At 42.6% G+C, this 46,549-nt stretch carries 45 protein-coding genes and 1 pseudogene; 26 read left to right on the forward strand and 20 right to left on the reverse strand.

The annotated features are described in order from the left end of the window. Window positions 1-175: 175 nt before the first annotated feature. From recJ to sbcC, 3 genes are read right to left on the reverse strand one after another with little or no spacing between them, the layout of a single operon-like run. Complete coding sequence (recJ, locus tag IM496_RS19910) at window positions 176-2,458, reverse strand: single-stranded-DNA-specific exonuclease RecJ (RefSeq protein ID WP_287663026.1); 2,283 nt, start codon at window positions 2,456-2,458, stop codon at window positions 176-178. A 58-nt stretch (window positions 2,459-2,516) separates the two neighbouring features. Next, complete coding sequence (locus IM496_RS19915; RefSeq protein WP_046662990.1) at window positions 2,517-2,771, reverse strand: MoaD/ThiS family protein; 255 nt, start codon at window positions 2,769-2,771, stop codon at window positions 2,517-2,519. Window positions 2,772-2,790: 19 nt separating this feature from the next. After that, window positions 2,791-5,814 (reverse strand): exonuclease subunit SbcC, encoded by a 3,024-nt coding sequence (sbcC, locus tag IM496_RS19920; RefSeq protein ID WP_194017780.1) that lies wholly within the window; start codon window positions 5,812-5,814, stop codon window positions 2,791-2,793. Window positions 5,815-6,185: 371 nt separating this feature from the next. Between sbcC and IM496_RS19925 the strand changes: the two genes are divergently transcribed. Both IM496_RS19925 and hrcA read left to right on the forward strand, forming a co-directional pair. After that, entirely contained in the window at window positions 6,186-6,524 is a 339-nt protein-coding gene (locus IM496_RS19925) for a rhodanese-like domain-containing protein (protein WP_194017325.1), read from the forward strand. A gap of 150 nt (window positions 6,525-6,674) precedes the next feature. Continuing rightward, window positions 6,675-7,751 carry a heat-inducible transcriptional repressor HrcA gene (gene hrcA / locus IM496_RS19930; protein ID WP_287663027.1) on the forward strand — a complete coding sequence of 359 codons (1,077 nt, stop codon included), beginning with the start codon at window positions 6,675-6,677 and terminating at the stop codon, window positions 7,749-7,751. Here hrcA and IM496_RS19935 read toward each other — a convergent pair. Further along, complete coding sequence (locus IM496_RS19935) at window positions 7,738-8,031, reverse strand: hypothetical protein (protein WP_002760270.1); 294 nt, start codon at window positions 8,029-8,031, stop codon at window positions 7,738-7,740. The two genes, hrcA and IM496_RS19935, sit on opposite strands and share 14 nt — an antisense overlap. 229 nt (window positions 8,032-8,260) lie before the next feature. On the opposite strand from IM496_RS19935, the gene menA reads away from it, so the two are divergent. The 4 genes from menA (at window position 8,261) to IM496_RS19955 (ending at window position 13,236) form a co-directional block, all read left to right on the forward strand. Next, window positions 8,261-9,169, forward strand: coding sequence for a 2-carboxy-1,4-naphthoquinone phytyltransferase (gene menA, locus IM496_RS19940; protein WP_287663028.1), 909 nt, complete (start codon window positions 8,261-8,263; stop codon window positions 9,167-9,169). Window positions 9,170-9,348: 179 nt separating this feature from the next. After that, window positions 9,349-11,043: a helicase HerA domain-containing protein gene (locus IM496_RS19945; protein WP_194017329.1), complete on the forward strand. Its 1,695-nt coding sequence runs from the start codon at window positions 9,349-9,351 to the stop codon at window positions 11,041-11,043. Window positions 11,044-11,125: 82 nt separating this feature from the next. Further along, the gene (rlmD, locus tag IM496_RS19950; RefSeq protein WP_287663029.1) at window positions 11,126-12,493 is read left to right on the forward strand and encodes a 23S rRNA (uracil(1939)-C(5))-methyltransferase RlmD; all 1,368 of its coding nucleotides are present in this window, start codon (window positions 11,126-11,128) and stop codon (window positions 12,491-12,493) included. A gap of 341 nt (window positions 12,494-12,834) precedes the next feature. Continuing rightward, entirely contained in the window at window positions 12,835-13,236 is a 402-nt protein-coding gene (locus IM496_RS19955; RefSeq protein WP_149973853.1) for an ATP-binding protein, read from the forward strand. Here the strand turns inward: IM496_RS19955 and IM496_RS19960 are convergent. Continuing rightward, complete coding sequence (locus IM496_RS19960; RefSeq protein ID WP_002790791.1) at window positions 13,233-13,514, reverse strand: DUF6439 family protein; 282 nt, start codon at window positions 13,512-13,514, stop codon at window positions 13,233-13,235. The genes IM496_RS19955 and IM496_RS19960 overlap by 4 nt on opposite strands. A 72-nt stretch (window positions 13,515-13,586) precedes the next feature. Between IM496_RS19960 and IM496_RS19965 the strand changes: the two genes are divergently transcribed. Next, window positions 13,587-13,988: a sll0565 family protein gene (locus tag IM496_RS19965; protein ID WP_287663030.1), complete on the forward strand. Its 402-nt coding sequence runs from the start codon at window positions 13,587-13,589 to the stop codon at window positions 13,986-13,988. A gap of 121 nt (window positions 13,989-14,109) precedes the next feature. Here the strand turns inward: IM496_RS19965 and IM496_RS19970 are convergent, their stop codons facing one another. From IM496_RS19970 to psb30, 4 genes are all read right to left on the reverse strand, one after another. Further along, a complete protein-coding gene (locus tag IM496_RS19970) occupies window positions 14,110-15,666 on the reverse strand; it encodes a M16 family metallopeptidase (protein ID WP_287663031.1) in 1,557 nt (518 codons plus the stop codon). A 537-nt stretch (window positions 15,667-16,203) separates the two neighbouring features. Continuing rightward, window positions 16,204-17,763: a hypothetical protein gene (locus IM496_RS19975; RefSeq protein ID WP_287663032.1), complete on the reverse strand. Its 1,560-nt coding sequence runs from the start codon at window positions 17,761-17,763 to the stop codon at window positions 16,204-16,206. A gap of 10 nt (window positions 17,764-17,773) precedes the next feature. Next, window positions 17,774-20,101 (reverse strand): NACHT domain-containing protein, encoded by a 2,328-nt coding sequence (locus IM496_RS19980; RefSeq protein WP_353737649.1) that lies wholly within the window; start codon window positions 20,099-20,101, stop codon window positions 17,774-17,776. Between the two features lie 390 nt (window positions 20,102-20,491). Further along, window positions 20,492-20,611, reverse strand: a complete 120-nt coding sequence (gene psb30 / locus IM496_RS19985) for a photosystem II reaction center protein Ycf12/Psb30 (RefSeq protein WP_002736367.1) — start codon at window positions 20,609-20,611, stop codon at window positions 20,492-20,494. 194 nt (window positions 20,612-20,805) lie between these two features. Between psb30 and IM496_RS19990 the strand changes: the two genes are divergently transcribed. The 4 genes from IM496_RS19990 (at window position 20,806) to arsC (ending at window position 23,588) form a co-directional block, all read left to right on the forward strand. After that, window positions 20,806-21,144, forward strand: a complete 339-nt coding sequence (locus IM496_RS19990; RefSeq protein WP_287663034.1) for an ArsR/SmtB family transcription factor — start codon at window positions 20,806-20,808, stop codon at window positions 21,142-21,144. 125 nt (window positions 21,145-21,269) lie between these two features. Beyond that, window positions 21,270-22,415, forward strand: coding sequence for an ACR3 family arsenite efflux transporter (arsB, locus tag IM496_RS19995; RefSeq protein WP_130756919.1), 1,146 nt, complete (start codon window positions 21,270-21,272; stop codon window positions 22,413-22,415). A gap of 9 nt (window positions 22,416-22,424) precedes the next feature. Next, window positions 22,425-23,045: an arsenical resistance protein ArsH gene (gene arsH, locus IM496_RS20000; RefSeq protein ID WP_287663035.1), complete on the forward strand. Its 621-nt coding sequence runs from the start codon at window positions 22,425-22,427 to the stop codon at window positions 23,043-23,045. Window positions 23,046-23,192: 147 nt separating this feature from the next. Further along, window positions 23,193-23,588, forward strand: coding sequence for an arsenate reductase, glutathione/glutaredoxin type (gene arsC, locus IM496_RS20005; protein ID WP_287663036.1), 396 nt, complete (start codon window positions 23,193-23,195; stop codon window positions 23,586-23,588). 79 nt (window positions 23,589-23,667) lie between these two features. Here arsC and IM496_RS20010 read toward each other — a convergent pair whose 3' ends face one another. Continuing rightward, window positions 23,668-24,549 carry a universal stress protein gene (locus tag IM496_RS20010; protein ID WP_287663037.1) on the reverse strand — a complete coding sequence of 294 codons (882 nt, stop codon included), beginning with the start codon at window positions 24,547-24,549 and terminating at the stop codon, window positions 23,668-23,670. A gap of 133 nt (window positions 24,550-24,682) precedes the next feature. Continuing rightward, window positions 24,683-24,883: an NblA/ycf18 family protein gene (locus IM496_RS20015; RefSeq protein ID WP_002739006.1), complete on the reverse strand. Its 201-nt coding sequence runs from the start codon at window positions 24,881-24,883 to the stop codon at window positions 24,683-24,685. Window positions 24,884-25,444: 561 nt separating this feature from the next. Between IM496_RS20015 and IM496_RS20020 the strand changes: the two genes are divergently transcribed. From IM496_RS20020 to IM496_RS20030, 3 genes are all read left to right on the forward strand, one after another. Next, complete coding sequence (locus IM496_RS20020; RefSeq protein WP_194013495.1) at window positions 25,445-25,969, forward strand: RNA recognition motif domain-containing protein; 525 nt, start codon at window positions 25,445-25,447, stop codon at window positions 25,967-25,969. Window positions 25,970-26,041: 72 nt separating this feature from the next. Beyond that, window positions 26,042-26,752, forward strand: a complete 711-nt coding sequence (gene rpiA, locus IM496_RS20025; RefSeq protein ID WP_149985664.1) for a ribose-5-phosphate isomerase RpiA — start codon at window positions 26,042-26,044, stop codon at window positions 26,750-26,752. A 749-nt stretch (window positions 26,753-27,501) separates the two neighbouring features. Continuing rightward, window positions 27,502-27,831 (forward strand): hypothetical protein, encoded by a 330-nt coding sequence (locus IM496_RS20030; protein WP_197533163.1) that lies wholly within the window; start codon window positions 27,502-27,504, stop codon window positions 27,829-27,831. 346 nt (window positions 27,832-28,177) lie between these two features. On the opposite strand, the gene recF is transcribed toward IM496_RS20030, so the two are convergent. Next, complete coding sequence (gene recF, locus IM496_RS20035; RefSeq protein WP_194013497.1) at window positions 28,178-29,305, reverse strand: DNA replication/repair protein RecF; 1,128 nt, start codon at window positions 29,303-29,305, stop codon at window positions 28,178-28,180. A gap of 151 nt (window positions 29,306-29,456) precedes the next feature. Between recF and IM496_RS20040 the strand changes: the two genes are divergently transcribed. From IM496_RS20040 to IM496_RS20070, 7 genes and pseudogenes are all read left to right on the forward strand, one after another. Continuing rightward, on the forward strand, window positions 29,457-30,029 hold the full coding sequence (locus IM496_RS20040) for a DUF2808 domain-containing protein (protein WP_287663038.1): 573 nt from the start codon (window positions 29,457-29,459) through the stop codon (window positions 30,027-30,029). A gap of 174 nt (window positions 30,030-30,203) precedes the next feature. After that, window positions 30,204-30,374, forward strand: a complete 171-nt coding sequence (locus IM496_RS20045; protein ID WP_194013501.1) for a metallothionein — start codon at window positions 30,204-30,206, stop codon at window positions 30,372-30,374. Between the two features lie 29 nt (window positions 30,375-30,403). Continuing rightward, window positions 30,404-30,553, forward strand: a pseudogene (locus IM496_RS20050) (ArsR/SmtB family transcription factor); the annotation flags it as partial. Between the two features lie 324 nt (window positions 30,554-30,877). Continuing rightward, window positions 30,878-31,480, forward strand: coding sequence for a PEP-CTERM sorting domain-containing protein (locus IM496_RS20055; RefSeq protein ID WP_287663039.1), 603 nt, complete (start codon window positions 30,878-30,880; stop codon window positions 31,478-31,480). Window positions 31,481-31,587: 107 nt separating this feature from the next. After that, window positions 31,588-31,773, forward strand: a complete 186-nt coding sequence (locus tag IM496_RS20060) for a hypothetical protein (RefSeq protein WP_002761554.1) — start codon at window positions 31,588-31,590, stop codon at window positions 31,771-31,773. After that, window positions 31,760-32,107 carry a type II toxin-antitoxin system PemK/MazF family toxin gene (locus IM496_RS20065; protein ID WP_012263951.1) on the forward strand — a complete coding sequence of 116 codons (348 nt, stop codon included), beginning with the start codon at window positions 31,760-31,762 and terminating at the stop codon, window positions 32,105-32,107. Before IM496_RS20060 ends, IM496_RS20065 begins: the two co-directional genes overlap by 14 nt. Before the next feature lie 146 nt (window positions 32,108-32,253). Next, a complete protein-coding gene (locus IM496_RS20070) occupies window positions 32,254-33,042 on the forward strand; it encodes a DNRLRE domain-containing protein (protein ID WP_287663040.1) in 789 nt (262 codons plus the stop codon). A gap of 51 nt (window positions 33,043-33,093) precedes the next feature. Here IM496_RS20070 and IM496_RS20075 read toward each other — a convergent pair whose 3' ends face one another. After that, entirely contained in the window at window positions 33,094-33,738 is a 645-nt protein-coding gene (locus IM496_RS20075; protein WP_194013505.1) for a Uma2 family endonuclease, read from the reverse strand. Window positions 33,739-34,161: 423 nt separating this feature from the next. Here IM496_RS20075 and IM496_RS20080 point away from each other — a divergent pair, with 423 nt between their 5' ends. Beyond that, window positions 34,162-34,332: a metallothionein gene (locus IM496_RS20080; protein WP_287663041.1), complete on the forward strand. Its 171-nt coding sequence runs from the start codon at window positions 34,162-34,164 to the stop codon at window positions 34,330-34,332. Between the two features lie 35 nt (window positions 34,333-34,367). Beyond that, window positions 34,368-34,802 (forward strand): ArsR/SmtB family transcription factor, encoded by a 435-nt coding sequence (locus tag IM496_RS20085; RefSeq protein ID WP_172456225.1) that lies wholly within the window; start codon window positions 34,368-34,370, stop codon window positions 34,800-34,802. Here the strand turns inward: IM496_RS20085 and IM496_RS20090 are convergent. Then, the gene (locus tag IM496_RS20090; protein ID WP_194013509.1) at window positions 34,799-35,587 is read right to left on the reverse strand and encodes a pentapeptide repeat-containing protein; all 789 of its coding nucleotides are present in this window, start codon (window positions 35,585-35,587) and stop codon (window positions 34,799-34,801) included. The genes IM496_RS20085 and IM496_RS20090 overlap by 4 nt on opposite strands. Window positions 35,588-35,788: 201 nt before the next feature. Between IM496_RS20090 and IM496_RS20095 the strand changes: the two genes are divergently transcribed. Next, complete coding sequence (locus IM496_RS20095) at window positions 35,789-38,851, forward strand: sll1366 family intein-prone helicase (protein WP_287663043.1); 3,063 nt, start codon at window positions 35,789-35,791, stop codon at window positions 38,849-38,851. Here IM496_RS20095 and IM496_RS20100 read toward each other — a convergent pair. From IM496_RS20100 to IM496_RS20120, 5 genes are all read right to left on the reverse strand, one after another. Next, a complete protein-coding gene (locus tag IM496_RS20100; RefSeq protein WP_194013513.1) occupies window positions 38,848-39,771 on the reverse strand; it encodes a DUF6515 family protein in 924 nt (307 codons plus the stop codon). The genes IM496_RS20095 and IM496_RS20100 overlap by 4 nt on opposite strands. 198 nt (window positions 39,772-39,969) lie before the next feature. After that, entirely contained in the window at window positions 39,970-40,302 is a 333-nt protein-coding gene (locus IM496_RS20105; protein ID WP_159251928.1) for a type II toxin-antitoxin system PemK/MazF family toxin, read from the reverse strand. Beyond that, complete coding sequence (locus IM496_RS20110; RefSeq protein ID WP_002760402.1) at window positions 40,299-40,541, reverse strand: AbrB/MazE/SpoVT family DNA-binding domain-containing protein; 243 nt, start codon at window positions 40,539-40,541, stop codon at window positions 40,299-40,301. Before IM496_RS20110 ends, IM496_RS20105 begins: the two co-directional genes overlap by 4 nt. 91 nt (window positions 40,542-40,632) lie before the next feature. Further along, window positions 40,633-41,409, reverse strand: a complete 777-nt coding sequence (locus tag IM496_RS20115) for a DUF2092 domain-containing protein (protein WP_194013515.1) — start codon at window positions 41,407-41,409, stop codon at window positions 40,633-40,635. A gap of 33 nt (window positions 41,410-41,442) precedes the next feature. Then, the gene (locus IM496_RS20120) at window positions 41,443-42,105 is read right to left on the reverse strand and encodes a potassium channel family protein (RefSeq protein WP_194013517.1); all 663 of its coding nucleotides are present in this window, start codon (window positions 42,103-42,105) and stop codon (window positions 41,443-41,445) included. Between the two features lie 626 nt (window positions 42,106-42,731). Here IM496_RS20120 and IM496_RS20125 point away from each other — a divergent pair. Further along, window positions 42,732-43,211 carry a hypothetical protein gene (locus IM496_RS20125; RefSeq protein WP_002782775.1) on the forward strand — a complete coding sequence of 160 codons (480 nt, stop codon included), beginning with the start codon at window positions 42,732-42,734 and terminating at the stop codon, window positions 43,209-43,211. A 219-nt stretch (window positions 43,212-43,430) separates the two neighbouring features. Further along, window positions 43,431-45,083, forward strand: a complete 1,653-nt coding sequence (locus tag IM496_RS20130) for an acetolactate synthase large subunit (RefSeq protein WP_104396912.1) — start codon at window positions 43,431-43,433, stop codon at window positions 45,081-45,083. Window positions 45,084-45,407: 324 nt separating this feature from the next. Here IM496_RS20130 and IM496_RS20135 read toward each other — a convergent pair whose 3' ends face one another. Continuing rightward, window positions 45,408-46,184, reverse strand: coding sequence for a hypothetical protein (locus IM496_RS20135; protein WP_194013519.1), 777 nt, complete (start codon window positions 46,182-46,184; stop codon window positions 45,408-45,410). Window positions 46,185-46,549 lie beyond the last annotated feature (365 nt).

The following is a 46,549-nucleotide window of genomic DNA, read 5'->3' on the forward strand; positions in this document are numbered from 1 at the left end:
CCCATTTCCCCATTTCCCCATTTCCCCATTTCCCCATTTCCCCATTTCCCCATTTCCCCATTTCCCCATTTCCCCATTTCCCCATTTCCCCATTTCATAATTCATAATTCATAATTCATAATTCATAATTCATAATTCCCACCCCCCACCAACAAACTTTTTTAGCAAACCCTAATTAGAAATCGATCGAGTCTTCATGATTGAGAATTGTTTGCAGTATTTCTAGGGGAACAGTAGCAAAGTATTGCTGGAGAAAGTTCTCTAGGGCCACCGCTTCTAGAAATTGTTCAATCTTATTAATTTTTGCCTCATGATTGACTAATTCAAAGGATAAATTTTCTTGATTTTTCTTGACTTTAAAGCCATTTTCTGCTAGGGAAATTAATCCTAATTCTAGGGTATAATAACTGAGGTTTAAGCGATTTTGTAATTGTTGATGGGAAATACTGGTTTTAGTTCTAGCTAAATATTTCCCAATGCCAACAAGGTTTATCCATGGAGTGTGAGCGGATTTTTTTAAAGGACTAGCATAGGCAAGAACTAACTTTTTGTCGCGTAAAATTGCCTGTTGATATTCCCTGGAAAGTTTTGTCCAATCCCGGGGACATTCCCAGAGAAAAAGGAGATTTAATTGGTTAACTTCTTGATTAATTTCTCGATTGCGATTGTCGATTAAAAAATCTTTTTTATTGCTATAAGTCAGGGATTCTTGTTGATAGGGTTGCAGGGCAATTAATCGCACTTCATAGCGATTTTTGTAGGTATTAAAATCTAATTCGACTACGGCATCATAACGGGTATCGATAGCAATTTCATCTTTGTGATGACCCCACCACATACCGGGGAATCCCTGCTCGATTGAACTATCCCAGATATCAAAAGTTGTTCGGAGATAAGTAATTTTTTTGCCTTTGAAATCCTCAAGATTTTTATGCCAAAGATTTTGAAAATAACAATTTTGAATTAATAGCTTTGGTGTCGGATTACCCATCCCGCAGGGTTCCAGTAATTTTAATTCTCGAAATAGACTTTTTCCCAATTGGGAAACCGTCACCACCGCATCTACTTCTATCTGGGAAGAAAGGGAAGTTAAATCAATTCCTGTGCGTCGCAACTGTTGATTAATTCCCTCAATAAATAGGGGTAAATTTTCTATAGTTAAACTTAAACCCGCGGCCAAAGGATGACCACCAAAACGATGTAAAAGATGGGATTGAGAAGATACTAATTGATAAAGATCGATCTCGCGAATTGACCGAGCGGAACCCTTAGCAAAAGGTGGTTCACTGGTACTTAATAAAATTGTTGGTCGCTGGTATTCTTGGGCAATTTGTCCCGCAACTAATCCTAAAATTCCCGCCGGCCATTGGGGATCATCTAAAATAATTACATTAGTGGTAGAAAGATCAATTCTCTCTAGTTTTTTCTGAACTTGTTTAATAATATCCCGTTGGATTTCTTGGCGACGAATGTTGGCTAATTCCGCTTGTTCAGCTAATTCGTGACAACGTTTTTCATCTTCACTGGTAAGTAATTCCACACAAAATCTAGCATCGCCATAAATGCGACTGACGGCATTAATTCGCGGTCCAATACCGAAGGATATATCCATCGGTCTATCTCCGGTTTTGTTACATAAATCCAGTAATTTTTTAACTCCCAAGCGCTGAGTATTTTGCAGTTTTTGCATACCTTTTTGAGCTAAATAACGACATTCTCCCGTCAATTTGACTAAATCGGCAATTAAACCAATCGCAACTAAATCCAGTAAATTTTCTAGGGGTTTTCTGGGAATATCTGCAAGGGTTAAATACATCGCTTCCACTAATTTATAAGCAACAGCAACCCCAGAAAGATGATAGAAAGGATGGGTTTCCACAAAGTAGCGGGGATTAATCAGGGCAATCACCTCGGGGCGCTCGTCGGGTAGGGTATGATGATCGGTGATGATAATATCGATGCCTAAACTTTTTGCATAGTCAATTTCAGCGATATTCGTGCTTCCCGTGTCACAGGTGACGATTAAACGGGTTCCTTGATGCGCTAGTTTCTCGATACCAGGACAATTGAGGCCGTGGGATTCTTTTTGGCGATCAGGTATGTAATAATCTAACTGTTGATAGGGTGGGAAAAACTGCCCCAATCCTTCCCAGAGGACACTGGTAGCGGTGACACCATCGGCATCAAAATCACCCCAAATAGTCACTTTTTCGCCTTTATTTAGGGCTTTTTCCAGTCTTTTGACGGCGAAGTTCATTTCTTGCCCAAAATCAAAGGGAGTTTTTGACTGATAAGCTTTCTCATCCAGAAACGTCCGCAGAGTCGCCCCATCCCGGACACCGCGATGCCATAATATTTGTGCCACGACGCTGCCATCCGACTCTGGGGTGTAGTCTTGGACTATTTTTAAAAACTCTTGGGGAAGAGCTACCGATGGGGGAATTTGCCAGTTAGACACGGGATATCAGGGAAAAAGTAAAAAAGGTGGCAGTTTTTGTGATTTTCCCTATCTCCATTTAGCCACCACTAACGGGGGGAATTAAAACTATCTCATCACCATTTTCGAGGATTTTCTCTCCCGAAACAAACTGAAGATTAACTCCAAAACGAGTAACATCCCGCCATCTTTCTAATTGAGGATAGGGGGCTATAATATAGTTTAACACTGCTGCCACGGAAGTGTGGGCAGGAAATTCGAGGTTTAATTGTGAAGTTTGATAGACTTCTTGATAAATAGCAAATAGTTTTACTGTAACCGTAATTTTTTCCATATTTACATCAATATTTTTCCTAGGATAATAACATCAATTGGGAACCCTGTTCGGTTTTGCGGACTTCGATGCGATGTTGAAAAGCTTCTTTAAATTGGGGCATATGAGTTACAGTCAAAATACAGGCAAAATCGGCGGATATAGCGTTAATTGCCGCGATTAAGCGCTCGCATCCTTCCGCATCCTGAGTTCCGAATCCTTCGTCAACAATGAGCATTTGTAGGGCTGTTCCGGCTCTTTGTGCCAATAATCTCGCTAAAGCTAATCGAATCGAGAAATTAATCCGAAAAGCTTCCCCTCCTGAATAGGTTTCGTAGGGACGGGATCCCCGGGTATCACCAATAATAATATCTAAAGTATCGATTGACTTTTGTTGCTGTTTCTTAGTACCTTTACCACTTTTTTGGGTTAAAAAATGCACATGAAATTGATTACCAGTTAAGCGAGCTAAAATATGATTAGTTTGGGCTTCTAACTCTGGTAAAACATTCTCAATCATCAGAGTTTGTAAACCATTTTTGCCGAAAGCTAGGGCTAACTCTTTATGAACTCTATATTGTTTTTTAACTTTAGCTAAATCGCTTTCTTTTTCTGTCAGTTGTTTACCTAAAGTTTCTAGTTGATGTAATTTCTCCTCAACCCGACCTTTTTGGGAGAGCAATCCATCAATTATCTGTCTTCGCTGTTGAATATTAGTCGATAATGCAGCTATTTCTTGGCGATAGTCGGTCAAAGTACCAATCTTTTGACTAATATTGGCTAACTCCTGATTCAGCTTTTGGCGATCCTCATTTCGCAGCTGTAATCTTTGCTCAATGTCAGCGATTTTAGCGGCTATTTCTGGATAATTTTTTTCTGCTTGTTGCCAGTCTTGATACTGTAATCTTACCCCCTGTAATTGTCGGATCAGATTTTGAATATTCTGATGTTCACCGCGATCATAATTCAAGTTTTGAATAAGCTTTTCTAAGCGTTCAATTTCCTGTTTAAGTGGGGAGTTTTGACCTAGTTCTTGTTTCTCCTGTTCTAGTCTAGCTAATCGATTAATTAAATTAGGTTTCTCGGCCTTGATATTAGCTAAACGACGGTTTGCTTGCTTAAGTTCTGATTCTTGAATTTCTGCCCAACGCCATCTTTTTTCTTCTCCTCTGACTAAAGCATGACTTTGTTCATCATAGTTTAAGAAGGCGATTTCTTGATTGACAATTTGCAATTCTTGCTGTAGTTCTAAGGCATAATTACCACTGCTTAAAAGTGCTTCTAACTGGACGAGTATCTCCTCGGTTTTCTCTAGTTCTATTTCCTTTTCTTCAATAGTTTCTAACTTGACTTCTAACTGCACATATTTTTGTTGTAGATTCGATCTTACTGGCAATTCTTGTTTAATTTGGGCTAATTCCTCCCGTAAACGTTTTAAATCTCGATCGCAGTCTGCCATCTGTTCCTGTAGGGACCAGATTTGCTCTTGAATTTGTTCTTGATGTTGATGGGTTTTCCTGATTACTTGATGACGGTGATGACTGTCTAAATTCTGTTCACACAAAGGACAAACCGAATCGGGAATATTCAATTTTTCCAATTTATCAGTTAACTCTAAAAGTTGTTCTTCATATCTTTTCTGTTGATCCAATAAACTTTTTTTATCCACTTGTTTAAGAGTTTCCTTTTCTTCAACTCGTTCACAATAGGTTTGTTTTTTGTCTAGTTCCTTAATTCGCTTGGCTAAATTGAGAGCTTCCTCTCTTAGTAGAGGAATACGAGCGATTTCTGTCTCTAATTGTTGCCGATTTCTTTGCAGTTGTTCCCGACGAGCATTAATCCTGGCTTTTTCCCGTTCCAACTGCATATTTAGATCAGCTTTTCGGCTATTTAAAGGAGCATATTTTAAAGCTAATCTATCCAATTCCTGAAGACGTTGACGATGATAATTTAACTTCTCCAATGCTGCTTGAATATCCCCCGCTTGCTCGATAATTTTTTGAGTTTCTTGTTCCTGTCTTCCCAATTCTTCTAAACGAGCGCTCGTTTGTTGGATGGGAAGGGTAAATTCGTTAATTTTTTGCTGTAATTTCTGTTCTAATTGTTGTTTATCATACTGGGCCTGTTGCCAAGCTTGCAATTGACTTGACAAACTTGCCTCTTTCTGGTCTAAATTGATTAGGCGCTCGTGTGCGGTAATAATGTCATTTTTGCGATGAAGAATAGTCCTTATTTGATTTAATTGATTATCTAGACTAACTTTTTCCCGGTCTAATCTCTCGATTTCCGCTAATAAAGCTCGCTCCTGTTCTCGTTGCCACTGCAGCTGTTTTTCCCAATTCTGACGCTGATTTTCTTCCCCTTGCAGTTGCTGTAAACGCCGATTATTTACCTCTTGTTCTTGATTAATTTGGTTAATTTGGGTGCTTAACTCTTGCAGGTGTTCCTGATAAGAATTTTTCTCCTGAAGACGGAGTTTTATCGTTTCTACTTGCTGCTCGATCTGGAGGGACTGTCCATCAAATTGTTTCGATATTTCCTTAGCTTTATTAGCTAAAATTTCATAGCGATCGAGTTGTAATAATTCTGCTAAAATCTGTTTACGACCACTAGGAGGCTGTTTCATAAACTCGTCCGCTTGTCCCTGTCGTAAATAAGCAGAATTAATGAAAGTTTTATGGTCTATTTTTAGATAAGTATTAATCTGTGCTTGGGTATCTTTAATACTTTTACCCGATAAAGGACGAAAACTTTGATCATTAATCACCTGAAAATCTAAACCAGAAGCTTTTCCCCCCCGGTGACGACTACGGATAATTTTATAGATTTCTCCCCCATAACTAAACTCGAAATCTACCCGCGCATAATCGCTGCCCGCATGAATGACATCATCAGCAATCGAGACGCGACTTTCTCCCCAAATTGCCCAAGTAATTGCTTCGAGTAAAGAGGATTTTCCCGCACCATTGGCACCACAAATACAGGCAGTATGTAATCCGCGAAAATCTAGCACTGCCTCGCGATAACTGAGAAAATTTTTTAGGGTTAATTGTAGGGGAATCATAAGTTGGGGAGATGGTGAGTGGGGAAGTGGGGAGATGGGGAGATGGTGAGTGGGGAAGTGGGGAGATGGGGAGATGGGGAGATGGGGAGAATGCAGTATAAGTTAGAAATTAATCAGAGGATAAAAAACTGGGGAAAAGATAGCTTCAGCGCAATACATCTGGGTGAATCTATTCGGTATCAATAACTCCCTCCTGCAATAACCTCTGATCAAAGCTTAACTGAAATCCAGCCGGGGACAAATGCGCTTTTTTTGTTCCTCAGAATTCTCCTCACCATCATCACAACCTAGGCACTGTTCACAGATAACCGCTCAGGGTCCCTCGATTTGCTACTCTAAAGGAAAGATAACCGATTCTTAAAACCAAATCTATGAGCATTCCCGAAATTAGCGTCCATGAACTCGCTCTCCGTTTAGCCGATCATGATCCTAATTTACAACTTATTGATGTGCGCGAACCAGAGGAAGTTGCCATGGCATTTGTAGCCAATTTTACCATTTTACCCTTGAGTCAATACCAAGAATGGTCGCCCACTATTGCTACCCAATTCAACCCCCAAGCAGAAACCCTCGTTATCTGTCACCATGGCATGAGATCCCTACAGATGTGCCAATGGCTACAAAGTCAGGGTTTTACTAATGTTAAAAATATTAACGGTGGCATCGATGCTTATTCCCTCCTCGTCGATCCTAATATTCCCCGTTACTAATTTTTATAGCCCCCATCGGGAAAAGAGAGGGGTACACTATCCCCTTTCTCCCCACGGAGGACTGACTACTGATAACTGATAACTGATAACTGATTAAGCGTTATACTGTCTAGAAAAATGTTATAAATCTTTTGTTAAGATTATTCCCCTATGTCCGCTAGAACCCATCTCAGCGATCGCTATCAACATATCTTAAAGGCGACAATCCAACATTATATCGCCACAGCCGAACCGGTTGGCTCGAAAACTCTGCTAGAGGAGTACAAATTTACGGTTAGTTCCGCCACGATTCGCAATGCTCTCGGTAAACTGGAAAAAGAAGGTTTACTCTATCAACCCCACACTTCCTCCGGACGCATTCCCTCCGATTGGGGTTATCGTCTCTACGTCGATGAGTTAATGACTCCCGATGACCGTATCGGCGAAAAAATCGGCTATTATCTGCATAAAAACGCTAAATCTCCCGCTTGGAGTCTCGAAAGTCTGCTGCAACGGGCCACCCAGTTTTTAGCCGGTTTAAGCGGTTATATCGCTATCGTTACCCTTCCCCACACCCTCACTAATACCCTGCGTCATCTGCAATTAATCCCTGTCTCGAACCGGCAGATCATGTTAATTATTGTTACAGATAGTTTACAAACACGCTCAGTTATGATAGAAATTCCTGAGTCTATGGCAACGGACAAGGAGGATGGATTAGCAGAAGAATTACAAATCCTCTCTAATTTTCTCGGGGAAAAATTAAAAGGTTATTGCTTGGCAGATTTAATTAACCTCGATTGGCAGCAAATCGAGCGAGAATTTGCCCGTTATACCCATTTTCTCCAACAATTAAGCCAAGAAATCAGCGCTAGTCTCCAATCCACTGCCACCCCGGAGATTATCGTCCATGGTGTCGCTGAAGTCATTCGACAGCCAGAATTCGCCCAATGGCAACAAGTACAAATGTTACTGCATCTATTGGAAGCAGAACAGGATCGCCTTTTACCCCTGATTTTACAAAGACCAGAACTAGAAAAATCAGCTAAAAAAGTCAAAATCACCATTGGTTCCGAAAATCCTCTGGAATCCATGCGCCCTTGTACTCTTATCTCCGCTTTTTATAAACAGGGAGATACTCCCGTCGGTAGTGTCGGCATTATCGGACCGACGCGAATGTTATACGAAAATACTATTCCCCTAGTGGAATCCACCGCTAACTATCTCAGCGAGGCTATAAGTAAGTAGATATCCCCCGCAAAGGTTCGGGAATAGGACAATCGACAGTAAACTCTAAAATTGTCTCACCATCCCCCAAATAGCCAGAATTGGCAAAACAGAGCAACATCCGCACCAGCGCCACCCACACCTCTGCATCAAACTCCCAATCCTGTCCCCGACGCGCTCCACAGGCGATCGATTTTAGCGCCCAAAAATAACTATTTCTCACCACCGAACCGCCTTTTTTATAAACTGGCACATCTTCATGGTGAATATAAAGAATATCATCTTTAGCGATCGCTCTCATCGGTGGCTAGGAAAGTTATAGGAATTTTCAGTTTACCGTCTAGAGAATAACACCCTATAGGAAATTTTGGGCGCATCCCCTGCACCCCTACCATTTTTAATAACTTCTGTTGATCACCACAAATAGGAAATGTCGTCTTTCTAGTTGAGGCACAAAAAGCTATAATTCTACCTTAAACCCTCATTTTTTATCCCTAGAGCGATCGAGTTTTCCTGATTATTATTCAGCTATGACCACCGATACTATCACCACTCCCTCACCCAAAAAACTCTGGTTAGCAGCCCTTAAACCACCAATGTATAGTGTGGCGATTATACCGATTATTTTGGGAACAGCGATCGCTTATCAGGAAACAGGTCGATTTTCTCTGCCGATTTTTGCCACTTTTATCCTCTCAGCTATTTTAATTCTCGCTTGGTTAAATCTCAGTAATGATGTTTTTGATGCCGATACTGGGATCGATGTTAATAAAGCTCATTCGATCGTTAATTTAACTGGCAATAAATCTTTAATTTTCTGGCTAAGTAATCTTTTTCTATTAGTGGGTATTGCTGGTATTTTTGCTATTAGTTATTGGCGAGGTGATTGGACTATCCTAGAATTAATCGCCCTCTGCTGTTTTTTGGGCTATACCTATCAAGGGCCTCCCTTCCGTCTCGGTTATCAAGGATTAGGTGAAATTATCTGTTTCTTTACTTTTGGACCCTTGGCGATTGCCGCTGCCTACTATTCCCAAGCAGGTTCTTTTTCTGTCTCTAGTCTAGCGGCTTCAATTATTATCGGGATTACCACTTCTATCATCCTTTTTTGTTCCCATTTCCATCAAGTCGCCGATGATCTCAAAGCGGGTAAAAAATCACCTATTGCTCGTTTAGGTACTTTAAAAGGTTCTAAAGTTTTAACCGCAGTGACGGTTCTCGTTTATGTTTTAACGGTGGTTTTTGTGCTGCTGCAGGTTTATCCCCCTCTCACCCTTTTAATCTTCCTTAGTCTCCCTTTCGCTTGGCAATTAGTCAACCACGTTAACCAAAATCACGACCAACCTCAGCTAGTCAGTAACTGCAAGTTTATAGCGGTTAATCTCCACTTTTTTAGTGGCATTCTCTTCTCCCTTGGCTATTGCCTTGCTTCCCGTTGATCAACCCGATTTTTTTCTTAAACCTCTTTATCAGTTATCAGTTATCAGTTATCAGTTTTGAGTTTTGAGTTCACTGATTACTGTTTACTGATCACTGATGACTGTACCCGATCGAGTTTGCACCGATTAACGGAAAAGTGACAGAATAGGGAGATAGATCGCCACAAATAAAGGTTAGCATGAGTGAACAACCCCTCGGATCGGTTATTCAAGGTTCCCTGAGTGAAGGTTTAGAAATCCGTCTTTATCCGGATATTTCCGTGGAGGATATGCGCGTCGGTAAATTTTTAGTGGTGCAAGGCACTCGCTCGCGTTTTTTCTGTCTCCTCACCGATGTCTCCCTGGGTAACTCTAGTCCCCGAATTATCGCGAATCCTCCCCATCCCGATGATAGTTTTATGCGCGATGTTTTAGCGGGTAGCGGTACTTATGGTACTATTGAACTATCGCCTATGCTCATGTTCACACCGACTGGAGGTAATTCCCCAGCAGTTTCCGACACTTCTTTAGGCTCTTTTCAACCCCAAACCAGCGCCGATTTAGAATTACTGCCAGTTAAAACTATTCCCGCCCATTTTAGCCAAGTTTATGAAGCTTGTGAGCAGGATTTTCGCATGGTTTTCGGTTGGGAAGATGATCCCACCAGAAAGAATTTTGCTATTGGTCAACCCCTTGACATGGACGTGCCAATATGTATTAATCTCGATCGCTTTGTGGAACGTAGTAACGGCGTTTTTGGCAAATCCGGGACGGGAAAATCCTTTTTAACCAGGCTCTTAATTTCGGGTATTATTCGCAAACAAGCAGGGGTTAACCTCATGTTTGATATGCACTCGGAATACGGTTGGGAAGCGATGAAAGAAGGGAAGGAGGTTTCTACGGTGAAAGGATTATGTCAATTATTTCCCGGACAGGTAGAAATTTATACCCTCGATCCCGATTCTACCAAACGCCGGGGAGTACGAGGAGCGCAGGAATTATTCTTAAGTTATAATCAGATTGAAATCGAGGATATTCGTTTAATCGGTCGGGAATTAGGCATCTCGGAAGCTAGTTTAGATAATGCCAATATTCTCTATAACGAGTATGGAGAATCTTGGATTACTCAGTTATTGAATATGAGTAACGAGGATATTAAAATCTTCTGTACCGAAAAACAGGGCCATGCGGGATCAATCATGTCCCTCCAGAGAAAATTAATGCGTCTAGATAGTTTGAAATATTTAAGAAGTGCTTGTCCCCACAATTATATCGATCAGGTGTTGCAAGCTTTAGATGCAGGTAAGCACGTCGTCATTGAATTTGGCTCCCAAAGTAATATGCTTTCCTATATGTTAGCCACCAATATGATCACCCGTCGGATTCATGCTAATTATGTTAAAAAAGCTGAATATTTTTTACAAACTAAAAACCCCGTTGATCGGCCGCAACAGTTAGTGATTACCATTGAAGAAGCTCATCGATTTTTAGATTCTGCTGTGGTACATCAAACTATCTTTGGAACCATCGCCCGGGAGATGCGAAAATACTTTGTTACTCTCTTAATTGTCGATCAAAGACCTTCAGGAATTGATAACGAAGTTATGTCTCAGGTAGGGACGAGGATCACCTGTTTATTAAACGATGAAAAGGACATCGAAGCCATATTTACTGGGGTTTCTGGAGGGGGAAGTTTGCGATCAGTTTTAGCGAAATTAGACTCAAAACAACAGGCTTTAGTTTTAGGTCATGCGGTCCCTATGCCGGTAGTAATTCGTACTCGCGCCTACGATCAAAAATTCTATACTGAAATAGGCGCAACCGACTGGCGAGAATTACCCGATGAGGAAGTTTTAGCGGCGGCCAAAATTGCCAAAGCTGATCTAGGATTTTAGAAAAATTAACTTTTGATTGTAGAATAGAGTTGGGTTATTTTTACTGAGAAGAAACCCTAGATGAAAACTGGTTTCCCTAACTATGCAACAAGGTGATTTAATCGAGATCGAGATTACCGACCTCAACCATACGGGCGAAGGTGTGGGAAAATACCGAGGACAGGTGATTTTTGTACCAGATACGGTTATTGGCGATCGCATTCAAACTCGCATCACCTATATCAAAAAAAGTCATGCGATCGGCAAACTACAAACTATTCTACAAGCTTCTCCCCATCGTATCCGGCCCCGCTGCATCGTTGCCGATAAATGTGGTGGCTGTCAATGGCAACACATCGAGGATCAATTTCAGCTGCAGGTCAAAAAAGAGCAAGTACAAGAGGTATTAACCAGAATTGGCGGTTTTACCGATCCTTTAGTTTATCCTCCCCTCACTGGTAATTCTCCCCTCGCTTATCGCAATAAAGCTACCTATCCCCTCGGATTTTCCCCCACCGGCAACGTGCAAGCGGGTTATTATCGTCGCGGCAGCCATCATCTGATTAATCTCAATCAATGTCCGATTCAAGATCAGGCTTTAAATCCGTTTCTAGCAGAGATAAAACGGGATATTCAGGAGCAAGGCTGGTCAATTTACGATGAAAAGACCCATCAAGGACAATTACGCCATTTATCCCTAAGAATTGGCCGCCACACCGGAGAAGTTTTATTAACCCTGATTAGTAATGATCATAATTTACAGGGAATTGAGGCACAGGCGCAGCAATGGCTGGCAAAATACGGCAATTTAGTCGGTGTAACCGTCAATTATAACCCCGATCGAGGTAATGCTATTTTTGGCGCTCAGACCACAACTATCGCCGGAAGGGACTATATTAACGAAAAGTTCGCCGGATTAACCTATCAATTGGCTGCCGATACCTTTTTTCAGGTTAATACAGAGGCTGCTGAAGCTTTATTGGCGGTTATTTCCCAGAAATTAGAGCTTAAAGGTGAAGAAATTCTTATTGATGCCTACTGTGGTATCGGTACTTTTACTTTACCCCTTGCTAAACGGGTTAAAGAGGTGATTGGACTAGAATCCTATAGCTTTTCCCTCGATCGAGCCAAGATTAACGCCCAATTAAATAATATTACCAACACAACCTTTATTTTGGGGGCAGTAGAAAAAACTTTACCGCAACTGACAGTTAAACCCGACATTATTCTACTCGATCCGCCCCGCAAAGGTTGCGATCGCTCTGTCCTTGATAGTTTGTTACAGCTGCAAAGTCAACGCATTGTTTATATCAGTTGTCAAAGTGCAACTTTAGCCAGAGACTTGCAATATCTCTGTCAAACAGGCGATTATCAACTGCTAGAAGTGCAAACCGCCGATTTCTTTCCTCAAACTCCCCACGTCGAATGCGCTGCTTTTCTTAGACAAAAAAACACAAATATGGTAGGATGAAATAAGGGGAAAAACCCGACCCTTTAGCCGTTTATGGTCGAAAAGTCAACGGTTAAGGATAATAGCATATTAGGAACCGTTCCAATCAGCCGCTTTTTTAATTAATCACCCGCTCAAAGTTGCCTTGATTTTCGATTGGTTTGTAGATCAATCATAAAAATATCTAATCCATCTCAGAGACAGAAAAGGGACAAAATATGACTCATTAGGTATGGCAATCAACTAGATCGACGGTTAAGAGACCTTAATCTTTCTGTAAGAGAACAGTCATTTAATAAAAGCTAGAGGTAAAACGTGTGATTGCTATTTCACTGCCAACAAGCAAACGAAGCTGGAACACTATGAGTTTCGCTTCCACCTTGTATCTTTGTCCGATTTTAGATTTATTGACCGCTAGTATTCCCGAAGAATTAGAACCAGAAATTAGATTAGGATTGCAGGAAGCTTTAGTTAATGCCGCTAAACACGGCAATCATCTCGATCCCAGCAAAACCGTGGTTGTTCAATTTTCCAGCAGTAAAGACGAGTATTCTTGGGTAATTACCGACGAAGGTTGTGGATTTACGCCAGGTTGTCACCATCATGGCTGTAGTTGCGATTGCCCCAATTTTCCCCCTGAAGAAGCGGAAAATGGCCGAGGACTGTGTATGTTATATCAAATCTTCGACCAAGTTCACTGGAATCAACAAGGAACCCAACTGAAACTTTGTAAACAAATTAAACAGGAACGCTGGTTGAATTAATGACCATGACCGTGAGAAGGACAGGGAGGAGCAGAAATCGAGCGATCGAGCCAGCCTGTAGCCTGTTGTAGCCGAGGAAGTGCTTCTTCTGGCTGATTATCTAATAAAAACACCAAAGCCGTCCCCAATTGTTCAGCAGCCCGAGCATTACGATTGGCCTTCAGACGATGCCAGTCAATTGGTGCGATCGCCAAACGTTCCGCCAAAATCCGCGCCAATTCCAGGGTAGATAGATCATCAATAGTCTGAGATGAGGAAGAGACAGGGGATGGAATCATAATCAAAAGGTTTCGTAAAACCGTAAAATCGTCTATAACTATAGTTTAGACGCAGGCAATCGGATCGAGTCCATGTCCTTAGAAGAAAACCCATACCCTAACGATGAATCGGCAGAATTTACCCAAGCAATTGCAGAAGTCGAAGCGGCGATCGCAACACTAAAAGACCGTTATCGACAGATCAACGAAGCAGAACAGCAAAAAAAAGACCTAGAAGCACAATTTAGTCAAATAAAACCCCAATGGCGGGAAAATCCCCTACCTGAACTAGAAAAGGAATTGGTACAAATTCGCGAACAGATTCAAGAATTAGAGGTAATTTTAGAAAGCAATTTGCTTAAAGAAGGGGAATTAAAGCGCCTATTCTGGGAAGGAATCCGTCGCGGACTGCTGGGGGAAGTTTTTTGGCAAATTGTCCGCTTTGGTGGTATTGGAGTCTTACTGGGTTGGATTCTGCGATCCTGCACCGGGTGATTAGCTGCACCGGAAGTGGGGTGTGGGGTGTTGGGGTGATGGGGTTTTAGTTGAAATTCCCCCACTTCCCCCACTTCCCCCATTTCCCCACTTCCCCACTTCCCCCATTTCCCCCATCTTTCTATTTCGGTAAAATTCGGCCAATAGTGCGATTTTCCGGGGTAAAAGTTTCTTTAGCCACCCGTTGGATATCGGCTGCCGTGACAGCATTATAAGCATCTAATTGGGCGAATAAATTACGCCAATCGCCGGTTTTTACCTCGTATTCAATCAAGGATCGCGCCATGCCCATGTTAGAATCAAGACCTCTTAATAGGGCTGCCCGTAGTTGATTTTTAACCCGTTCTAATTCCTGTTCCGAAACCGGTTCATTTTTCAATCTTTCCAACTCCAAATTCAAACCCTGCGCTACTTCCTCTAGGCTGACATTAGGAGCGCTCAGAGCATAGAATAACAGCAAATTCGGGTATTTATCCCCCGGAAAGCCGTTAAATCCCTGGGCAGCGAGGGCAAGTTGTTTGTCCTCCACTAAAGCTTTATACAGTCGCGAAGTTCTTCCTTCACTCATTAAAGTGGCGATAACCTCGTAAACCGCATGATCGGGATGATTGAGGGCGGGACGATGGTATCCTTCTAAATACCAAGGCTGCGAGGCTAATTTTAGGGTAATTTCCTTTGTTTTGGTTTGGTTCGGTTCCACTACCGTCACCTGTGGGGGTTTCGGTTTAGCGGGAAAACGACCAAAATAAACTTTAGCTAACTGTTTGACCTGTTCTGGGTCCACATCTCCGGCGATAGCTATGGTTAAATTACTGGCAGCATAAAATTTATCGAAAAAGTTTTGGATATCTGAGGGTTCCAGATTGCGAATATCTCGATCGTAGCCGATAACGGGACGTTTGTAGGGATGGACAGTATAAGCTTGATCGAGAAAAGCTTCGATTAATAAACCTAGGGGGCTATTATCCGTCCGCATCCGTCTTTCTTCCAGAATTACGTCTTTTTCTTTGTAAAATTCCCGTTGGAAGACCGGTTCTAAAAATCGTTCCGATTCCAAAGACATCCACAATTCCAATTTATTCGACGGGAAACTGTAAAAATAGCTAGTTGCATCGCTGGAAGTGGTGGCATTTAAACCGACTCCCCCCTGAGTTTCGACGATTTGCCCGTATTCGTTGCGTTGGACGAATTTCTCGGACTCTGCCTTAGTTTTTTGAAATTCTTCCGTTAATTTAGCCACTTCTGCGCTTTTACCCGCTTTTTTGGCCGCTTGTAGTTCTTTGTCTATAGCTTCAAGGCGATCGAGGACTTTTTTCTCGCTAAGATAATCGCTAGTACCGATGGTTTTTGTGCCTTTAAAGGCTAAATGTTCCAAAAAGTGGGCAACTCCTGTTTTACCGTCCGGTTCATCGGCACCTCCCACATCCGCATAGGTGACAAAGGAAATAACTGGGGCATCGCGATTTTCTAGGATAATAAATTTTAGTCCGTTGTCGAGGCGAAATTCGGTAATTTTTTGTTGAAATTGCTTAAGGTAGGGGGTAATCGATTGTACATCGGCTGGTTGCTCTTTTGCTTGGGCAAGAAGGGGTGAGAAACTCCCAAAACTCCAAAACACAAGAAAAGCGACCCAAAAGCCGATTACAGCCCGATAATGGGGGTTATTTTTAATGATCATAGATAGTTTTATCAGGTATCGTGGGAGCGAGAGATCGATCGCTCTGTTCGATCTTAGCAGTCGATTGTTAGGAGAGGGGGAGTGGGAATTATGAATTATGAATTATAAATTATGAATTGGGAAGTGGGGAAGTGGGGAAGTGGCAATGGGGGCTTTTCAGTAAACAGTAAACAGTAAACAGTTAAGCTAAGACGCATTTAAACCGCTTATTCTTAGATTAGCTGAACCTCCCCCAATCCCTTTACTGTTGCCTTTTGCCTCTTGCCTTTTGCCTCGTCTCAACAAGCAATTTAAATTACGAACAGCTTAGGGACTTGCGTGGGAATAATATCCCAATCGATCGGAGGGCGCAAGCTTTGCGCCCCTACAGTAACGGATTTTGCCCACAATGTAGGGGCGAACTGCGTTCGCCCAAAAGGTACATTATCAAAGCGCAAGTCCCTTATCAGTTATCATTTCATTGTTTACTGTTCACTGTATCTCAACAGTAGAAGAATTTCTATAACATCGTCAAGTTTATTACTGTTTGGGGGACTATCACTGCCCATCTAAAATGCCTCTGAGGGGGTTGCGGGCTTTTTCTTCTAATTCTTTACCTCGCACCCAAAGGACAGTACAAAATCCTAAGATAACTAGCCAAAATAGGGATATTGATTGCCATTCCCAAGATAGGCGATGATACAGAGCAAAAGAGGTAAACCCAAATACAATGGGAAACCAACAAAAATAGGGAAAAGCTAATATCGACAAGAATCGCACCCATCCTAAATCTGTTTCTTCTTTAGCCAGATACCAAATTCCCAAACCATAGCCAATAGCCGCAACCCCAGCCACAGCCACAGCCACAGCCACATCCCCAACCGCAACCCCAGCCCCAGCCCAAGCCGCAACCACAGCCAAAGCCACAGCCACAGCCACACCCACAACCCCAGCCCAAGCCCCAGCCCAAGCCCCAGCCCCAGCCACAGTCACAGGCACAGCCACAGCCACAGCCCCAGCCACAGCCCCATCCACAGCCAAAGCCACAGCCACAGCCATAGTCCCAACCCAAGCCGCACCCGCAGCCCAAGCCCCAGCCCCATCCACAGCCCAAGCCCCAGCCCCAGCCGCAGCCACAGCCCCAGCCGCAGCCCCAGCCGCAGCCCCAGCCGCAGCCACAGCCACAGCCCAAGCCCAAGCCGCAGCCTCAGCCGCCCCACCCACAGCCCAAGCCCAAGCCGCAGCCACAGCCGCCCCACCCACAGCCACAGCCGCAACCACAGCCATAGCCCCAACCACAGCCTCATACAAAGCTGTTATTCCTTCCCAAACTAGGTTTTTTCTGAGTAGTCGATACCATTCTCGGCAAAACGTCCAGGGTCCCAGTAAGCCCAATTGCATCAATAAAGTTGGCTCTGATTTATCTTTTTCGGCTTGAAATTCTCGCCATAAAACTATCAAAAAAGACAGCACAATAGCAATTGTGATTGCCATCAAGCCATTAACCCAACTTTCTAGCTGACTGAGCATAATGGCGAATATTTCAATTATAGATCCAAGAGAAAGCAAGAAGACAACAGTTAAAACAATTAGATATTCTCGGCTTTTTTTAAACTCGTATTCTATTTTTTCAAAAAGATTGCGCCAGTCGTTTCTTGTGGGTAGGCGGTAGTTGATTAAGCGAGACAGTAAGGCAAATTGTAATTCAGGTGTCAGACTCTTAAATAAATATAACCAACGCTGGTTTGGAGTAATTTCACTTAAAACTCGATCAACAAACTCTATTTTAGCAGCTAAATTGAAGTCAAGTAAATAAAGTGATTCAATTTTGTTTTTCAAAGAACTTAATTGAGTTAGATTAATTTCATTTTGTAACTGAATCGCACATAAAGGAATGACTAACCGAGGATCGACTTCAAAAGTGATTTTAGGAATATCATCAGCAGAGCTTTCAATAATTGCAGCAGCAACTTTCTTGACAGTAGCAGAGAACTGAAAATTGCTTGAATTTTCAAAAGGTTGCCAAATCCAATTTAAGTCCGTTTCGATTACCTCTTGTGGCTGGCGCTTTTGTTTAACGGCTCGATTTTTTAGTCGGCGAATGAATCTGAATAGCATTAGTTTTCCTTTATGATAGAGTGCGATTGCGTTCAGCTTGACTATCTTCTAACTGCTTCAACAGTGCTGCAAGTCGAAAACTTACTTTTCCGCTTAAGTTCGGATCTTCCTGCAATCTTTCAAGTGCCTCAGCCGCTTCTGGTATGGCAATTTTAACTAGATCATCCATTGCTTCTATAGAGCCTTTTCGAGCTAAAGATTCTAGTTGATTGACTGCTAAACCTCCCATTCTGATCAACGCTTCTCGCACTTCTATAAAATGGGGTTGATTGGGATCATAGTAAATAACTAATTTTTCTACTGCTTGAGGCAAATTAGTGGCGGATAAGGCTTGAGCCGCTGCTTTTTGACTGGCTGAATCATCTAAACTAGCAACTAAAAAATCAAATAATGCTTTCCCTCTAGGACGAAAATCGGCGGCGACTGAGCCAAAAGCACTACAAATTGATTCATCGGTTCTCAATTGTGTCTTAAAATAATCTATAATCTCCTGAGCAACTTCTGGTTTTACTTCTTGAGCATCTGCTAGACATTCAAATGCTGTCAGTGCATCTTGTTGATATACCGCCGTAATTAAATCCGTACTATTGTTTGCCAATCCACACCATAACTTGACAATTTCTAGCCAGTCGCTAGGAGCATTTTGCCATTTTTGAATTAATTCATCTTGTCTGTTTGTTAAAGCTGCTGCTACGAAATATTCTTGTAGAGTGAGATGAGGAAAATAATAACGCTGTCCGCCATCAATGCGAAGCAATAATCCACTGCGTTTGACGATTTCATCAACGATAGAATTAGCATCTTTAGCCTCTAGATTTAATGAAGGTAAGACTTGTTTAACTTGTTCCCATACTTCAGAATCAAGAAGACTGCGGCGATCTTGCTGTTGTCGATTAGCGCTATTCTGAGCATAGAGTGCTAAATGTTGCAGAACTCGCCGCTTGTTGACACCACTATATTGATTAGAGATATTTCTTTCTTGATCGCGCAATTCTAATAAAACATTAGTAGCTTGAGTGTAAAATTCGGCTCGCGAATGAGGTAAAACGAAGGGAGTATCCGTATAGAGATAGGCGATGATTGTTAACAGTAGGGGATTCCGCGCCAGTGCCATAATTTTCGGTTTAGCTCGCAAGTTTTGAATCAATTGTTCTACTGATTTCTCCGGCGGCATTTCCGACTTCCACGCTTGCAAAAAGAGGCGCATTTGTTGGTCACTAAATTCGTCAATCTCTAAAGTTTCCTCGGTATTATCGACAAACTCATTATGATAAACAGCCGTCCGACAGGTAATAATTACTCGACATTTTTTATAATTTTCTAATTCTAAAAAGTCCTTAAGACACCGAACAACAGAAGAGCGAACGCCACTACTAACCTCATCTAACCCATCTAAAAGCAGCAGCAAACGTCCGTCTTTTAAACCTTGAGAGATGAAACGATTAGCTTTGGGAAAATTATGGCGATCGCAAGCTGCTACTAAATGTTGTTCTAACTTTTCTACTGTCAAATTAGCGTCATTGAGCCGATTTAATTCTAGTAAAATTGGCACGGGACGATCCGATAAATTTTTGAATCGTCCTTCTGAATAGGAAAGTGCTAGATATTTTAATAACATCGACTTCCCCGAACCAGGCGCACCTTTAACCACTAAGCGGCGGTATTTTTGCACCGCATTTTCTGCTTCAATCAAAGAGCGATCGCTCGCTTTAAAAGCTAAAGAAACATAAATCTCCCGCATTTCTAGGGGACGATGAGGACGAAAAGGTATATTAAGTTTTTGATATTTATCAATTAATGCTTGTCGATACTTTTTAAGAGCAATATTTTCAAATAAGGGTGTTCCAGCGAAGGTTTTATAAATCCATTTACTAATCGCTTCTAAAGACTGATTGAGCCATTTTTTTAAGGTATCACTAATAACAGTCCCCAAAATACCACCCAAAACAAGAATAACAATCACAGGTATCCAGGCAGGATATTTATTAGTATCATATTGTTGTTCATAGATATCCCATAATTCATCCTGTGGAAAACAAGAAGCTTGAGAATTTGCCTCTTTATACAAATTTAAAATATCACTACTTGTCTTTTTCTTTTTATCAGTATTGAAAAAATTCAAACGGTCAGCTTCTGCATCTTTTTTTGCCCGATTTTGAATATCTCCCCTAAGTTGGTTACAGGGATTAGGTGCAGGAAGCTTTTTAGTAGAAACAGGCAAAATTGTCCCCCACGCGACTGAAATTGCCAGCGCTAGGACAAAAATCATCAATAACTGCTGCTTTTTCCAGTGAATAAACTTCATTGTCTGTACCGTTTCTTTGCCTTTTTCCCACATCCTGGCTACCAACATAACACTGATTTATACAGTATAGGCTACATATAAGGAGATGCACTCATGCACGAGGGGGAATAAATAACCAGTTTTTAATAACCAGATTCAGTATGATAACTGAAAACTCACATCTGATAACTGATAACTGATAACTGATAACTGATGACTGATAACTGATAAGTAGCTGGTTATAATTAAATTAAAAATGGATTTTAGGTTCGATCCCCCCTGCCCCCCTTGATAAGGGGGGTGCCGATAGGCGGGGGGATCTGACAACTTTTAACGCCTACCTACTTAACTGACTCCCGACTCCTGACTTTTAGACAAAAAATCTCTCCCTAAAGAGGAGAGAAGTCAAAAAAAGCACGAATAACAATGGGGGGGAGGCAGTTTTTATAGGTCGCCACCACGAAAAGCTAGTAGGAAAATGACAAAGGGGCCAGCTAACATGATTAGCGCCACGAAGGTGAGTTGAAAAATGGGTTCTAAATTGAGAGCCGCAAATAATTCCATGATGTCTCCTAACCTGTTTACAATGATTTAAAAGGCTAATCTGGTCAAAACCATTGTCTCTGGTCAAAACCATTGTCTATCATACAGGGGATGATTCGCTGGTTTTCCTGATTCGATACAAAAATACATAAAGTTTTGTTGCAATTCTGAATTTTCCCGCTTTCCTATTTCCTTCCCACCGAGGGACCATCTCAATGTTCAACTCTCTGACCACATCTCCCGACTCGTTAACCCAGATTTATACTGGTTTTCAGGCACTCTCGGATCCCCTGCGACTGCAAATTTTGCAACTGTTGCGACATCAGGAATTATGCGTCTGTGAATTGCGCGATCATCTCGATATCGCACAATCTAAATTATCTTTTCACCTAAAAACGCTAAAAGAAGCTAATTTAGTCCGCAGTCGTCAAGAGGGTCGTTGGATCTACTACAGCCTGAATCTATCTCAATTTCTTCTCCTAGAAGAATATCTATCCGAATATCGTCGTTTTAGTTCCCTCGTCCCCGCTCGTTTCTGCGAGGAAAATAAGTAACCAATCAAGATTTTTAGAAATATTAAAGCTTTATAACTAGCTTTTCCTCTTGACATATCAACTTTTTTTGAAATAATAAAGGTGGATTACCCAATCTCCCATTATTCTCTTTCCACCTTTGTGCGATGACTAATCAAATCAATCCTAAAGCCGCCAAAGCTGGCGGTAGCCTTAGTATTTTTGAAAAATACCTTACCCTTTGGGTTATTTTCTGTATTTTGGCGGGAATTGCCCTCGGTCGGTTATTTCCGGACGTAGCGCGGACTTTAGATGCCATGAGTATCTATAACGTTTCTATTCCGATCGCCATCTGTCTTTTCTTCATGATGTATCCGATCATGGTTAAGATCGACTTTTCTCAAGCTCTCCGGGCTGCCCGTACTCCCAAACCAGTTATTTTAACTTTAGTGGTTAATTGGCTGATCAAACCCTTTACCATGGTGGCGCTGGCTCAATTTTTTCTCGGCTGGCTGTTTCTGCCTTGGTTGAGTCAAACGGAGATTATCCGAGGACAGACGGTAAGTTTAGCTAGTTCCTACACTGCTGGAGCTATTTTACTAGGAATTGCTCCCTGTACGGCCATGGTTTTGATGTGGGGCTATCTTTCCTACAGTAACCAGGGTCATACCCTAATTATGGTAGCAGTCAATTCCCTAGCGATGCTTTTTCTCTACGCTCCTCTAGGTAAATGGTTACTGGCAGCTAATAATTTTGTAGTCCCCTGGCAGACCATTGTTTTTTCTGTGTTAATCTACGTTGGTTTACCGCTTATTGCCGGTATCTATAGCCGTCACTGGATTTTTAAACATAAAGGACGCGCCTGGTTTGAATCGCGTTTTCTTCACTATCTCAGTCCTGTGGCAATCACTGCCTTATTGTTAACCTTAATCCTCCTCTTTGCTTTCAAAGGCGATTTAATTGTTAGTAATCCCCTGCATATTTTCCTGATTGCTATTCCCCTGTTTATTCAAACTAATCTGATTTTTTTACTTAGTTATGTGGCCGCTCTCAAACTCAATTTAGTTTACGAAGATGCGGCTCCCGCTGCTTTAATTGGTGCTAGTAATCATTTTGAGGTAGCGATCGCCACTGCCGTGATGTTATTCGGATTGAATTCGGGGGCTGCTTTAGCGACAGTAGTGGGGGTATTGATTGAAGTACCTGTGATGTTAATGTTGGTAGAATTCTGTAAAAAAACCGCCTTTTGGTTTCCCAGAGATCCAGAAAAAGCCACCCTTCTTGATCCTCGTTGCTTGAGTTCTTATAAATAATTATTCACCATGATCCAATCGACTCACAAACCAAGAATTCTTTTTCTGTATGGCTCTTTGCGGCCACGTTCCTACAGTCGTTTATTAGCAGAAGAAGCGGCCAGAATTATCACTGAATATGGGGCAGAAGTGCGCTTTTTTGATCCCCGTGAATTGCCGATTTATGGCAGTGTTCCCGATACTCATGCCAAGGTGCAAGAATTACGAGAATTAAGTCAATGGTCTGAGGGTCAAGTCTGGTCATCTCCCGAACTTCACGGCAATATTAGCGGCATTATCAAAAACCAAATTGATTGGATTCCCTTGAGTATTGGTGCGGTTAGACCTACCCAAGGCCGCACCTTAGCAGTTATGCAAGTAAGCGGAGGTTCCCAATCTTTTAACGCAGTTAATACCCTGCGAATTCTTGGTCGTTGGATGCGAATGTTTACTATTCCTAATCAATCTTCGGTGGCTAAAGCTTATCAGGAGTTTAACGAGGATGGCACGATGAAAGATTCCCCCTATCGAGATCGAGTTATTGATGTAATGGAGGAACTTTATAAGTTTACCATTCTCCTGCGAGATCAGGTAGATTATCTGACTGATCGCTATAGTGAAAGGAAGGAAAAAGAGAAAAAACGGTGTTAGGGGTTGGGTGTTGGGGAAGATGTTTCTTAATCCCTATCCCCCCATTTCCCTATTTCCCTATTTCCCCATTTCCCTATTTCCCTATTTCCCTATTTCCCTATTTCCCTATTTCCCTATCCCCTAATTAAATTTCTAGGAGTTAAAATCATGAAAAAAGTTATGTTTGCCTGTAGAAAAAATTCCTGTCGTTCCCAAATCGCCGAAGGTTTTGCTAAAACTTTAGGCGCGGGTAAAATTGCTGTCACCAGTTCCGGATTAGAAGCGGCCAAAGTTCACCCCGGAGCAATCGAAGTTATGGGGGAAATTGGTATCGATATTACTGACCAAACTTCCAAATCAATTAGGGATTTTAATCCTGAAGATTACGATGCCGTTATCTCCCTATGTGGTTGCGGTGTCAATCTGCCGGAAGGATGGATTTTACAGGAAATTTTCGAGGATTGGCTAATTGATGATCCCGATGGTCAACCCATCGAAACTTTTCGCCGAGTTCGCGATGAAATTAAGGCTAAAGTTATTGGATTAATCGAGCAGTTAAGTTAATTTTCCCAAAAAATTTTCGGCTCTTCTCTCTGTCCTTTGTGCCTTTGTGGTTTCTCCCCAAGAGGGTCTTTTTTCCAGTCTATCCCTTGGGGGAGAAAAATAATAAGGGGAACCACAGTTGATGAAGAATATCTTCATTAATCCGACGCACGGCTAACCATTCCAACATATTGGAACGATGGCAGGTGGCTACAGTGATGGCACTGATATCATCTTCTTCCGCTGCCGTCAAAACTTCTAATACAGGTGTTCCTTGTCGCACTTGGCTCTGTACTTGCAAACCGAGTTTTTCTAGTCGCGCTTGCACCGATTCTAATTCCCGACGGGCATCATTTAAACGAGATTCGGTGACACTGGGATCGCGACTGATATTTTCCACTACCCGGACGAGGAGACATTGCTCAAAAGAGCCGGGGGCGCGGGTTTGGGCGTATTTTTCCATCTGTTCAATTAGATAAATCGCGTCGGGACTGCCATCGTAGGGAATTAATAAATGTTTCCAGAGATGCTGACAGCGCAAGGCCAATTCATCGCGAGTATAAACTGATAATAATTGCGGTCGGAAAATCAGCAGCGGAATATCGGTAATACCTGCGATCGCTAAACTGGTACTACCGAATAATTTTTCTTGGACAGCACCGCGCATGGGATTGCCCATCAAAATCACGTCAATAGAGTGATGCGCGAGGATTTCCCGCACGGCATCCACGGGACGACGGTTAGAGATTTCGACAATAACTGTCATGCCGTCGGGAATATTTGCTAAAGCTGGGGATAATTTTTCTTTAGCCGCATCAATTTTTCCTTGATCTACGGCAGCTAGGGTGGGTTGTTCCCAAACCGGAATACTGTGGAGGAAGATAACTTGTTTTAAGCCGCTTAGGGCTAAGTGTGGCACACAATGGACAAGACGATGGAGACCATCGAAAAGATCTGTACAGATCAAAGCGCGCTCGAACATAAATTAACCCCTAGCAATTCGGTTATCCTTCCCTAAGAATAGCTAAAAAGGTGAAGAAATGCGCCCCGCATCCCTAGCTCGTTTCCGGAGAAACCCAGCCGGAGAAAGAGGTCGCCCGCAGGGGTGAAATGAGTTACTGGGGGGCCCAGGGATTAGAATCTAGACCCCACTGGTGTTTGAGAAAAGCTTTGTACATATTTTCCCTGACCATCATTTGTTCGTAGAGCTTGATCAGGAAATCCTGCGCTTGCTCCTGACTCATTTTTTCTACCTGAGTCTGAAAAGAACGAATGTTGAACTGTTGTTCTAAGGAAAGTTCGATCGGTTGAGACATGGTGTTCCTCCTCAATGAAGACAGTGGTTGATAACAAGCGAGATGGGTGATTGGTATCACCTTTTTTAACTAATGTAACAAATACTTGACAAAGTGTCAATGTATCTGTAAAGAGGGTTTTGCTTTTTTCCTCCCGTTAGCTAGGATACCCCGCCGCCAAAAGGAAAGAAGCATATAATGATACATTTAGCAAGAGTTTTCATAAAATTTTGCTTACTGTGAACAAATACTTAAGTAGTTATACTTAGGCAGCCCAGAGCGAGAGAAAATATTTGACAAATTGTGTAAACATTCTGTAATAATCGAAAAGAGCGACATAAATCGGGTAAGTTGAATGGTTAGGCCTGTTAAAAGCTAAAAACGTAACCCCTAGATTCCGTCCCTCTCGTTGAAATCGTTAAGGATAGTCAAAATTGACGGCCACAGCCGCTATCGTGCAGAAACTACAAGCTTATCGCTGGGAAACATCCTCCTTAGCTCTGTTTGCCTTAAAAAAATCAGCATACAGGCACGGAATGTCGCACAAGTTTTTACATCACCCTATACTTGGAGGAATCCATCATGTCCGTTCGTCTATACGTTGGTAATTTGCCCAAAGAATCCGTCGAGCGCGAAAAATTACAGGCGCTTTTTGCCGATGAAGGGGATACGATCACCACTAAAGTCATCAAAGATCGCAAAACTGGCAAATGTCGCGGTTTTGCCTTCGTTACCGTCCCTAGCGATGAACTAGCTGACCAGTTTATCGAAAAATACAACGGACAATCCTTCATGGAAAACCCGATCAAGATCGAGAAGGCTCTCCCCCGCAGCAAGGGAGGTAAAGAAGAAGGAGAAGAAGCAGAAGGCACGGAGGCCAGCGTAGAAACCCCGGAAAAAGTCGAAAGACCGACTCCGAAACCGACGACGGCAGCACCGCGCAAATCCAGTAGTGGTGGTGGCGGCAAAAAACGCAAGGCTGAACGGGGTAGCAGCAGTACCCCGAAAGTTACCGGTGATGGTGACGCTTTACAGCCAGATCCCCGTTGGGCCAATGAATTGGCTAAACTCAAGGAAATGTTAGCAGCTCAGGCCACTAATCCCTAATTCCATTGACAAGAGGGCAAGGGATAGCCGATAACTAAGAGGTTCAAAACATCGCTTTTAGGAATGTGCATCATGACAGCAATCGATCCGGTCATTCTTATGAAACAGGAGGTCGGTAAGGCCGCCGCTAATCTAGTTCAATCTAATTCGGTCGTGGGATTGGGAACTGGTTCAACGACGGCCTACGCGATCGAATATCTGGGTGCTAGACTGCAAAGCGGGGAAATCAGCAATATTGTCGGGGTTCCTACTTCTTTTCAAGCGCAAGTTTTGGCTAGGAAGTACGGAATTCCCCTCACTACCCTCGATGTCATCGTGAAGATGGATATCGCTATCGATGGGGCCGATGAGGTGGATCCCCAGAAAAACCTGATTAAAGGTGGCGGTGCTGCCCATACTCAGGAGAAAATTGTCGATAGTCTCGCCGATATTTTCGTCGTGGTAGTGGATGGCAATAAGCTGGTGGATAAGTTGGGATCGACTTTTCTTTTGCCGGTGGAAGTGTTACCCATGGCCATGACTCCAGTTATGCTGAAATTAGAGGCCCTGGGTGGTAAACCTTCCCTGCGCATGGGAGTGAAAAAAGCCGGCCCCGTGGTGACAGATCAAGGCAATTTAGTTATCGATGTTAAATTTGATAGTATCGATGATCCGGCTGATTTGGAAAGAACTATTAATAATATGCCGGGGGTTTTAGAAAATGGTTTATTTGTCGGGGTTGCCGATCTGATTCTCGTCGGTGAAATTATCGACGGTAAGCCGGTAGTCCGCGAGATTAGGTAGGATTAATTATTCTTAATCTAATAGTGAAACAGGCCGCAGGCCTGTTTTGTTATTATGGGTATATACAGACAAAGAAAAAAGTCAAGGACGTTTTACCAGACCCATCGTTAGGGGGAATCGAGCAATTTTGGCTCAAATAATATTTGCTTTTAGCTAATAACAAATCTCTAGCTATTGCCAGAAGTCAATACCTTCGAGAGTTAACCCTCAGAATCGGAATTACCTGAAGCTAGGCAAGGGAGGTGATGTCGAGATGATTACACGAGATATCCCCAAAAGCGACAACCCAATCACGGTCTGCTTTTCTCATCTATACTAATAAAAATAGTTCGATAGCTGAACTGTATGTCTTTCGTTACTAATTCAATTTCATCGAAAAACTATGGGAGAATTAGAATCATTTCTATTCGAGTAAATCCCTTGACTAGAAAAGTTTTCAGCTTCGATATAATGATATAAGATATAATGGGAGCATCTTACCTTTGTAACCCTTAAATCAGGTTTTTATGTCAAGCTATTTTGAAAGCCTTGCTAGAAAACAGTTTTAGGGATAAGTATAATTACTCACTTGCATAAATGAGATGCTCCCCGATATAGTATTATGTAGATTTCTATTATGAGTTACCTATATGAACACAAATAACGACCGAAAACACCTAAGATTATTGTCAATATTTCATTACATTGTGGGAGGAGTAATTGCTTTTTTCTCTCTTATTTTCTTGGGTCATTTTTTTATAGGAATAAGCATGATTACCTCCCCTGAATCATTCCCGATGGAGCCGTCGGGAGAGTTACCCCCCAAAGCATTTGGATATCTATTCGCCGCTCTAGGTGCAACAACAGTACTGCTAGGAGAAGCTTTAGCGATTTCTGCGATTTTTTCGGGTCGATTTCTCAGCCGTCACAAGAAATACTGGTTTTCTTTTGTGATAGCTTGCATCCTCTGCTTGTTCACCCCGTTGGGTACAATTCTCGGAGTCTTCACAATTATCGTCCTTTCCCGCCAATCGGTTAAGGAGCTATACGGACTTTCTAACAGCAACAATTTAGCCAGCAATCAGGATGACCGCGATTGACAGCAATGGTCTGTAAATAAAGGTTCATAAGTTTGAGATCGTATTATGGTAAGAATCTACTATCCGAGAAATCTTTAATTTTGACACCTTACAATTTTTTGGGCAGAACCATGGTTGGTACTTAGAAGCTAGTGGTGAATGGTTAGTAATTTATAAATTAAACCAAACAATTAAACCAGAAGATATGAGAAATTTTCTAGAGCAAACTACCGAGATATCGCAGCTATTTACTGAATGAGTAGCTTTAGTTTATAGTTAAACTGCTGAGGTGACTAGAGAGTGAAGAGATAGGGAGAAAAACCTGATAACTGATAACTGAATAGGGCTGAAGGCTGGTGGCTATAGGCTAATAAAAAATATGTCCATTTTTGACAGAAAATATCTGGGAAGATTGCAACCAGCGAGACTCAAAAGAACTGAGATGAGTGGTGGTAATTAAAGTTTGAAAACGGTCTTCGATCGCATCTAATAATTGATTTTGTCGTTCGATATCTAATTCGGCTAAAACATCATCGAGGAGTAGTAGAGGAGGTTCCCCGATAATCTGCTCTAGTAACTGTAATTCCGCTAATTTCAAGGCTAAAACTAAGGTTCTTTGTTGTCCTTGGGAACCGTAGGATTTAGCGGGGTTTTGGTTAATTAAAAAATCCACTTCATCCCGGTGGGGACCGACTACCGATGTCCCTAGTTGTTTCTCTGCCAAACGACGGGTTTCAATCTTATCTAAAAAAGCCCTTTGTACCTCATTGACATCATCTTCTAGCCAAGGCACATTGGGAACATATTGTAATTCTAAAAATTCCGTTTTTCCGCTAATACTTTCGTGCCATTTTTGGGCTAAAGGAATTAATCTTTGCAGGACTCGCGCTCTTCTTCTCGTTACTCTTGAACCTGTTTCTGCTAATTGTAAATCCCAGAGTTTTAGTTGGGATAAATCCGCATAAACTTTTCCCTCTAATTCCTGTTTACGAATCTCTTTTAAGAGAGCATTTCTTTGTCGTAAAACCTGATTATATTGCTGTAAAATATGAACGTATAGGGGTTCTAATTGAATTAATAAAGTATCTAACCAATCTCGGCGAGCTTCCGGACCACCGCGCACTAAATCCAGATCGAGACTAGAAAATTGTACCGCATTAATCACGCCCAAAAAATCGAGATGACGGCGCAGGGGTTGACGATCACGGATCACGGTGCGACGACCGGAAGAACGGAGAATTAAACTTAATTCTGATGCTCCATAAAGACGATTAACCCTAGCAAAAATTCTCGCCTCCGAGTCCGATTCTAGCACCAGATCCCGATCCTTGCTGACTCGATGGCTCTTGAGAGTGGCCAAAAGTTCGATCGCTTCTAGTAAATTAGATTTTCCCTGAGCATTATTGCCCAATAATATTGTTTTTTTGGACTCGAATTTTAGCACCTGTTCGGCATAATTTCTAAAACTGTGAAGGTGCAGGTGTTCTAGATACATTGCAAGTTGGGGGTTGGGGAATTATGAAGTGGGAAGTGGGAAGTGGGGAGAAAACAGCTGATAACTGATAACTGATAACTGATCATGGCAGCGGTTGAGGGTTAAGTGAATTTGCTATAATTCCCCTTGACAATCAGTATTTTATAGTACCTTGAAGATTCCCTTTTTGCCTTTAAAACAGATTGAAAGTCTGTCTAAGCTGGCTTTGATTGCTATACTCGCTTTTGATGCTTCTGTCTCCCTTGCAGGACAATTTCCCGATGGCAGAATATTTTTTGAGAGTTCTCCCACTCTAGTTAATTTCTTCGCTACTTTCCAATCCGTGCGTGCTTGGGGAGCAAAATACTATCTTACCATCGCTCTACCGCCGTCTCTCGGGGCGCCCTTGGGTAAAGTAACCATACAACAGCAGCCTAATATTCAAACTATTGCTTTTCTTCTCGATCAAACCTTTGCTTTTCTTGGCGATCGCAATCAGCGAGGAGAAAAATTAACCCTAAAATCCACTACTTTTGACCCCAAGACTCAGACGATCACGGTCATTTTTGATCCTCCTGTCCCCCCCGGTAATACCGTTTCCATCGGTCTGAAACCAGTACGAAATCCCGATTATGGTGGTGTCTATCAGTTTGGAATTACTGCTTATCCCCCCGGGGAGAATTCTCCCGGATTATATCTAGGCGTCGGACGTTTAGCAATTTATGAGGCTGGCGATCGCTGGTAGGCTGTTCCGCGTCTAAACACAGTAAACAGTGAGCAGTAATCAGTGAGCAGTAAATATGAGATGACTGCTCTAACTTTCCCCTCTGAGTTTTAGAAAAATTTAACCTTATTCAATCCATGAACATCTGTTCAGATGTTATACTAAAGTCAGTAAAGAAGTTCCGAGGTAGTAACCATGATCGCTGTCACCACCATGAAATGTGCTTGTCAATCCTGTAAGTGTGTAGTATCGATCGCCGATGCCATCAAAAAAAACGATCAATACTACTGTTGCCAAGCTTGTGCCGATGGTCACGTTAAAGGGAAAGGCGGTGGACACCCGGGCTGTTGTTGCAGTCAAATTTAGTTATTGGGGAGAAGGGGACAAGTATCGGTATGGAAGATTCGATCGATACCTCCCTTTCTCAACTTTCCCTTAATAACCGCTCGGGAAAAAATATGGCCCTAGAGAAAATAGCACCGGTTTGTGGGGAATCCCATCACCAAGAGGCGAAATTCCAGCACTTGCAGGGATTAGAACTAGAAGGCTAATTGCATTCGCCTCACCCAATATGTTCCCAGACAATATGTTACCAGAGGAGACGAATGGCGATCGCCTAAGTGGTCATCTGAAGCACATTCTGGTAAATACTGAACGGTTATCATTGAGAGGTAATATTAATTTGAATGAGGTTTTACGGTTATGACATTAGCAAAACTTATTTATCGGGGGGGGATAAGAATTGCTTATCCAAGATAGCGATCACATCCTCTGTTTTAGCTGTTAGTACCTTCGTGATTGTACCTGTTAACGCTTCTAACGTCACCTTGAACTTTAATACCTTACCAAGTTCACAAGGATGGACGTATTTGGTAGATGGTAATACAGCAACGGAGACAGATGTGTTTTCTATCAGTAACGGTGTCCTCACTCAAAATACATTAGGATCAGGTGATGGTGTTAACGGCTATAGGTTAGCGAATGTCGTTGACACGACTCAGCCTTTTACCTTATCTTGGCGATCACGAGTGCTTCAAGATGAATTTGTACTAAATCCTCAAAATTTCTTTGGTTTGGGATTAAGCATCAATAGTTCATCACAACGTTTTACGGTTGGGTTTGGGACTGACGCAATCGGCATTTCAGCATTTCAAATACTGCCAGGATCATTTAACAATACCGTGTTTCATAATTATCGCTTGGAAGGTTCATTTAACAGCGGAAACGCTCAATTATACATTGACGACCTACCGATTGCCACTTTAGCCCTTTTGAGTGGAGTTACCCCAAATGCTTCCGACGGACTTTTCTTTGGGGATGCAACAGGTTACACTAATGCACTAGCGGAGATAAGCAGTTATAGTTTTATACAGGGTACTCTTCCCGGATCAGTTCCCGAACCTTCATCAATTCTAGGGTTACTGAGTTTAGGAGTATTAGGAATAGGTGCAGCCTTAAACCGAAAACTATAACCCCTAAATTATCATCGGCAAAAGTTCCCTGACTTCCTTGTACATTTAAAGTCAGGGATTAAGCGTTTGCTTGACATAAATGTATATCTCGACAACCCCAGAGTCTTATGATTTCCACCCTAACCCTTGAAGAAATCAAAACCCTAGTCTATCAACTTCCCCTCTCAGAACAAATTTCTCTCTTAGAAGACCTCGAAGACAAGCTAGAAACCCTCACCCTCATGAAACTAGCAGAAACAGGCTTTCCAGAATGGAACGACCCAGAGGAAGATATTTACAATGTCCAACCCTAAAGCTGCCGAAATTTGGTTAGTTCGCTTTCCCTTCAGCGACCTTAGCACCACAAAACTCAGACCCGCGCTAGTTTTAGCTGTACATCGAGAAGAACAAATCATCCTGGGAATCTTCTCCAAAATCCCCCCTGGAGAGTGGTGGGAAACTTGGATACTGGTTAGGGAAGGACATCCCAACTTCTCACAAACAGGCTTAAAAAAGACCTCTGTAATCAGAACTGACAAGATTGCGACGGTCAACCAGTCCGTTTTTCAACAGAAACTAGGCATTTTACCCTCAGACATCCTAAACCAAGTTCAAACTGCCCTCAAAAAATCCTTAAATATTCCCTAGCATTGATTTTATCCAATGATTAACTTTCCTAAAGCGATCTCAAAGACTTCCTTAAATTTCCCCTGAGCAATCCAGAAAGCTTCATTACTATACTACTATACAACTAAACAATCACTCAAATCTAATTCTCCAGAGGCTTTTCAATTATGACATTAGTAAACCTGATTGATTTTGCAGGGGAGGATAAGAATTGCTTATCCAAGATAGCGATTACATCTTCTGTTTTAGCTGTTAGTACCTTTGTTATAGCACCTGTTCAAGCAGCAACTGTTAATCGTACAACAGCTTTTGGCAATGGTGCAGATACTTTTGTTGTTAATATTAATCCTGATACAAATTTCAATGCAGTAGATCCAACAGTTGCAATTAAGGGTGATTCTACTGTCATAAGGAAAGGATACCTAAGATTCGATCTAAACTCCATCAATAAATCAAACATTAGTAACGCTATTTTCAATTGGACTTATGTTGATAATAACTCTACTCCTCCACTGTCTAGCTACAGTGTCTATGGGTTAAATGATGGAAATGCTGGAGAGAACTGGAACGAATCCACAATTACTTGGAATAATGCACCTGCTAACGGGGGAGGTAACACGATTGATTCCAGCCAAACCACTTTTCTAGGATTATTCTCTTTTAATCCTACAAGTACACCATTTGGTACGATAATTAGTTTTTCCGATCCTAAATTAGTCAGCTTTTTACAGAATGATACGAACAATCTAGCAACGCTAATCATCACGCGCGATAATTTTAACGTCTCTACCCAAAATTTTGCTGGTAAGGAAGCTACTCAATTTGCTCCACCAACACTACAATTAGAAATTACTCCCCCACCTCCTGTCACTTCTATCCCCGAACCCTCATCAATTCTAGGAATACTGAGTTTAGGAGTATTAGGAATAGGTGCAGCTTTAAAGCGAAAACTGTAACCCCTAAATTATCATCGGCAAAAGTTCCCTGAATTGGTTGTCCATTTAAAGTCAGGGATTAAGCGTTTGCTTGACCCAAATTCGGAATTGTTTTAATGCCATTGCACTACCGATTTTTTGACTATTTTGTAGCGTTTCTGGAATTTTTTCTATTAGATTAAATTGAGAAAATAGTCGGCTTTGGGAAGATTCAACATATTCTGATCCTTGCAAAACATTGATTTCCAGTCTCTCTCCATTATATCGCCACAATTCATGAACACCCAATCGCTCATAATTATTAAATCGGGTTCGCTTAGTAATATCAATTTCAATGGCTAAATCGGGAGGGGGATCAATAGCCAGATCAAGTCGCTTTTTTCCCCTAACAGCAGCACAATTTTCGATATAAAAAGACTCGTCTGGTTCTATTCCTTGATCCATTTGCTGATTTTTAAAGGTTGTCGATCCGGCGGGTTCATAGTCTAACTCTAATTCATCCAGGAGAACTTTAACCAAATCCCCGATTAAAACTTTGGTATTTTCATGAATAAAAAGAGGAGTCATTGCTTCTAAAGTTCCCTGACTATAAGATAGACGAATTGACCGTCGCTCTCCCAATTCGTCAAGAATTTTTTCATAATCTTGCCAAGTGAGTGAAGTTAACAACAGGCGGTCGCCTGGGGTAACAGTTAGTTGTTTTAATGCTAATAACATCAGAATTTGTCGGCTCAGTTGTTATGATTGGGCGGTTTAGTCAGTATTTAACTTTTTTCTACCTTAGATTATATTATAGCGTTTCCTAAGCTAGTGAGGTACACCTGTTTTTCTTCCCCTTCCCCTTTGCCTTTTGCCTAAAACCCATAACTTTTGTACCTCAGCAGACTGAAAAACGCTATATATAGCCGTTTTCATCAGAATGAGGCATGGGCAAGGGGCTTAAACTCTTTGTTGGCAAAACTTGTCGATACCTCAGTAACGTGAAAAGCTCTATATGCAAACTGAAAACTCAAATCTGATCACTGATCAAGGAGAACTTCCCACCCGTCTGAGTTTTAGAAAAATTTAACTTTATTCAATCCATGAACATCTGTTCAGATGTTATACTAAAGTCAGTAAAGAAGTTCAGAGGTAGTAACCATGATCGCTGTCACCACCATGAAATGTGCTTGTGAATCCTGTACGTGTCAAGTATCGATCGCCGATGCCATCAAAAAAAACGATAAATACTACTGTTGCCAAGCTTGTGCCAATGGTCACGTTAACGAGAACGAGAAAGGCGGTGGACACCCGGGCTGTTGTTGCGGTTAAATTTAGTTATTGGGGAGAAAGGGACAAGTATCGGCATGGAAGATTCGAGCGATACCTCCCTTTCTCAACTTTCCCTTAATAACCGATCAGGAAAAAACATGGCCATAGAGAAAATAGTGCCGGTTTGTGGGGAATCCCATCACCAAGAGGCGAAATTCCAGCACTTGCAGGGATTAGAACTAGAAAAAGCCCAAAAAATGGCCGAATTTTTCAGCCTTTTGGGGGATGCCAACCGCCTCAGAATTCTGTCGCTTTTAGCCAAACAAGAATTATGTGTTTGTGACTTAGCCGACGACTTAGGGATGAGTGAATCGGCCGTATCGCACCAGTTAAGAACCCTAAGAGCCTTAAGATTAGTTAAATACCAAAAACAGGGACGGAGAGTCTTTTATCGTCTTGCCGATCATCATGTTCTTGACCTTTATTACGCGGTCTCGGAACATTTAGAAGAGCCAGCGGACGAGGATTAAAACAGTCCCAAAGCGGGTAAAACAAACTGTAAAAGCAGAGAACCAATCCCCTGCACCATTTGGTCTAATTGAGCGTTGCCACCACCTTGTTCTCGCGGTTTTAGGGCGATTTCCATGCCTTTAATAAAATTCTCTGCTGCTTCGTAACCGGGGGTGTTACCTTGCCGTTGAAAGAGAGTCGAAGCCATTTGAGCGTCCTGGGCCGCTAGAGCATTTTGTCCCAGACGATAGTGAGCCATGGCCCGGGCCAGATAAGCTGGAGCATATTCCGAGTTAATTGTCAAGGCTTTATTAAAATTTTCTATAGCGGCGCTGGTGCGTCCCTGTTTTCCTTCCACCATCCCTAGACCATAGAATAGTTCAGGAGTACCGGCACTACTGGGAATTCCCACCGCACCCTGCACATAGGCAGTGTCTAGTTTGGTGTTGTCGAGGTTAGCATTATTGAGATAAGCACCTCTTAAATCCGCACCCGTCAAGATTGCTCCGGTTAAGTTCGCTCCAGTCAGATTAGCACCAAAAAGAGAGGCTCCGGTTAAATTGGCACCACTCAGATCCGCCCCACTTAAATTAGCTTGACTAAGATTAGCACCGACGAGATTGGCCCCATTTAATTTTGCCCCGACTAGATTCGATTGCACTAACCCCGAACCGCTCAGATCGCATTGGGGACATTTTCGGGTGGATAATAATTGCTGTAGGTGGTTTAAATCTTCTCCATGACCAACTAGGGAGAAGTTCAGGGGAAGACTGAGGACGAGGGTTAGGGCGATCGATTTGTACATAGTTTAAAAAGAACTCTATTTATTCTTATTGATAATAACCATGCGATCGGGGCTAATCGCTTAACTAGATTCTGCTTGAGAAATCAGCCCTTATCAACTAAAATAGAAGATGAGAGGCTCTTAAGGTCAGAAGAAGCGACAAAATCGAGATTTGTTACCTTTTCAACAGCAAGTTTTTTAGAGGAATTTCCCTATTTCATAATGACTACTCTACACGGTAATTGGCTGATTGGTTCGCAAGATAGTGTTTTTTTTCTTTGGGGTGAACAGTGGCAAGGGAAGGAATTAAGTGAAACAAAAGAAAATCATCCTTTTTGTCTAGAATCTGGGGCATTAGCCCAATTTATCGAGAAATTTTCCCCTCAGCTTGACCAGTATTCTCCAGAATCAATCAAGCTCAGTTTGCCTAGTTATTCCCCTCCTAGGAAAAAATATTTTTTACCGCTGCTGTCCGGGCAAATTCTCGAACCCTCAACTAAATCCTTGTCTTGGCAACCATGGCAGGTATCGGGATTAACTTTTTCTGCGGGGATGATAGTGCGGTTATGGGAGAAATTACCCCTAGCTAAGGCCGAATTTATCGGCAATGATCTACGATTTTGGCTGTATTTGCACCGTTGGAGTTTAGATTTATTAGCAAGAGGAAAATTTTTAGCGGGAATAAATCAGGGTGAAAGTTGCTGGTATCCCCTGCTAGATAGTACCATTGATCGCACTCGTTTAGCTAAGTTTATCCAAACCATCCCCCCGGTCTGTCTTGCCTATCAAGAAAATAGCGAACCACAAACAATCATTCTCGATTGCTTAAAAAATATTGTCGATGCTCGTTTGCGACAAAAGATAGATAGTAGTGTTAATATTTCCCCCTCATTGATGGTGAAACCTTGGCTACAATCTTTAAGCGGTGATCATCATGACATTGCCTTAGAAGCCAAGAATTTACAGCGTCTAGAAAATGCTTATAATAACTGGGTGTTTCCTATCCAAGAAAGTTTAGTTAATGGCAATAATCGCCAATTAATCGAGAATCAATACCGTGTCTGTTTATCTTTACAACCTCCCAGTTTAGGGACAGTGTGGAAACTCACCTATTATTTACAAGCGTTAGATGATCCCGAATTTCTCATTAGTGCCAAGTTGATTTGGTTAGAGGGCAAAGAAAGTTATCATAGTTATCAAAGAGTTGTCAATAATCCCCAAGAAATTCTCTTAAAAGGATTGGGATTAGCATCGCGATTGTACGAACCGATTAGAATTAGTTTAGAGCAAAGACACCCGGAGGAATGTTCTCTTGATTCGATCGAAGTTTATCAGTTTATTCGCTCGATCGCTTGGCAATTGCAAGATCAGGGATTAGGGGTAATTTTGCCAACGGGTTTAACTGCTGGTAGTAATGAACAAAGATTAGGAATTAAGATTGCTGCCAGTGTAACTCCCAAAAAAGGAGAAAGATTAAGTTTAACCAGTTTGTTAAACTTTCAGCTTAAATTAGTGGTAGGGGAACAGGAAATATCGAAAAAAGATTTTGATAAGTTATTAGAGAAAAAATCGCCAGTGGTGGAAGTGGGGGGCAAATGGTTAATCCTACAACCTACCGATGTTAAAGCAGCTCAGGCAATTTTAAATAATACCATCACTCCCCTTAATCTCTCGGTGGAGGATGCCCTGCGCTTGAGTTCAGGAGATAATAATCTAATTGCTAAACTGCCGGTAGTTAATTTCCAAGCGGAGGGAGCATTAAAGGAATTAATTGATAATTTAAATAACAATCAAGGGATTCAATTAATCAACCCACCGCGAGAATTTCAGGGGGAATTACGTCCCTATCAAATCAAGGGAGTTAGTTGGTTAGCTTTCCTAGAAAAGTGGGGTTTAGGTGCTTGTTTAGCCGATGATATGGGTTTAGGAAAAACCCCGCAATTAATCGCTTTTTTACTAGCATTAAAAGAAGAGGATATGTTAGTTAATCCCGTGTTAGTGGTGGCTCCCACTTCTGTGGTTAATAACTGGGAACATGAATTAAGAAAATTCGCTCCCACCCTGGGGGTTTTTGTGCATCATGGAGAAAAAAGATTAAAAGGTCAAGCTTTTGCTCAAGAGGTAAAAAATAAATCGGTTGTTATTACCAGTTATCCTTTAGTCTATCGCGATCTGTCCACTTTAGAAGCAGTACAATGGCAAGGTTTAGTTTTAGATGAGGCTCAAAATATTAAAAATTCTACGGCTAAACAATCCCAAGCAGTGCGAAAAATACCCGCAGGATTTCGGATTGCCTTAACGGGAACTCCCGTAGAAAATCGCCTGACGGAATTATGGTCAATTTTGGATTTTCTCAATCCCAATTTTTTAGGAACTCAAGCCTTTTTTCAGCGTCGTTTTGCCCTTCCCATTGAAAAATACGGCGATCAAGAATCCCTGCATAATTTACGTTCCCTTGTCCGTCCTTTTATTTTAAGGAGATTGAAAACCGATAAAAATATTATTGAAGATTTACCAGAAAAACAGGAAATGAATATTTTTTGTGGTTTATCGAAAGAACAGGGACAACTTTATCAACAATTAGTCGAGACAACGCTCCAGAAAATTGAAGAAACTCAAGGAATTCACAAACATGGATTAATTTTAACCTTGCTAATGCAACTAAAACAAATTTGTAATCATCCCGCCCATTTTTTGAAAGAAAATAGTTTAGAAACCAGTCAAAGATCGGGAAAATTATTACGCTTAGAAGCCATGGTAGAGGAAGTGATAGCAGAAGGCGATCGAGCTTTAATTTTTACACAATTTGCTGAGTGGGGAAAACTCCTACAAACCCATCTCCAGAAAAAATTAGCCGAGGAAATATTATTTCTCTCCGGTTCTACCAAAACAAAAGATCGGGTAGAAATGATCGAGCACTTTCAAAATGATCCCCAAGGACCAAAGATTTTTATTCTCTCCCTGAAAGCGGGGGGAACAGGATTAAATCTAACCCGCGCTAATCACGTTTTTCATATTGATCGTTGGTGGAATCCAGCAGTAGAAAATCAGGCCACCGATCGCGCTTTCCGCATCGGACAAAAACGCAATGTTCAGGTACATAAATTCATCTGTACGGGAACCCTAGAGGAACGCATTAATGAGATGATCGAAAGCAAAAAACAATTAGCGGAACAAACCGTAGATGCTGGGGAAAATTGGTTAACAGAATTAGATACCGATCGCCTGCGAGATTTATTATTATTAGATCGATCGGCAATTATTGATGAAGAAGAAACCGATTAGAAGCGAACCACCTGATAAACCGTGGAACCATTCTCAAACAGGGGCTGATAGTAGATACCGCTACAATTGTAATAAAGCGTATTGTCAGCCGTAATTGTGGTGCAGCCGTCTGGGATATAGGTGACAATTGCGCCGATTGGCGGGGCCACCACCGTGTAGGAACTGCCGCTAGGCTGAAGATAGATGCCGTCCGAGTAAATGTAGGAAGTGGAACCCACATAGACGGTATTGTAGTAGGGGGGGAGAGTAGCGATCGCTGAACCGATAACTAAGCCGGTAGTCAAACCCACCCAACCCCAACCCGGGGGGACGTAATAACCGCCACCGTACCAACCGCCACCACGCCAGTAACCGTTGCGATTATCGTCAATAAAGTTCTGACGGTTCTGTTGGCGATCGCCAACCTGCTGCTGCCGTTCACCCTGTCTTTCCGTGCGTTCCCCTTGACGGATATCGGTTCTTTCGCTGCGTTCCCCTTGACGTTCACCCTGTCTTTCCGTGCGCTCCCCTTGACGGTTTTGTTGACTGGTTTGCCGTTCACCCTGTCTTTCGGTGCGTTCCCCTTGACGAGTTTGTTGATTAGTTTGTCTTTCCCCCTGTCTTGCGCTGCGTTCCCCTTGACGGGTTTGTTGATTAGTTTGCCGTTCTCCCTGTCTTCCAGAAAAATCTCTAGAGGGTTGGGAACGATTACTGAAATCTCTAGAGGGTTGGGAACGATTACTAAAATTCCCTCGGTTTTGCAGATCACTACTGCGGTTAACCCGTGGGGAAGCTCCACCACCGCCACGACTACCACCGCCACCGCCACGACTACCGCCGCCACCGCCACCGCGAGCGTCCACATAATCCGTGATCAGTAAACTTGTACCCAAGAGGAGGGCGGCAAGAACACATAAGTTTTGACATAAAGATCTTTTCATGGCCCGGACTCCTTGATTTTTTTATTCGCCTTGGCTGCTTATCTTCCCAGATTATTTTCTGCAAGCGTTGGACGGTTTCTGGTGCAAAAAAACGCTCTCCTGTTTCTACACGAACTTTGGCGGGAACATTTTCTATAATAAATCTGGGTTGGGTTCATAATTAATATCGCTCTTCTGGGACTTTTGAGAATGTCCCTGTCAGAACAGAATCGGCTTAATTCTTCTGAGAACATCCTGGAGCAACCGTTCTGGACACTTGCCGATAAAGCTCGCTTTTCTCGCTCGGAAGTCCAACGATCGCAGTTGATCTACCATGATAACTCCTGTCACCGCCTCTCCATCTGGAATCTTGACGTAGAAAGGGTTCTGGCGTTGCGTATTGCTCACCGGGCAGACAAAGGCAAAACCAATCTTGCGATTAAAATCAATAGGGCTTACCACCAGTGCTGGACGATTACCCATTTGCTCATGCCCAATTTGTGGGTCAAAGCTCAAACGCACGAAATCTCCACGTTCTGGAATGTATGTCACCAAACCTCCTCTCCCATTGGCCGTCCCCAATCCACTTCCGGCTCTGGTGATTCAACAACCTCAGCCAGTAGTTCTTCTAGGCTTAACTCAGGCAAGGCTTGAATTAGCTCAATTACTAGCTTTCCGTTTTCCACAGAACATTCAACAACGTCCTTAGGATTGAGGTTCAGCGCCTCCACCGCATACTTGGGAATCCGAATCGCTAAAGAATTACCCCAGCGTCCAATCTGCGACTTCATGATCCCACCTCGAATTCGTTAGATATTTAAAGTATATCAAAACGCTGATTTAGGGGAATACCGACAAGCGATCGCGTTTTATGAACGGGCTTTATGGCTGGGATTGATTATCCCTAGGGGGTAGAAGTTCGATAGGGATCGACTCTGATCCCGGTTGGAAAGTGAAAGTATCGGCGGGTGTGCTGGGATTAAAATTCCAGTCGGATAATATTGCCGTGTACTGGGGTGAACCGGGTAGAGTTTTATAGGTGATAATCGCTTTCCTCAGTAGGGGGGTGGCATCCTGCGTGACCCAGATTTGATAATCGCGATCGCTACCGATCAGCAGCAGATGATACATCGGTTCGCGGTTGACCATGTCGTTGCCGATAAAAATAATTTGCTTGACATCGGCCATTAGATCTGCACAGGGATCGTTCGCCGCTAGATTTGACATGGGAATGGTGATTCCGTACCTTTGCTCTACTTGGTCTAAGGCTTCATCTAGAGTATTCGGTGCCGGTTTCGTGACGTATAGATCCCGTTCCAGATCCGCAAGGGTGAAGGTTTTACCATCGTAAAAAAAGCGGGTAACTCGTTCATCTCCAGTGTAGTCCGAGCGCAGGCGATCGGGTTTCTCTACCCAGATGTTTTGATAGGCACTGTACTGAACTTTTGCCCCAGAGTCGAGTACATCGTCATAGGTGACATCCATATTGACAGTGAACGCTCGCTGTTTGATTAAATTAGCACAGAGTTGCTCAATCACCTGTTCCGCCGTTTTTGGGCGGATTTCCTGGGCCAGAGTCGGTATTTCCGCCAAGACTCCTGCGGCAGTGATCCAAGGCAAAAGTAAAGAAAGAATCGGCATGAAGCGACGCATAATCATCTAATATTCCCCCAAGGCGATGGATTGTTTTGGTTAACGACCATTGTGTAAACTGACTAAACGAGCGATAAAAACGGCGGGATAGAGAACTCCAGTCATTCCTTCTAAATTGGCTAAAACTCTAGCGATTTTACTGGTAGGAACTATATCACCGTAGCCAACCGTAGCCAGGGTAGTAAAGCTGAAATGAAGTAGATCCGCCTGGTTGACGGTTTTAGCGGCGGAGCTAAAGGAATCGGGTTCAAAAATCTGGACGATACTATAAGCGGATGCCCAGAAAAATCCTAAGAGAAAATAGACACAAATTCCCCCTTTGATGATATCGGATGTTACCTGTTCGGCGAGAATTAATTCTAGTAAAATCGAGTACACGCATAAACTAACAAAAGCTAGAGAAATTAATGTACTAGATAGCTCGAACCAACGGTTGAAATCGCTATAAATAGGGATAATCGTGCTGAATGCTCGCAGGAGGAGGGCAATCAAAAACAGACCGATATTATATCTTAAAGCCAATTTACTGCGATCGATCTGATAGACGGCGATGATCAGAGAGAGGGAGAAGAAAAAGAAAATCAGCCAATCTCCCAGGGGTAGATATACTAAAAACGGGTAAATAATGTAGAGCGAGAGCAGATTTGCCAGCAGCCGATTGTATTTATTTTCTGTTGCCCGCATCAATTGACGAAATTTCATAGCAGCGAACCTTTAATGGGCTTAAGCATATACCAAATCTAGCTTTGAGGGCTTTTCTCTCAGGGTAAGCTTATGTAAAATGGCATAAAGTGTACTTGACAAAAAAGACAAAGTGTTGGCGAAAGAGAGACAGGCCCCTCCAACTATAATAATGACAGCCTAACGGGTTGGAAACTCCCTAATCCGATAAACTGTATCCTCAATCGCGTTTATGAACACTTGAGCAAACTCAACTGCTTCAGCCTATTTATTCATTGAGGGTCTGAGTATGAAATAGATACCTAATGGCTAAATCAGCCCTATAATCCCAATCCCTTGCAGAAGTCCCAATTATAGACAATTGTATCAAACTCTGACAGGAGAAAAACTTGACGACGGCGAGAATAGCTGCCCTTAGTCGTTGGGGACGATAAGCATCGGAGGCTATTTGGTTGTCTCTTTAGTCTAGCGATCGCTCCGACTTGATGCGTTATGATAGCAAATTAAATAGAGCGTTCATTTGATCGCACTCAAGTGAGGGACTTCTGCTGAGACTAAGTTAAAGTTATAAAAAGCTCACACTCCCAGAAAGCCATTTATTTTCTAAAATAGAAGATTACCTGGATTATTTTTGCGGGGGGTAATCGGTGATTCTCAATTTTTCCCTAAGGATTGTAGCGGCCAAAGGCAGACTATTCTGTAAGTTTTCACTCTACAAAACCTATCGGGTGGTCAGCAGCGCCCCTGTCGATGTCCTCTGGCAAAAATTAATCAATGTGGCCGATGTCTCTTGGCATCCTTTGATTGCCAAGGCTGATGTTCCCTTGGGTTTAATCGCTAAACCGGGGTTAATCTATCAAGCTGTCACCCGTCTGACTCCCATTCCTATCCGGGTTTTCGTGGAAAATGTCCGCCCCGGGGAACTCCTCAGCCTCAGAGTTCTCGCTATCCCCGGGATGGAACAGAAAATGACCTACCAAGTGGAATCAACCCTCTGTGGTAGTTATATTTCCTATTCTGTCACCCTGCGCGGTTGGCTGTCCCCCTTCATCTGGTGGTTAAGTCGTCCCTATTTAGCCAAAGTCGCCGCCCAACTGGCCCACGCCGCCGAAGAATTAACGGCCTAAAAAAAATTCTCCCCCATTGTGCGAATAAATAATCTGCCAAGGGTCAAGATCTAAGTCACAATGGTATATGGATAGACTTAAACAAAATTTTATTCAGCTACATTGGTACATATAGTCTACTGATATCATCCCGACGAGTTGAGCGCAACAACCTCAATCCGCCGGGATGAACTATCTCTAGAGACTTTACTGATGAAGTAAGCTCTACAGGAGGGAATTATGGGGGAATTAAACACAGCCGAACTTCTAGTTAAATGTCTAGAGAATGAAGGGGTCGAGTATATTTTTGGGCTACCCGGGGAAGAAAACCTCGATGTTTTGGAAGCCCTAAAAAACTCCTCGATCAAATTTATCACCACCCGTCACGAACAGGGCGCGGCTTTTATGGCCGATGTCTATGGACGCTTGACGGGAAAAGCGGGGGTTTGTCTCTCCACCCTAGGACCGGGGGCGACTAACCTGATGACGGGGGTAGCCGATGCTAACCTCGATGGGGCGCCCTTGGTGGCGATCACTGGCCAGGTGGGAACCGATCGAATGCACATTGAATCCCATCAATATCTGGATCTGGTGGCCATGTTCGCCCCGGTGACGAAATGGAATAAACAGATCGTGCGCCCGGGTATCACCCCAGAAGTGGTACGGAGAGCCTTTAAAACCGCCCAAAGTGAGAAACCGGGGGCAGTTCATATCGATCTTCCTGAAAATATCGCCGCTATGCCTGCCGATGGTAGTCCTTTGCCCCTCGACAGTCAGGAAAAAGTTTACGCTTCCTATCGGACTTTGAATATGGCGGCGGCAGTGATTTCTAAAGCCAAAAATCCCTTGATTTTGGCGGGAAATGGGGCAATTCGCGCTAATGCTAGTGAGGCTTTAACGGAATTCGCCACGGCCTTGAATATCCCTGTGGCTAACACTTTTATGGGTAAGGGGGTGATTCCCTATACCCATCCTCTGGCTCTTTGGGCGGTAGGATTACAGCAACGGGATTTGATTAGTTGTGCCTTCGATCGCAGTGATTTAATTATCGCTGTTGGTTACGATTTAATCGAGTATTCGCCGAAAAAATGGAATCCAGAGGGGAAATTACCGATTATTCACATCGGCATGACTCCGGCGGAAATTGACAGCAGTTATGCCCCGGTGGTGGAAGTGGTGGGTGATATCACCGATTCTCTCATCGATATCCTCAAACGGGCCGATCGCCAGAATAAACCAACTCCTGTCACCGCAGCATTAAAGACGGAAATTCGGGCCGATTACGAAACCTATGCCAATGATACGGGTTTTCCGATCAAGCCACAAAAATTGATCTACGATCTGCGTCAGGTAATGGGACCGGAAGATATCGCTATTTGTGACGTGGGCGCTCATAAAATGTGGATGGCCCGCCATTATCACTCCGATTGTCCTAATACTTGCATTATTTCTAACGGTTTCGCCGCTATGGGTATTGCCATCCCTGGTGCGATCGCCGCTAAGTTAGTTCATCCCGATAAGCGCGTTGTGGCGGTGACGGGGGACGGCGGTTTTATGATGAATTGTCAGGAGTTGGAGACAGCTTTGCGGGTGGGAACTCCCTTCGTCACTCTCATCTTTAATGATGGCGGTTACGGTTTAATCGAATGGAAGCAGTTAAACTATTTTGGGACATCTTCTTTTATTAAGTTTGGTAATCCCGATTTTGTTAAATTTGCTGAAAGTATGGGATTAAAAGGCTATCGGGTGGAATCTACTCAGGATTTGATCCCGACACTAGAGGATGCTTTCCGGCAAGATGTCCCTACGGTGATCGATGTTCCCGTCGATTACGGTGAAAATCTGCGTCTTTCCCAAAAATCGGGCGATTTAAGCTGTCAGATTTGGGAATAGAAGTTGATAGCGGCAAGCAACCCCCTCGGCAGCTTGCCGTTAGATCATTTCGGCTCTACCTAACCTGTCATGTAAAACTATCAACAACTTGTGCTTGTAAAGGTTGTATACTAAGGCTTTGAGTTTTTGTTAGATTGATATTTATCAACTTTAGAGCATTGCTGGGCAGAGAGGGAGCTTGAGGAATTTTCTACAGTGTAAGTTCGGAAGAACCATCATTTCTCAAAAGTAATGACAGACTTAGTTGAGCATTCCAAAGAGCAATCTTTCTCTGAGAGCGGAATTGCGCTTTCAGATGTTAGTCACGACTATTGAAAATTGGTATTACCCGTCTTTATCCTTTCGTTTCTCTTCCGACAATCGAGCGAGGCGACGGAATAACGAGCCGACCATTCCCAAGCCGGTTAGCCCTAATATCCCCCGCGCGTCGGGTTCTGGAATCGGGATCGTCGCTATATCGGACGCGGGAACTATTGTGCTAAAAACATACACTTCGGAATTAGGAGATCCCTGAAAGATCGAAAGATCGAAACTACTGCCGAGCAGATTTCCCAGTGCGGAAATCGGGCTAATTTCGGGTGTGCTATCCACGTAGAGAGTTCCCGATTTTCCGAAAATCGTTTCCGAGTTAAAGGTTAATTCGCGATTAGAGGCGGTAAAACCGGTCATCGAGAGCAAGGAACCCGATCCGCTGTTTTCTAACCCATAAATCGTCGTGATCCGTAGGGAATCGCTCGGGATTCCCGAACTGTCTTCTTCGGAGGAAATATAAGCTACTCCTAGCAAGCGGGCGGGAGTATAAGGTCCCATCCCAGACGACCAAGCCACCAGATCACTAATACCAGCTCTCCGGCAAAAAAAACCCTGGGGGGTAGGTGGGCAAAATTGCACGGGAGTTTTGACGATATAGCCTGGAGGTCCGAAGGTAACTACATTCGCCTTAAAAAAGGTGGAAAAACTGCCGCCGATCACTTGAGCGTCTGGGGCGGGTAGATCGGTTTGGAGGTCGATAAAAGGACCGATCGTCGTCGTCGCCGCACTACTAGGAAAAACAAGTAGGATATTGAAGGTGAATGCAGCAGCCAGTGGCAAATTCTTCATGACTTATAGCACCTTTACCTGACAAGATTATGGGGGTTATTTCGCTGCAGTTTATCATAACCACGCTCAGGGTAAGCGCATCTTAATAATTCTTAATCGAGCAATTATGAATGTGGAAGTCTTCTATAGCAGTTTTCATCAGAATGAGGTATGGGCAAGGGGCTTAAACCCTTTGTTGGCAAAACTTGTTGATACCTCAGTAACGTGAAAAGCGCTATAGGTGTATTAGACCTCTTGCAAAAGTCTTAAGTCGATCCTTGTACAGCAACATTTTTGAAGATTATCAACTACTAATAAATAATTAACTCAAAGTCCCTCCCATTATTGTTTCTATCGTTTGTTTTCGGATTTATGCAAGAGGTCTA

Origin of the sequence: Microcystis sp. M049S2, from assembly GCF_020245625.1 — a bacterium.
GTDB classification, from domain to species: domain Bacteria; phylum Cyanobacteriota; class Cyanobacteriia; order Cyanobacteriales; family Microcystaceae; genus Microcystis; species Microcystis ichthyoblabe_A.

What these genes read in the sequence shown, in the direction of transcription:
- psb30 (WP_002736367.1), bottom strand. Translation starts at nt 20,611, where the DNA reads ATGGAATTATTTGCGGCTCTCAATTTAGAACCCATTTTTCAACTCACC.
- IM496_RS20075 (WP_194013505.1), bottom strand. Translation starts at nt 33,738, where the DNA reads ATGTTATTAGCATTAAAACAACTAACTGTTACCCCAGGCGACCGCCTG.
- IM496_RS20085 (WP_172456225.1), top strand. Translation starts at nt 34,368, where the DNA reads ATGGAAGATTCGAGCGATACCTCCCTTTCTCAACTTTCCCTTAATAAC.
- IM496_RS20095 (WP_287663043.1), top strand. Translation starts at nt 35,789, where the DNA reads ATGACTACTCTACACGGTAATTGGCTGATTGGTTCGCAAGATAGTGTT.
- IM496_RS19945 (WP_194017329.1), top strand. Translation starts at nt 9,349, where the DNA reads ATGAGTGAACAACCCCTCGGATCGGTTATTCAAGGTTCCCTGAGTGAA.
- IM496_RS20120 (WP_194013517.1), bottom strand. Translation starts at nt 42,105, where the DNA reads ATGAAATTTCGTCAATTGATGCGGGCAACAGAAAATAAATACAATCGG.
- arsH (WP_287663035.1), top strand. Translation starts at nt 22,425, where the DNA reads ATGATCCAATCGACTCACAAACCAAGAATTCTTTTTCTGTATGGCTCT.
- IM496_RS19955 (WP_149973853.1), top strand. Translation starts at nt 12,835, where the DNA reads ATGAGTTTCGCTTCCACCTTGTATCTTTGTCCGATTTTAGATTTATTG.
- IM496_RS20065 (WP_012263951.1), top strand. Translation starts at nt 31,760, where the DNA reads ATGTCCAACCCTAAAGCTGCCGAAATTTGGTTAGTTCGCTTTCCCTTC.
- IM496_RS19935 (WP_002760270.1), bottom strand. Translation starts at nt 8,031, where the DNA reads ATGAGAGCGATCGCTAAAGATGATATTCTTTATATTCACCATGAAGAT.
- IM496_RS20110 (WP_002760402.1), bottom strand. Translation starts at nt 40,541, where the DNA reads ATGAAGTCGCAGATTGGACGCTGGGGTAATTCTTTAGCGATTCGGATT.
- arsB (WP_130756919.1), top strand. Translation starts at nt 21,270, where the DNA reads ATGACTAATCAAATCAATCCTAAAGCCGCCAAAGCTGGCGGTAGCCTT.
- IM496_RS20080 (WP_287663041.1), top strand. Translation starts at nt 34,162, where the DNA reads ATGATCGCTGTCACCACCATGAAATGTGCTTGTGAATCCTGTACGTGT.
- IM496_RS19980 (WP_353737649.1), bottom strand. Translation starts at nt 20,101, where the DNA reads ATGTGGGAAAAAGGCAAAGAAACGGTACAGACAATGAAGTTTATTCAC.
- IM496_RS20030 (WP_197533163.1), top strand. Translation starts at nt 27,502, where the DNA reads ATGATTACCTCCCCTGAATCATTCCCGATGGAGCCGTCGGGAGAGTTA.
- IM496_RS20130 (WP_104396912.1), top strand. Translation starts at nt 43,431, where the DNA reads ATGGGGGAATTAAACACAGCCGAACTTCTAGTTAAATGTCTAGAGAAT.
- IM496_RS19970 (WP_287663031.1), bottom strand. Translation starts at nt 15,666, where the DNA reads ATGATCATTAAAAATAACCCCCATTATCGGGCTGTAATCGGCTTTTGG.
- IM496_RS19925 (WP_194017325.1), top strand. Translation starts at nt 6,186, where the DNA reads ATGAGCATTCCCGAAATTAGCGTCCATGAACTCGCTCTCCGTTTAGCC.
- IM496_RS20060 (WP_002761554.1), top strand. Translation starts at nt 31,588, where the DNA reads ATGATTTCCACCCTAACCCTTGAAGAAATCAAAACCCTAGTCTATCAA.
- recF (WP_194013497.1), bottom strand. Translation starts at nt 29,305, where the DNA reads ATGTATCTAGAACACCTGCACCTTCACAGTTTTAGAAATTATGCCGAA.
- IM496_RS20045 (WP_194013501.1), top strand. Translation starts at nt 30,204, where the DNA reads ATGATCGCTGTCACCACCATGAAATGTGCTTGTCAATCCTGTAAGTGT.
- IM496_RS20010 (WP_287663037.1), bottom strand. Translation starts at nt 24,549, where the DNA reads ATGTTCGAGCGCGCTTTGATCTGTACAGATCTTTTCGATGGTCTCCAT.
- rpiA (WP_149985664.1), top strand. Translation starts at nt 26,042, where the DNA reads ATGACAGCAATCGATCCGGTCATTCTTATGAAACAGGAGGTCGGTAAG.
- IM496_RS20100 (WP_194013513.1), bottom strand. Translation starts at nt 39,771, where the DNA reads ATGAAAAGATCTTTATGTCAAAACTTATGTGTTCTTGCCGCCCTCCTC.
- IM496_RS19990 (WP_287663034.1), top strand. Translation starts at nt 20,806, where the DNA reads ATGTTCAACTCTCTGACCACATCTCCCGACTCGTTAACCCAGATTTAT.
- IM496_RS20090 (WP_194013509.1), bottom strand. Translation starts at nt 35,587, where the DNA reads ATGTACAAATCGATCGCCCTAACCCTCGTCCTCAGTCTTCCCCTGAAC.
- IM496_RS19965 (WP_287663030.1), top strand. Translation starts at nt 13,587, where the DNA reads ATGTCCTTAGAAGAAAACCCATACCCTAACGATGAATCGGCAGAATTT.
- IM496_RS19915 (WP_046662990.1), bottom strand. Translation starts at nt 2,771, where the DNA reads ATGGAAAAAATTACGGTTACAGTAAAACTATTTGCTATTTATCAAGAA.
- IM496_RS20015 (WP_002739006.1), bottom strand. Translation starts at nt 24,883, where the DNA reads ATGTCTCAACCGATCGAACTTTCCTTAGAACAACAGTTCAACATTCGT.
- hrcA (WP_287663027.1), top strand. Translation starts at nt 6,675, where the DNA reads ATGTCCGCTAGAACCCATCTCAGCGATCGCTATCAACATATCTTAAAG.
- IM496_RS20020 (WP_194013495.1), top strand. Translation starts at nt 25,445, where the DNA reads ATGTCCGTTCGTCTATACGTTGGTAATTTGCCCAAAGAATCCGTCGAG.
- menA (WP_287663028.1), top strand. Translation starts at nt 8,261, where the DNA reads ATGACCACCGATACTATCACCACTCCCTCACCCAAAAAACTCTGGTTA.
- IM496_RS19975 (WP_287663032.1), bottom strand. Translation starts at nt 17,763, where the DNA reads ATGCTATTCAGATTCATTCGCCGACTAAAAAATCGAGCCGTTAAACAA.
- IM496_RS20115 (WP_194013515.1), bottom strand. Translation starts at nt 41,409, where the DNA reads ATGATTATGCGTCGCTTCATGCCGATTCTTTCTTTACTTTTGCCTTGG.
- rlmD (WP_287663029.1), top strand. Translation starts at nt 11,126, where the DNA reads ATGCAACAAGGTGATTTAATCGAGATCGAGATTACCGACCTCAACCAT.
- IM496_RS20135 (WP_194013519.1), bottom strand. Translation starts at nt 46,184, where the DNA reads ATGAAGAATTTGCCACTGGCTGCTGCATTCACCTTCAATATCCTACTT.
- IM496_RS19960 (WP_002790791.1), bottom strand. Translation starts at nt 13,514, where the DNA reads ATGATTCCATCCCCTGTCTCTTCCTCATCTCAGACTATTGATGATCTA.
- sbcC (WP_194017780.1), bottom strand. Translation starts at nt 5,814, where the DNA reads ATGATTCCCCTACAATTAACCCTAAAAAATTTTCTCAGTTATCGCGAG.
- arsC (WP_287663036.1), top strand. Translation starts at nt 23,193, where the DNA reads ATGAAAAAAGTTATGTTTGCCTGTAGAAAAAATTCCTGTCGTTCCCAA.
- IM496_RS20070 (WP_287663040.1), top strand. Translation starts at nt 32,254, where the DNA reads ATGACATTAGTAAACCTGATTGATTTTGCAGGGGAGGATAAGAATTGC.